At 69.4% G+C, this 56054-nt stretch carries 51 protein-coding genes, 1 tRNA gene and 1 pseudogene (2 of these 53 only partly in view); 26 read left to right on the top strand and 27 right to left on the bottom strand.

The features are described from left to right. Both OV208_RS32470 and OV208_RS32465 read right to left on the bottom strand, forming a co-directional pair. On the bottom strand, positions 1-1224 hold the 5' portion of the coding sequence (locus OV208_RS32470; RefSeq protein WP_267577802.1) for a M48 family metalloprotease. The gene continues 87 nt to the left of window position 1, outside the view; only the first 1224 of its 1311 coding nucleotides appear in the window; its start codon is at positions 1222-1224; the stop codon falls past the left edge of the window. Between the two features lie 134 nt (positions 1225-1358). After that, on the bottom strand, positions 1359-1784 hold the full coding sequence (locus tag OV208_RS32465; protein WP_267577801.1) for a DoxX family protein: 426 nt from the start codon (positions 1782-1784) through the stop codon (positions 1359-1361). A 122-nt stretch (positions 1785-1906) separates the two neighbouring features. Here OV208_RS32465 and OV208_RS32460 point away from each other — a divergent pair, with 122 nt between their 5' ends. Together OV208_RS32460 and OV208_RS32455 are read left to right on the top strand one after the other, a co-directional pair. After that, positions 1907-2272, top strand: coding sequence for a winged helix-turn-helix transcriptional regulator (locus OV208_RS32460; protein ID WP_267577800.1), 366 nt, complete (start codon positions 1907-1909; stop codon positions 2270-2272). Between the two features lie 35 nt (positions 2273-2307). Next, complete coding sequence (locus OV208_RS32455) at positions 2308-2847, top strand: AAA family ATPase (RefSeq protein WP_267577799.1); 540 nt, start codon at positions 2308-2310, stop codon at positions 2845-2847. Positions 2848-2874: 27 nt separating this feature from the next. Here the strand turns inward: OV208_RS32455 and OV208_RS32450 are convergent, their stop codons facing one another. Next, complete coding sequence (locus tag OV208_RS32450; protein WP_267577798.1) at positions 2875-3279, bottom strand: DoxX family protein; 405 nt, start codon at positions 3277-3279, stop codon at positions 2875-2877. Positions 3280-3528: 249 nt separating this feature from the next. Between OV208_RS32450 and OV208_RS32445 the strand changes: the two genes are divergently transcribed. Beyond that, complete coding sequence (locus OV208_RS32445; RefSeq protein ID WP_267577797.1) at positions 3529-5613, top strand: PHB depolymerase family esterase; 2085 nt, start codon at positions 3529-3531, stop codon at positions 5611-5613. A 106-nt stretch (positions 5614-5719) separates the two neighbouring features. On the opposite strand, the gene OV208_RS32440 is transcribed toward OV208_RS32445, so the two are convergent. Then, positions 5720-6316 carry a glutathione S-transferase family protein gene (locus tag OV208_RS32440; RefSeq protein WP_267577796.1) on the bottom strand — a complete coding sequence of 199 codons (597 nt, stop codon included), beginning with the start codon at positions 6314-6316 and terminating at the stop codon, positions 5720-5722. 106 nt (positions 6317-6422) lie between these two features. Here OV208_RS32440 and OV208_RS32435 point away from each other — a divergent pair, with 106 nt between their 5' ends. After that, on the top strand, positions 6423-7322 hold the full coding sequence (locus OV208_RS32435) for a LysR family transcriptional regulator (protein ID WP_267577795.1): 900 nt from the start codon (positions 6423-6425) through the stop codon (positions 7320-7322). Positions 7323-7370: 48 nt separating this feature from the next. On the opposite strand, the gene OV208_RS32430 is transcribed toward OV208_RS32435, so the two are convergent. Next, positions 7371-8330, bottom strand: a complete 960-nt coding sequence (locus tag OV208_RS32430; protein WP_267577794.1) for a hypothetical protein — start codon at positions 8328-8330, stop codon at positions 7371-7373. A 231-nt stretch (positions 8331-8561) separates the two neighbouring features. On the opposite strand from OV208_RS32430, the pseudogene OV208_RS32425 reads away from it, so the two are divergent. Then, positions 8562-9011 (top strand): annotated as a pseudogene (locus OV208_RS32425) (LysR substrate-binding domain-containing protein); the annotation flags it as partial. Here OV208_RS32425 and OV208_RS32420 read toward each other — a convergent pair. Then, positions 8971-9873 carry a hypothetical protein gene (locus tag OV208_RS32420; protein ID WP_267577793.1) on the bottom strand — a complete coding sequence of 301 codons (903 nt, stop codon included), beginning with the start codon at positions 9871-9873 and terminating at the stop codon, positions 8971-8973. The pseudogene OV208_RS32425 and the gene OV208_RS32420 overlap by 41 nt on opposite strands. Positions 9874-10397: 524 nt before the next feature. Between OV208_RS32420 and OV208_RS32415 the strand changes: the two genes are divergently transcribed. The 3 genes from OV208_RS32415 to hxsC all read left to right on the top strand — a co-directional run bounded on the left by OV208_RS32415 (position 10398) and on the right by hxsC (position 12000). Next, positions 10398-10838: a hypothetical protein gene (locus OV208_RS32415; protein ID WP_267577792.1), complete on the top strand. Its 441-nt coding sequence runs from the start codon at positions 10398-10400 to the stop codon at positions 10836-10838. An 81-nt stretch (positions 10839-10919) separates the two neighbouring features. Further along, the gene (locus tag OV208_RS32410; RefSeq protein ID WP_267577791.1) at positions 10920-11225 is read left to right on the top strand and encodes a hypothetical protein; all 306 of its coding nucleotides are present in this window, start codon (positions 10920-10922) and stop codon (positions 11223-11225) included. A 64-nt stretch (positions 11226-11289) separates the two neighbouring features. Further along, entirely contained in the window at positions 11290-12000 is a 711-nt protein-coding gene (gene hxsC, locus OV208_RS32405; protein ID WP_267577790.1) for a His-Xaa-Ser system radical SAM maturase HxsC, read from the top strand. Between the two features lie 12 nt (positions 12001-12012). On the opposite strand, the gene OV208_RS32400 is transcribed toward hxsC, so the two are convergent. Further along, positions 12013-12462, bottom strand: a complete 450-nt coding sequence (locus tag OV208_RS32400; protein ID WP_267577789.1) for a helix-turn-helix domain-containing protein — start codon at positions 12460-12462, stop codon at positions 12013-12015. Positions 12463-12653: 191 nt separating this feature from the next. Between OV208_RS32400 and OV208_RS32395 the strand changes: the two genes are divergently transcribed. From OV208_RS32395 to OV208_RS32360, 8 genes are all read left to right on the top strand, one after another. Beyond that, positions 12654-13559 (top strand): protein kinase domain-containing protein, encoded by a 906-nt coding sequence (locus tag OV208_RS32395; RefSeq protein WP_267577788.1) that lies wholly within the window; start codon positions 12654-12656, stop codon positions 13557-13559. A gap of 2 nt (positions 13560-13561) precedes the next feature. Beyond that, positions 13562-13882 (top strand): hypothetical protein, encoded by a 321-nt coding sequence (locus OV208_RS32390; protein ID WP_267577787.1) that lies wholly within the window; start codon positions 13562-13564, stop codon positions 13880-13882. A gap of 453 nt (positions 13883-14335) precedes the next feature. Beyond that, positions 14336-14728 (top strand): alpha/beta fold hydrolase, encoded by a 393-nt coding sequence (locus OV208_RS32385; protein WP_267577786.1) that lies wholly within the window; start codon positions 14336-14338, stop codon positions 14726-14728. 208 nt (positions 14729-14936) lie between these two features. Continuing rightward, a complete protein-coding gene (locus OV208_RS32380; RefSeq protein ID WP_267577785.1) occupies positions 14937-17066 on the top strand; it encodes a two-component system sensor histidine kinase NtrB in 2130 nt (709 codons plus the stop codon). Then, entirely contained in the window at positions 17056-18432 is a 1377-nt protein-coding gene (locus tag OV208_RS32375) for a sigma-54-dependent transcriptional regulator (protein ID WP_267577784.1), read from the top strand. Before OV208_RS32380 ends, OV208_RS32375 begins: the two co-directional genes overlap by 11 nt. An 88-nt stretch (positions 18433-18520) precedes the next feature. Beyond that, positions 18521-19045, top strand: a complete 525-nt coding sequence (locus tag OV208_RS32370) for an OmpA family protein (RefSeq protein WP_267577783.1) — start codon at positions 18521-18523, stop codon at positions 19043-19045. A 30-nt stretch (positions 19046-19075) separates the two neighbouring features. Then, entirely contained in the window at positions 19076-19876 is an 801-nt protein-coding gene (locus OV208_RS32365) for a DUF3014 domain-containing protein (RefSeq protein ID WP_267577782.1), read from the top strand. A 248-nt stretch (positions 19877-20124) separates the two neighbouring features. Then, positions 20125-22515: a PQQ-dependent sugar dehydrogenase gene (locus tag OV208_RS32360; RefSeq protein WP_267577781.1), complete on the top strand. Its 2391-nt coding sequence runs from the start codon at positions 20125-20127 to the stop codon at positions 22513-22515. A 48-nt stretch (positions 22516-22563) separates the two neighbouring features. On the opposite strand, the gene OV208_RS32355 is transcribed toward OV208_RS32360, so the two are convergent. Then, positions 22564-23997 (bottom strand): serine hydrolase, encoded by a 1434-nt coding sequence (locus OV208_RS32355; RefSeq protein WP_267577780.1) that lies wholly within the window; start codon positions 23995-23997, stop codon positions 22564-22566. A gap of 367 nt (positions 23998-24364) precedes the next feature. On the opposite strand from OV208_RS32355, the gene OV208_RS32350 reads away from it, so the two are divergent. Next, entirely contained in the window at positions 24365-25171 is an 807-nt protein-coding gene (locus tag OV208_RS32350; RefSeq protein ID WP_267577779.1) for a DUF6463 family protein, read from the top strand. A 34-nt stretch (positions 25172-25205) separates the two neighbouring features. On the opposite strand, the gene OV208_RS32345 is transcribed toward OV208_RS32350, so the two are convergent. Both OV208_RS32345 and OV208_RS32340 read right to left on the bottom strand, forming a co-directional pair. Then, positions 25206-25841, bottom strand: coding sequence for a hypothetical protein (locus tag OV208_RS32345; RefSeq protein WP_267577778.1), 636 nt, complete (start codon positions 25839-25841; stop codon positions 25206-25208). Between the two features lie 538 nt (positions 25842-26379). Further along, entirely contained in the window at positions 26380-27660 is a 1281-nt protein-coding gene (locus OV208_RS32340) for a S8 family peptidase (protein ID WP_267577777.1), read from the bottom strand. 770 nt (positions 27661-28430) lie between these two features. Between OV208_RS32340 and OV208_RS32335 the strand changes: the two genes are divergently transcribed. Next, entirely contained in the window at positions 28431-28655 is a 225-nt protein-coding gene (locus OV208_RS32335; RefSeq protein ID WP_267577776.1) for a hypothetical protein, read from the top strand. A gap of 110 nt (positions 28656-28765) precedes the next feature. Here the strand turns inward: OV208_RS32335 and OV208_RS32330 are convergent, their stop codons facing one another. From OV208_RS32330 to rpsU, 8 genes are all read right to left on the bottom strand, one after another. Further along, positions 28766-30004 carry a styrene monooxygenase/indole monooxygenase family protein gene (locus OV208_RS32330; RefSeq protein WP_267577775.1) on the bottom strand — a complete coding sequence of 413 codons (1239 nt, stop codon included), beginning with the start codon at positions 30002-30004 and terminating at the stop codon, positions 28766-28768. 210 nt (positions 30005-30214) lie between these two features. Continuing rightward, complete coding sequence (locus OV208_RS32325; RefSeq protein WP_267577774.1) at positions 30215-32014, bottom strand: DUF4157 domain-containing protein; 1800 nt, start codon at positions 32012-32014, stop codon at positions 30215-30217. Between the two features lie 141 nt (positions 32015-32155). Then, a tRNA-Ile gene (locus OV208_RS32320) sits at positions 32156-32228 on the bottom strand. A 91-nt stretch (positions 32229-32319) separates the two neighbouring features. Continuing rightward, complete coding sequence (locus tag OV208_RS32315; RefSeq protein ID WP_267577773.1) at positions 32320-32649, bottom strand: MGMT family protein; 330 nt, start codon at positions 32647-32649, stop codon at positions 32320-32322. Between the two features lie 89 nt (positions 32650-32738). Continuing rightward, complete coding sequence (gene rpoD / locus OV208_RS32310) at positions 32739-34859, bottom strand: RNA polymerase sigma factor RpoD (RefSeq protein ID WP_120545696.1); 2121 nt, start codon at positions 34857-34859, stop codon at positions 32739-32741. Between the two features lie 90 nt (positions 34860-34949). Beyond that, positions 34950-36785 carry a DNA primase gene (dnaG, locus tag OV208_RS32305; RefSeq protein WP_267577772.1) on the bottom strand — a complete coding sequence of 612 codons (1836 nt, stop codon included), beginning with the start codon at positions 36783-36785 and terminating at the stop codon, positions 34950-34952. A 270-nt stretch (positions 36786-37055) separates the two neighbouring features. Beyond that, positions 37056-37514, bottom strand: coding sequence for a GatB/YqeY domain-containing protein (locus OV208_RS32300; protein WP_267577771.1), 459 nt, complete (start codon positions 37512-37514; stop codon positions 37056-37058). 112 nt (positions 37515-37626) lie between these two features. Next, on the bottom strand, positions 37627-37821 hold the full coding sequence (gene rpsU / locus OV208_RS32295) for a 30S ribosomal protein S21 (protein WP_014395136.1): 195 nt from the start codon (positions 37819-37821) through the stop codon (positions 37627-37629). 116 nt (positions 37822-37937) lie between these two features. Here rpsU and OV208_RS32290 point away from each other — a divergent pair, with 116 nt between their 5' ends. Next, on the top strand, positions 37938-39551 hold the full coding sequence (locus tag OV208_RS32290; protein WP_267577770.1) for a HEAT repeat domain-containing protein: 1614 nt from the start codon (positions 37938-37940) through the stop codon (positions 39549-39551). Between the two features lie 120 nt (positions 39552-39671). On the opposite strand, the gene OV208_RS32285 is transcribed toward OV208_RS32290, so the two are convergent. Together OV208_RS32285 and OV208_RS32280 are read right to left on the bottom strand one after the other, a co-directional pair. Further along, positions 39672-40583 (bottom strand): GGDEF domain-containing protein, encoded by a 912-nt coding sequence (locus tag OV208_RS32285; RefSeq protein ID WP_267577769.1) that lies wholly within the window; start codon positions 40581-40583, stop codon positions 39672-39674. 71 nt (positions 40584-40654) lie between these two features. Continuing rightward, on the bottom strand, positions 40655-41716 hold the full coding sequence (locus OV208_RS32280; RefSeq protein WP_267577768.1) for an asparaginase: 1062 nt from the start codon (positions 41714-41716) through the stop codon (positions 40655-40657). A 104-nt stretch (positions 41717-41820) separates the two neighbouring features. Between OV208_RS32280 and OV208_RS32275 the strand changes: the two genes are divergently transcribed. Genes OV208_RS32275 through truD form a run of 3 tightly spaced genes read left to right on the top strand, consistent with a single transcriptional unit; the run spans position 41821 to position 45123 of the window. Next, positions 41821-42774 carry a DsbA family protein gene (locus OV208_RS32275; protein WP_267577767.1) on the top strand — a complete coding sequence of 318 codons (954 nt, stop codon included), beginning with the start codon at positions 41821-41823 and terminating at the stop codon, positions 42772-42774. Between the two features lie 7 nt (positions 42775-42781). Further along, on the top strand, positions 42782-44098 hold the full coding sequence (locus OV208_RS32270) for a DUF4388 domain-containing protein (protein ID WP_267577766.1): 1317 nt from the start codon (positions 42782-42784) through the stop codon (positions 44096-44098). Beyond that, entirely contained in the window at positions 44095-45123 is a 1029-nt protein-coding gene (gene truD / locus OV208_RS32265) for a tRNA pseudouridine(13) synthase TruD (protein WP_267577765.1), read from the top strand. Before OV208_RS32270 ends, truD begins: the two co-directional genes overlap by 4 nt. Positions 45124-45291: 168 nt before the next feature. On the opposite strand, the gene OV208_RS32260 is transcribed toward truD, so the two are convergent. Then, positions 45292-46722 (bottom strand): OmpA family protein, encoded by a 1431-nt coding sequence (locus tag OV208_RS32260; protein ID WP_267577764.1) that lies wholly within the window; start codon positions 46720-46722, stop codon positions 45292-45294. A gap of 17 nt (positions 46723-46739) precedes the next feature. Then, entirely contained in the window at positions 46740-47054 is a 315-nt protein-coding gene (locus OV208_RS32255) for a DUF4398 domain-containing protein (protein ID WP_120535840.1), read from the bottom strand. Positions 47055-47212: 158 nt separating this feature from the next. Between OV208_RS32255 and OV208_RS32250 the strand changes: the two genes are divergently transcribed. Both OV208_RS32250 and OV208_RS32245 read left to right on the top strand, forming a co-directional pair. Beyond that, positions 47213-48199, top strand: coding sequence for a HEAT repeat domain-containing protein (locus tag OV208_RS32250; RefSeq protein WP_267577763.1), 987 nt, complete (start codon positions 47213-47215; stop codon positions 48197-48199). Next, the gene (locus tag OV208_RS32245) at positions 48196-49191 is read left to right on the top strand and encodes an N-acetylmuramoyl-L-alanine amidase-like domain-containing protein (protein WP_267577762.1); all 996 of its coding nucleotides are present in this window, start codon (positions 48196-48198) and stop codon (positions 49189-49191) included. Before OV208_RS32250 ends, OV208_RS32245 begins: the two co-directional genes overlap by 4 nt. Before the next feature lie 13 nt (positions 49192-49204). Here OV208_RS32245 and OV208_RS32240 read toward each other — a convergent pair whose 3' ends face one another. After that, on the bottom strand, positions 49205-49663 hold the full coding sequence (locus OV208_RS32240) for a hypothetical protein (protein WP_267577761.1): 459 nt from the start codon (positions 49661-49663) through the stop codon (positions 49205-49207). Positions 49664-49738: 75 nt separating this feature from the next. Continuing rightward, a complete protein-coding gene (locus tag OV208_RS32235) occupies positions 49739-50101 on the bottom strand; it encodes a response regulator (RefSeq protein ID WP_267577760.1) in 363 nt (120 codons plus the stop codon). Between the two features lie 163 nt (positions 50102-50264). Here OV208_RS32235 and hpf point away from each other — a divergent pair, with 163 nt between their 5' ends. Together hpf and OV208_RS32225 are read left to right on the top strand one after the other, a co-directional pair. Further along, entirely contained in the window at positions 50265-50630 is a 366-nt protein-coding gene (gene hpf / locus OV208_RS32230) for a ribosome hibernation-promoting factor, HPF/YfiA family (protein ID WP_120535835.1), read from the top strand. 165 nt (positions 50631-50795) lie between these two features. Continuing rightward, entirely contained in the window at positions 50796-52868 is a 2073-nt protein-coding gene (locus OV208_RS32225) for an MXAN_5187 family protein (protein WP_267577759.1), read from the top strand. 108 nt (positions 52869-52976) lie between these two features. Here the strand turns inward: OV208_RS32225 and OV208_RS32220 are convergent, their stop codons facing one another. The 3 genes in view from OV208_RS32220 to OV208_RS32210 are tightly spaced (at most 28 nt apart) and all read right to left on the bottom strand, a layout consistent with a single transcriptional unit that may run on beyond the window. Beyond that, the gene (locus OV208_RS32220; RefSeq protein ID WP_267577758.1) at positions 52977-54626 is read right to left on the bottom strand and encodes an ATP-binding protein; all 1650 of its coding nucleotides are present in this window, start codon (positions 54624-54626) and stop codon (positions 52977-52979) included. A gap of 28 nt (positions 54627-54654) precedes the next feature. Next, on the bottom strand, positions 54655-56019 hold the full coding sequence (locus tag OV208_RS32215) for an ABC transporter substrate-binding protein (protein WP_267577757.1): 1365 nt from the start codon (positions 56017-56019) through the stop codon (positions 54655-54657). Then, positions 56019-56054, bottom strand: the 3' portion of a protein-coding gene (locus OV208_RS32210; protein WP_267577756.1) for a VCBS repeat-containing protein. 1320 nt of this gene lie beyond the right edge of the window; 36 of the gene's 1356 nt are visible here — the last part of the coding sequence; its start codon lies off the right edge, out of view; it ends in the stop codon at positions 56019-56021. The genes OV208_RS32215 and OV208_RS32210 overlap by 1 nt, the downstream gene beginning before the upstream one ends.

The raw sequence follows: 56054 nt of genomic DNA, 5'->3' as shown, positions 1-56054 counted from the left end.
CTGCCACGAGCGCTCCATGTCGAACTCAAGTCCGCTGGGCTCGGGGGCCGAGTCCGGGCGCTCCGGCGAGGGGGCCAGGTCCGGGCGATCCGGTTGCGCAGGCGCAGCGTGCCTGTGCGGCTCAGCCTCCGGCGTCGCGTTGACGCCGAGCGCGAGCAGCCAGTGACGCGTGAGGCGCTCGTCGAGCGCGGCGGCGCCGAGCGCCTCGTAGGCCGGGCGCGCATCCGTGACGGGGCTGGAGGGCAGGCCCGTGAGCGCCGCGATGCGCAGCGCGGTCGGCGGATGGGTGAGGCCGCCCAGCTCCAGCGGGTCTCCCTCGATCTTCACCGCGAGCTGCCTGCGCATCGCCGGTGGAAGCGCGGCAGCGAGCGCCGCCGAGGTCTCGCACAGGCGTGGCGTCGGTACCGCGTGCGCCTGCCGCAGCACCTCGTCCAGGGCGAACTCGTACGCGGGCGCTCCATCCCGCACCGCGCGCAGCGCCGCGACCATGTGGTTCGCGCCCACCACCTGGGCGGAGATACGGTCTGCCTGGAATTCGCGCTCCCGCGACCACGGGAAGTACACGGCCGAGAGCACCTCGTGGGCCACCCAGCTTCCCCAGCGCGCGGGGTTCCAGGCGCCGAAGCGCAGTTGGGCGTCGAGGACCATCCGCATGCAGTGGTGCACCCAGCGTCCGATGCGCGGGTGGCCTGCGCGCGCGTGCCCGAGCTCGTGCGCGAGCGCCGCAGCGAGCTGATCCATCGACAGTTGCAGCAGCAGACCGAGTCCCACGTAGAGCACCCGCTCCGAGCGCTTGCCCGCGTGCACCACGGCGATGCCCAGCGCGGTGTCCGGGCTCAGCTCGAAAGCGTCCACGGGCGCGGTGCCCGTCGCCGTCGCCACCTGCTGCTGCAGTCGGTGCAGTGCGAGGAACTGTGCGGGCTTCAGCCGCACGGAGAGGGTGGGCAGGGGGCAGTCCACGAGCTGCCGCTCCTCCACCTCGCGCAGGGGAGAGAGCACGCAGCGGGCGAACACGCCCAGGTACTGCCACGCGGCGCCCATTCCCTTGAACCCTGCGAGCATCGCGCGGGCCGCCAGCACGGGCCGCATCGAGGCCACCGCCGCCGCCCCCAAGCCGAACAGCACGAGCGGCAGGAGCAGCGAGAGCGCCACCGAGGCGAGCGCGGTGAGCCCGAAGGTGAGGACGCCCAGGAGGGCGAGCAGGGGAAAGAGGATGCGACGCACGGACCCCGCATTCGTACCATCCGCTCGTCGCGGCCGACAAACCCACCCCCTTCGGGCCCCGAAGCGGAGCTGCCCCCGACCCGGCAGCGGCTCCTCGCCCTGCGCCCGCTGCTCCTACCGCGCGCCCCTGCCCGTCAAACCCGAGGCTGGATGGGAGCCCGGTAGCGTCGCCCCCAGAAGACGAAGAGCGACAGCGCGACGAGCAGGAAGTTGAAGGGGGTATTCGCTGCCTCTCCGCGCGAGAAGTGGAAGACGATCGCACTGACCTGAAGCGCGGCGCAGCCCAGCGCGGCGAGGACGGTCAAGCCCGGTTTGATCCGCGTGAAGGAGGGCAGGACGATGCCCAGCCCGCCGCAGAGATCGATCACCGCCGTCGCTTGTAGGAACGCCTCCGGAACCTGTCCCGCCCACGGAATCATCGCGGCGAGCTGTGGGGCCGGCGTCATGAGCTTCCAGAAGCCCGTCCCGACGAAGACGAGCCCCAGGAGCGCCTGGACGACCCACAGGCTGACGGGAAGGGCTTTGGACGGTGTCGCGCTGCTGGCGATCGCAGGAGTCATGGCGTTCCTCTCGGTTCCTTGGTTACTTTCATGTGCCTGGTTACGGAAAGTGACCTTGGTTGTTTCGCATGCCGTGCGGGCACCGGGAAGGAGGCACATTGAAGTCACTAGGGAACGGAAAGATGACCCGGCGCTACGACGAGGATTGCGTCGCGACGCGTGAGATCCTGAGCCTGGTGGGGGACAAGTGGAGCGTGATGGTCATCGTCAACCTCGCCGGAGGTGCGATGCGCTTCAGCGACCTCAAGCGGGCCATCGAAGGCATCTCGCAGCGCATGCTGACCCTCACGCTGCGCGGACTGGAGCAGGACGGGCTCGTGAAGCGGACCGTCTTCCCAACGACTCCGCCGCGCGTGGACTACGAACTCACGCGGCTCGGACAAACGCTGATCGAGCCGGTGAGCGCGCTCGCGATCTGGGCGCAAACCCACCGGCCGGAGATTGAGCGCGCCCGCGAAGCCTTCCAACGCGCTGCCGGATCGAAGTAGATGCGCCGCGCGTCCAACTGCTAGAGCACGCATGCATGCGAATCGCCGTCACCGGGACTCATCGCGCGGGGAAGTCCACGCTCATCGACGAGTTGTCCGACCTCCTCCCTGACCATGTGACGGTGGATGAGCCGTATCACCAGATGGAAGAAGAGGGTTACGTGTTCGCGGAGTCCCCGTCGGTCGAGGACTTCGAAGCGCAGCTTACGCGGTCCCTCGCGAACCTGGAGGAAGGACCCGGCGACGTGGTGTTCGACCGATGTCCGGTGGACTTCATCGGATACCTGTTGGCCCATGAGGACCGCGACGCGTTCGACCTTGAAGCGTGGCTCCCGCGCGTCCGCGCCGCCCTGCGGAAGATCGATCTGATCGTCCTGGTCGGGCTTGAGCGACCGGACCGGATCTCGCTCTCTGCCTCGGACGACGAGGAGCTACGCTTGGCTGTCGACGAGAAGCTGAAGGAGCTCCTCCTCGAGGATCCTCACGCCTTTGAAGTGGAGGTGCTCGAGGTTGAAGGTTCTCCGCGAGCGCGTGCGAAGCAGGTTCTCGCGCACCTTGCGGACGCATCCCGGTAAGGGGAGGAGCGCGCAGCGCCCGGGGGCTCACGCGCGTTTCGTGCCCTGGCGCGCGGCGTCGACACTCCAGATGCCCGAGCCGTGCGCGGCGATGAAGAGGAACACGAAGCAATAGAGCGCCGCGAGCTCGCCCTGGTTCGCGATGGGGATGAGGTTGCCCTTCGCGGGAATCACGTGTCCGAGAAAGAAGGCGAACGCCATCGTGCCGCTCGCGATGAACGCCGCGGGGCCGGTCAAAAATCCGATCGCGACGAGCGCGCCGCCCACGAACTCGATGATGCCCGCGCCGTAGACGACGAACGCCGGCGCCCCGGCGGGCACGCCTCCGAACATGCCGAAGAGCTTCTGCAGCCCATGCTGCATGAACATCAGTCCCGCCATGATTCGGAGCAGCGCGTAGATGCGTTCGGCGTGGGGTCGCAGGAATCCCATGTGGTTCTCCGGTCGTGAGGCGCGGCAGTGTACGGCGGCCTCCTCCTGACCGTGGTCGCTGGCGGAGGATGCTCGACGCGCGGACCGTCCTGGCGTCCGCACGTGAACAGACCTCTTCCGGTTGGGAAGCCCAGGGATGGCGCAATGCGCAAAGGCTCTCATCCGCAGAAGTTGATGCATGATTCAGGAATCATCTGGGCGTCTTCACTCAAGGTGATACCTTGCGCCCTTCTTCAAGGGAGGCTTTCCATGCAGGGCCAGCGCTTTGGACGTCTTTGCTGTGGGCTCCTCGCGGTGACGGTCCTGGGGTGCGGCCCCCTGGGGAGTCCGGCGGATGAGTCTTCCGGGGAAGCCTCGGGAATCGTCGAGGTCCAGAGCGCGCTGACGCAGGTCACCAGCTTCGGTACCAACCCCGGCGGCCTGAGGATGTGGACGCACGTGCCGGCCAGCATGCCCGCCAACGCGCCCCTGATCGTCGCGCTGCATGGCTGTACCCAGTCGGCGGCAGCCTACGCGTCCACCGGATGGAACGCGCTGGGCGACACGCTCAAGTTCTACGTCGTCTATCCGGAGCAGGTGAGCGGCAACAACTCGACCAACTGCTTCAACTGGTTCGAGCCTGGGGACACCGCACGCGGCCAGGGCGAGGCGCTCTCCATCAAGCAGATGGTGGACCAGATGAAGGCCACCTACTCCATTGATCCGAGCCGCGTGTTCGTCACCGGCCTGTCGGCCGGCGGCGCGATGACGCACGTGATGGCCGCCACCTACCCGGATGTCTTCTCCGGCGCGGCGGTGATGGCGGGCATTCCATACAAGTGCGCCACTTCGATGACGCAAGGCTTCAGTTGCATGAGCCCGGGCGTGGACAAGACGCCCACCGCCTGGAGGGACTTGGTGCGGGGCGCCTTCCCTTCCTATACGGGCGCTTACCCGCGCATCTCCATCTGGCACGGCACCTCCGACTTCACCGTGAAGAACTCCAACCTCACCGAGGGGGTGGAGCAATGGACGGCGGTGCACGGCATCGACCTGCAGGAGGACCTCAGCGAGACGGTCGCCGGCTACCCCCACAAGGTCTACAGGGACGCTGCGGGCAAGGCGCTGGTGGAGACCTACTCCCTCACCGGCATGGGGCATGGGACGCCCATTGATCCGGCGTTCAAGTTCCCCGGGACCACCGTGGCCTGCGGCACGGCGGGCGCCTACGTGCTGGACACGGACATCTGCTCCACGTGGTACGTGGCGAAGTTCTTCGGCCTGGACAACACCGACTCGGTCATCCCCACCGTGAGTCTCTCTGCGCCGGGCCAGGGCTCCACCGTGAGCGGAACGGTGCAGGTGACCGCCACCGCTTCGGACAACGTGGGCGTCGCGCGGGTCGAGTTCTTCATCGACAACGCGCTGGTCGGCACCGACCCGACCGCGCCCTACGCGTTCACCTGGAACAGCGCCACGGCGACCAATGGCCCCCACGTGCTGATGGCCAGGGCCTACGACGCGGCGGGCAACACCGCCGCCTCCAGCACCGTCACGGTCACCGTCACCGGGGGCGCCTCCGACACGACCGCCCCCACCGTGAGCTTCACCTCTCCCACGGGCGGCGCCACCCTCTCGGGAACGGTCACCCTGAGCGCCAACGCGGCGGATGACCGGGGCGTGACGAAGGTGGACTTCCTCGTCGATGGCGCGGTGGTGGGGCAGGGGACGGCGCGGCAGGCCGGGCTCTTCGATTTCAACTGGGACACCACGTCCTACGCCACCGGGACGCACACGCTCCAGGCGCGTGCCTACGACGCGGCGGGCAACTCGGCTGCCTCCGCTTCGGTGCAGGTGACGGTGGCCCCGGCGGCGGTGGGCTTCACCGAAAGCTTCTCGACCAACGGGCCGGACAACGCGGGCTGGAGCCTCACCGGGTGGGCGCTGGACGCCAGCGACCAGACGGGCAGCACCGCCAGCAAGTCCATCCTCGGAGCGGCCACCGCGGCCTTCAACACCGTCACCCGGACGGCCAGCATCAGCGTGGCGCTGCCGGCCAACCCCCGGCTGACCTACTGGCGCAAGTTGGACCTGTCCGGCGCCAACATCTCCGCCTCGGCTGCCTTCCGCGTCATCGTCAATGTTGGCGGCGTGGACACCGTGGTGGACTCGGCGGTGAAGAGCGGCCTGGGCACCCTCACCGAGGCCAACTGGACGCAGCGTGCGGACCTCGACCTGTCGGCGTTCGCGAACAAGAACGTCACCCTCAAGTTCGTCGTCACCGTCACGGACACCAGCACCAACAACCTCAGCCGGGCCAAGGCGTGGGTGGACAGCATCCGTGTGGGGCCGTAGCTCGGCTGCTCCACGGTGAGGGCCTGGGCGGAATCACTCCCGGTGGGTAGGGCGCGGCGCGGTGGAAGCCGCGCATCCTGGCTGGAGGGCTGAGCACCTCCAGCGCTCACCCCGCGACGGCCCGTCTCGTGGCGGGGCGCTTCGTGTGGCGCATGACGTAGTCGGTGAGCCGAGGGTATTTCTCAAGCAGCTTCAGCGTGTTCGCCAGGTGGAGGACCGACGCCAGGCTCAGGTCGGCGGTGGTGAAGGCGTTGCCCACGGCGAACTCCCTGCCTCCGAGCCGGTTGTCGATGACCGTGAGCACTTCGTCGAGCCGGGCATGCTGCTTTTCCAGGTGCGTCTTCTGCTCCGCGGGTAGCTGCGCGTTGCGGTGGTGCTCCATCACCACGGGCTCGAGCGTCACCTCTGCGAAGAGCACCCACTGGAGGTAGGGGCCGCGCTCGGGCGAACCCGGATGAGGCGCCAGGTGCTTCTCCGGAAAGCGGTCGGCCAGATGCAGGAGGATCGCCGACGACTCGAAGAGCGTCACGTCCCCATCCACCAGGACGGGGACTTCGCCGAAGGGGTTCAGCGCCAGGTAGTCCGGCGTTCTGTTTTCCTGCTTCGCCAGGTCGAGCTTCACCAGCTCGTAGGGCACTTCAAGCTCCTCGAGCAGCCAGCGATGACGGGTCGCCCGGGTCCTGGGGGCGAAGTAGAGCTTCATGTGAGCACTCCTGGAAGTGGGTCCAGCCGCGACAACCCTGCGGTCCTTGGCGCCGCCAGACAATGGGGCGCCGCACGAACTCATTGTCAGGGTAGCCTTGACGGTCATGATCTCACCCGCCGACATGGTCCTCTTCGCGACGGTCGTCCGAGAAGGCAGCTTCACCCGAGCGGCGCGACAGCTCGGCATCACCAAGCAGACCATCAGCGAGCGGATCAGCAAGCTGGAGGATCAGCTCGGGGTGCGACTCCTGGAGCGGACGACGCGGCGGCTGCGGGTGACGGGGGCGGGAGCGACCTACTCCGACCGTTGCGCCGCCATCGCCGCGCAGATCGACGAGGCCAACAGCGAGGTGCAGCAGCAGGAGGCGGAACCGGTCGGCCTGCTGCGGGTGTCCTCGCCGATGCTCTACGGACGCCGCTACCTGGCTCCTGTTGTCGCTGAGTTCCTGGGCCGCTACCCCAAGGCGAGGGTCGAACTGGTGCTGGCGGATCGCCGCATCAACCTCATCGAGGAGGGGCTGGATCTCGCGCTCCACATGGGCACGCTCGACGACTCGTCGCTCGTCGCGCGCAAGCTGGGCGAGGGACCCGTGTACTTCGTCGCGAGCCCCGGGTTCCTGGCGAAGTACGGGACGCCGAGCGCCAGGGAACTCCAAGCCTCACGTTGCATTGGCTTCAGTGCTTTCGAGACGTGGAGGGTCGAGGGCTTGAAGGTGCGAATCGATCCGGTGTTGACCGTGAATGACCTGGAGGTGGCGTGCGAGGCGGCGCTCGCCGGGGTCGGCGTCGCATGCGTTCCGGCGCTCCTCTGCCGTGACGCGGTCCGTGACGGTCGGCTCAAGGTCCTCTTCGGCCCCAAGCCCGCGATGCTGCGGGCCGCTCACGTCGTCTACCCGAGCCGGCTGAACCTTCCGACCAAGGTCCGGCTCTTCGTCGAGACGCTGGCCACCCGGGTCGCGCCGATGCTGCCATTGCATGCAGGGGCGCGACGCAGGCGCTCGTGACGGGGTGAATCTCCCGGGTCCGGTCAGCTCACCGGTGCTGGGCTCGACCTATGGCGTGCCGCAGGCCAGGCAGTCCGGGGAACAACTGTCGTAGGTCTTGTCCGTGCCGCATGACTCGGTGAACTGACAGATGCCATCCCCGCACGTGTAGATGTCCTGGGGGCGCAGGTAGGTGGTGACGGGCACGTAGGAGACGCCATTGACGACGCAGCTCTTCCAGAAGGCGTTCGTCGCATCGCGGGTGCAGACGCTGGCACACGGGCCCATGTGCACGATGGGAGGACACTCCGTGTTCTCGCCCTTCGCCTTGGAGGACAATCCGCAGGCCCGAGCGGTGCTCTCCTTCTTCTTGAGGACGCGGTCGCTGCCAGCGAAGACACCCTCGCCGGTGAACAGGTTGCCGAAGAAACAGGCCTCCGGCTCCGAGTAGGCGGCGGCCTCGCTGGACGTCACGGTGAGGGTGGCTCCCGCCGAATCACGGCCCCGCACCGAGATGGGAACCGAAACGCCGAACTTGTTGACGTGCGCGGCGAGGCAGGCGGAGAGCCGCTGTTGCTCCGCCACGGTGGCGAGGCTGCCATTGGTCCAGGCGGTGGCCAGGCCCAGGTGGCCCGCCCAGGAATGGCGGGCGCCCGTGACAGGATTGGTCCAGGTGCGCGTCTGGCCGGAGGGCAGGGCGCAGGCAACGACATACTTCATCACCCTGTCGGAGTATGCGACGGACTCATTGCCGTTGAACCAGTCCACGAACGAAACGGCGGACAGTCCATTCGTGGAGAGCCCATTCGTGGACAGGCCGTTCGTGGACAGTCCATTCGTGGACAGGCCATTCGTGGACAACCCATTCGTGGACAGTCCGTTGGTCGCGAGGGTCTCCTGGGCAATCCAGCCTCGCTCCAGGGGAGGCGATTCGTCCAGCGCGTCTCCGACGCAGCCTCCCGCGCCCAGAAGCAGCCCCAGGCACACGCCGGCAACGACCCATTCCAGGTGCGACGTCTGTGTTTTCATTGAAGCCCCCCACATATGACATCCAGTGGACCGGGCCCGCGGCAGCCGCAGGCCAGGATTCACCGAAGCCTAGCGAGCGCGGCTCATGAAAACTTCCACCCTCGCGTGAGGGGTTGGACTGACCTGGCCCCGGGCTTCCCGCCCGCCGGGCTCGCCTGCCAATCAATTCCTACCCAGGAAGGAGGGTCGTGGGGTGGTGCCTCCTCGCGGCCACTCAGCGAACGGTCATAGGTGGAGGTCATCGCCGAGAACCGATTCGTGGACATCGTGGCGAAGGGCTACGACGCGGGCGTGCGCCTGCACGAGGCCCTTGAGCGCGACAGGGTGCAGGTGCGCCTGACCGGCGGTTTCCGCTTCGTCGTGGTGGGTGCCCCCTCGTATCTCAAGCGACACGGCACGCCCCAGCGTCCCGAGGACCTGCTGCGCCACGAGTGCTTCACCCTCCGCATGCCTTCGAGCGGCGGGCTCTACGCCTGGGAGTTGGAGCGTGGGCGCAGGAACTGGCGGGTGCCGGTGCGAGGCGGCGTGCTCACCAACAACCGCGAGCTGACGCTGGCCCTTGTGGAGCAGGGCCTGGGGCTGGCGTACGCCTTCGAGCCGGCGGTGAAGGAGCAGCTGCGCACGGGGCCGCTGCGCCTCTTCATCGAGGTGGCCAAGGAGTTCGCCGTGAAGACAGTGTGATGCCAGCCCTCTGGCGCGCCCGGCGTCGCCAGACCTGGAGCGTGGCCAGGAGGCCGAACGCCGTGAGACCTCCGCCGGACTGCGAGCACCCCTCAGGCACGGGTTTCTCGGGTTCGGGTTCGCACACGGGCTCTTCTTTCGGGCACGTCAGCTCGAAGGAGATCTCCAGGGAGGGCAGCGGCGTGCCTGACTGTTCGAGCACCGGACTCAGCGTGGCCACGTGCCTTCCGGGGGGAAGTCCCTGGTCCGTGGGAGGAGGCTGCTCCGGCAGGACCTCGCAGACCGAATAGAGGGTCAGCAGATCATGCGGGGCCTTGGAGCGGTCCTGGAGCCTGACGGTGCCCGCTGAATCCACCGAGCCGTGCGGCGCCGTGGCCCACGTCTGTCCATCCACCACCAGCGTCCAGTGCACCCACGGCAGGAAGGGCACCAGCTCAGGCCTGGGCGTGAAGTCCAGCGTCACCGTGCTGCCCTTCACGCCCACAGAGCAGGACCCGCCGCCCCAGACCTGGAAGGCGCCGTACTGCTCCGGCCTGGCAAGCAAGTACCCCGACGTCGCCGGAAGCGCGACCGCCGGGCCCGCCGTGAAGGCCGTCGCCACGGTGTCCCATTCCTCTGAATCGCCCTGGCACGGGCTGCTGCCCTCCAGGCGATAGCCGGTTCCTGGCACGAGTGGAGCGGCCGGAACGAGGAGCCCGCTTCCGTGGGGTCCCGGCAGGAGGCTCGCCTCCACGTCGGCGCCTTGCTCCGTGCGCAGACGCAGGCTTCCGGCGTCGAAGGTGTTCAGAAGCGGTGGCACCACCACCAACGCCGGTACGTTCGCGGGCACGACCGCGTCCGGGGGCAGCGGGAAGCGGATCATCTGTGGGTCGCACGCGATGCTGCTGCAGGCCTCCGCGGAAGGGGGCAGCGTAACCCCCCATCCGAGCAACAACGTCCCTGCGCCCAGGGCCTTTCACCCGCGCGTCGTCATGGCCTTGAGACACGCGAGCCCGGTGCGTTGGGACATGGCGCTTTCGAAATGAGGAGGCGCGCGGGGACGACCGTCTCCATGCGCCAGACCGCCGCCATGTCGGGTCCTCCAAGCAGGCGCGGTGGAGAGGGGAGCGCGGGGCTTGAGGCAGCGGCCAGGAAGGCGCTGCCGCCACGAGGGGCCTTTCGCGGAGGTTCCCAGTGGTCCTGGTGGACGGCTGACACTTCGAGGTGGATCGCCCGGTCTTGGCTTCTTCCGCTCGGACTCGGGCCGCGTCTCCCATGCGTAGTCACCCCTGGGGGAGACGCCCAGGTGACGACAGAGGCCCGCGGTGGGATGGAGTCCAGGACCCGGGCGTGAGCCCCGAGGCCGACGGCATCCGGGCCGTGGCTTCCTGAAGCCATCCTCCCTCCTTGGAGGGATATGCACCCGAAGCGCATTCCGGCATCATTTCGCCTGCGGGCCTGGGCATTGGCGCGCTCGTCTACAACTACGACGGTGCCGTCTACGCCTCCGACGAAGGTCGGATGCTGGCGGAGATGGGCGACCTGTCCTTCCTGTTTGGCCACGTGGACAGCGATGACCACGCCGCCCTCCTGACGCCCGAAACCCTGTTTGCCCACTTGAGCGACACGATGCTGGAGAGGGCGCCCATGTGCAGCGACTGTGCGTTCCTCCCGTTGTGTGGCGCGGATCCGGTCTTCCACCGCGCGACACAGGGGGATGCCTTGGGGCACAAGGCCTTCAGCGCCTTCAGCGCCTTCTGCAAGAAGCAGATGGCGGTGCTCCGGCACCTCATCACCCTGCTGGAGGACGACCCGTCGGCCCGCGAGACGCTGCTCGGGTGGTTGTGAGCCATGATGCCTTCCTTGTCAGCACCGGGCCTCCGTCCCCTGTCCCGCCCGTCTCCCCATCCGTTCCTCGGTCGGATCCGCGTGGGAGCCCAGGCTGTGCCGGATGGCGAGGCGCCGGAAATCCTGCTCGTGCGTGAGTCGCGGGGACCCTTGCCCCCGGGCTTCCGGGCGTACCTGCTGGAGGCCGAGTCCCCGGACGTGAATGTCCCCGATGCCTACGTGATGCCCCCGGGCCTGTTGGCGCTCGCGGAAGGGGACGTGGTGCGGGTGGAGCCTTCGCAGGGAAGGGTGAGCGCGCTCTATCGGAAGGAGTCGTTGTCCAACAGCCTGCTGGTCACGGAGCGATGCGACAACTACTGCCTGATGTGTTCGCAGCCGCCGCGCTAGCACGATGACACCTGGCTGCTGGAGGAGCTGATGGAACTCATCCCGCTCATCTCCCGGGAGACCCGTGAACTGGGCATCACGGGAGGAGAGCCCGGGCTGCTGGGGGGAGGGGCTGCTGCGGCTCGTGGATCGGTTGAAGACGCACCTGCCGGCGACGGCGGTCCACATGCTCTCCAATGGCTGGCGCTTCTCGGAGGAGGGCTTCGCCCAGGGGCTGGGCCGGTTGCGGCATTGGGGCCTGATGGTGGGCATCCCGCTGTACTCCGGCCTGCCCGAGGAGCACGACCACGTCGTGCAGGCACGGGGCGCGTACGACGACACCCTTCGTGGCATCTTGAACCTGAAGCGGGTGGGCGTCCGGGTGGAGTTCCGGGTCGTCATCCATGCGCTCACCCACGAGCGTCTTCCGGAACTGGCGCGCTTCATCGCCCGGAACCTGCTCTTCGTGGACCACGTCGCGCTGATGGGACTAGAGCTGATGGGCTTCGCGAAGACGAACCTGCCGAAGCTCTGGGTGGATCCGCTCGACTACCGGGAGCCCCTGCGCGCGGCGGTGCGGGTCCTGGACCGGGCAGGCGTCAGCACCTCCCTCTACAACCATCCGTTCTGCGTTCTGCCCACGGACCTCCACCCCTTCGTGCGGAAGAGCATCTCCGACTGGAAGAACATCTACTTCCGCGAGTGCGAAGGCTGTTCCCTGAAAGAAGCCTGTGGCGGGTTCTTCGCCTCGTCGTCGCTCAGGCGCAGCCGGGGCATCGCGCCTGGGCGCCCGTGACGCGGCTGGGGCCTACTGGGGCTTGGGCTTGGGCCCTGGAGTGGGCTCCGGGGGCGGCTTAGCGTCGTCTCCAACGACCGCCGCCACCGCGAACATCACCAGTCCCACGAAGCCCGCCAGCGCGAGCAACTCTCCCCATCCTGAAGAGGCCTTGGGCTGGTTGGTCACCGCCTCCGCCGCCCGCTGCGCGCGCTTCATCGCGTCGAGGACCTGGGCATTCAGTTGCTGCACGTCGAGCCCGAATGCCTGGGCAATCTGGTTGAAGTGGTACGCGTCCGGCTGCTTCCCGCTCTCGATCTTCGACAGCATCGACTGGGAGATGCCCAGCCGATGGGCCAGCTCCGCCTGGGTCATGTTCCCGTGCTGCTTCCGGAGCTGGGCAATCACCTGACCCAGCACCAGTCCGTAGGCCTCGCCCTCCTTGGAGTCCGGACCGCCAGGGCCGTTGTGCGCACGCGTCATGACCCCTCGTTCATAAACCGCGGGCCGGGACGCTTCCAGGTCAAAGGAGTGGGTCTGGGTAAAATGGAATAAAATTCCCATGTCAGCTTGCCATCTATAATCCGTGGGTTAATTCAGGAAGCCCTCGTATGCCAGCCTGGTGGTCTACTCCGCCAGTCCCCCCTGGCATGAGGCATCTGGGAGAGAAAACCATGAAAATTCAAGGACATATCACGGTGCTGCAGGAACTCACGGGCGGTGGCCTGGGGAAGCTCCTGAAGTGTCGGGACGAGGCGGGACAGTTGTTTGTCGTCAAAGCTCCGAAGGACGCCTCGCCGGAGAACCAGCAACTCATCGACGACGAGGTCCGGCGGTTCCAGCGGCACCAGGGACGCTACGTCGTGCGGTATTTCGAGCCCGTGTTGGTGGATGGGCGCCGGGGCTTCGCGATGGAGTTGATGGATGGGGACCTCACGCTCCTGGTCCGGCAGCGGCTGTCCGTGGAGCGGGTGTTGGGCTACCTGTTCACGGTGGTCCAGGGGCTGGAGGAGGTTCACGCCTCCGCGCGGGGCGCGTTCCACGGGGACCTCAAGACCGGGAACATCCTGCACAAGGACGGGGTCGCGAAGCTCGCGGACTTCGGCCTCGCCCGGGGTGGCCTGGGACAGACGGTCATGCTCGGCCAGCACAACGGTGGAACCCCGGGCTACATGCCTCCGGAGGGGCTGGCGTCCCCGTTCGGAGACATCTACTCGCTGGGGGCGGTGGCGTTCGCGCTCCTCGTGGGCCGGGAGCCCCATGCCCACGAGGTGTTGCGGATCCAGATTTCGGGAGCGCCCGACCTGGAGCAGCTCATCAACCAGATGCTTGCGATCCAGCCGGGCATGCGGCCCAGCATCCGTCAGATCCGGGTGCGGATCGAAGCGCTGCGGGGCCAAGCGCTGGCCCCGGTGCAGCATTTCCTTCCGAAGCGCAATGTGCTCCGGACCCCGCTCGCTCCGCTTCCGCCTCCTGCCCCGGCTCCGGCCCCTTCTTCGTCGGGTTCTGGCGTAGGGATCGCGGTGGCCCTGGCTGCGGTCGTGGGCTTCGGCTTCCTCCTGGCGGCGAGCAAGGACTGACCATGGCCGAGTCACGCGCGCATCAGAGGGCGAAGTTCCGCTCCGCAGGCTTCGGTGGCCAGATCGAAGTCCCGCTACCCAGCGGCAGGCGGCTGGACGCTCTATCGTGGAATGGCGTCTGGGCAACGGAGGTGGAGACGTCCGGCTCCTTCGGGCGACTCCAACTCGCGGTGGAACGGCTCCTGGAGAGTGGGGCCCGCCAGCGGGTGCTCAAGGTTCCCTATCGCCACATGCGGCTCGCGGCTGCGGTACTCCGGAGCATGGACGTTTCCGCCTGGGTGCGGAACATGGACGGGTCGGAGGAACTCTTCGTCCGGATCTGAGCGGGTGGTGAGGCGCTCCGGGAGACTGGCTCCTGGAGATCCCCCCATCATGAGCGGAGCAGGGGAGCAGAGCGCCCCGGGCAGGGGAGACGCAGGAGCGGATGCAGGAGCTAATGTCGCGAGTGGACTTTCCGGCTTACGCCGTCGTACCGCGTCCTCGCGCCGGATCTCTTCGGGTTCGGACAGAGCGACCGGCCCGGCGACTGGCGCACGTACTTCCTGCCCTGGCACGTGGAGAACCTGTGATCCTGGTTCGAGCAGGTGCGGCCCGGCCGTTTCCACCTCGTCGTGCATGATTTCGGCGGCCCCATCGCGTTGCCGCTTGCCCTCGCGGCCCCGGAGCAGGTGCTCAGCCTCACGGTGATCCAACGCTAGCTCTGGGACCTGAAGGCCCCGAACATCGACAACGCGCTGATGCGGTGGCTGTATCTCTCCGGGAACTTTTCTGCGCGGATGATGGTGAAGCTGTCCTGGGGCCGCCGGTTGAAGCTGACTCGGGAGCTGCACCGCTCCTTCCTCTCCCAGTTCCCGGACCGGGCTTCGCGAATGGGTACCTGGGGCTTCGCGCGCTCCGCGTCTCAAGAGGGGCTGTGGCTGGACGCTCAGGGCCAGTCCCTGGGCCGGCTCGCGGACCTGCCGACCCTGCTCGTCTGGGGCAAGGCTGATGCACTGGTCAAGCCCGAGCACCTGCTCCGGTGGAAGCAGGCGCTTCCGCAAGCGAAGGTGCTCGAGTTCGATGACGTGGGCCACTTCCCGCAACTGGAAGCGCCGGAGGAGCAGGGTTCCGCGCTGCTCGAACACCTGGCGTCCGCCGCCAGCCCGGGAAGGCGACCTCGACGGAATTGACCTTGCACCGCTGAGCAAGCCTGGTCCTCGGAGTGGCTGCTCACCTGTACTGGCGTGCCGGGCTCCTGCGGGGCCCCGCGAGGAGGGCGCGGCAAAGTGCCATTCCAGGAGGGGCGATTTGCGGCGGTCCCCGGGGGCCAGGGGAACTTCGCCTCTGTGGGGGAACGGTTGGCCCGGGCCTTGCGTTGTGGGGACTCCCTCCCGTCCCATGCACCGCCTCCTCGCCCCCCTCCTCCTGCTCATCCTCGCCCTGGCCCTCGTGACGGGCGGGGCCGTGAGTTTCATCCAGCGCGACCGGCAGGCGCTCGTGGATCAATTCGCGAGGGATCGTCAGGCCCAGCTCGAGGAGGCCGCCAGTGGCGTCGCCCGCTCCCTCGAGGACCTGGGGGACAACCTGCGCTTCGCGAGCGAGCTGCTCGCCCAGCCGGGCTCCACCGGGGACCACCACAACGAGCTGCGTGCCCTGCTGGAGTCGGTGGGCCAGTACCGGGCCATCGCGGTCCACGGCCCGGATGGCGCCGAGCGCCTCTTCCTGGTGGACCGCAAATCGCGCCACCTGCCGAGGGAGTCCGTCCATCCACCGGCCCTGGCGGACACCGCGCGACAGGCGCGCGAGGCCCCCGCGGGCTACGTCATCCCCTCGTACCCCATCGAGGGCGCACCCTCCGGCTCCGGATGGATGCGCGTCTTCGCGACCCGCATCGACTCCGAGGCGCCCGGGGGCGGAGGCACCGTCGCCATCCTCGTGGACACCGAGCCGCTCTTCGCGCCGCTGCGCATGGTGACGGTGGACGGGAACACCCGGCTGCTGTTGCTGGGGGCCCACGGCATGCCCGCTCCCATGAGCGACCCGGGCCTGGTGGCGTGGCACCGACGCATGCAGGAGCCGGCGGGAGCGCTCGTGTCGGGCCTGCTCGCACTGGAGGAACGCATGCGCGCGGGCGCCTCCGGAACGCTGCGGATCCCCGAAGCCGAGGCGCAGCGGCTGGGCCTGGGGCTGGCGGACGCGGTGGCCACCTTCCGCCCGCTGCGCATGCGCGGCGAGGCCTCCTGGTCCGTGGCGACGTTGTCCTCCACCAGCGCGCTGCGCTCCCATGAGCGCACCCTGGTGCTGCGCCTGTCGCTGGCGGCGCTCCTCATCGCGGTGTTCCTGGTGGCGTTCGGAACCTACGTGGTGCTGGCCAACCGCCGGGCCGTGGCGCTCAGCGAGAGCCGCCGCCACGCCGCCCGCTTCGCCCACCTGCATGAGAAGACGCAGAAGATCCTCGACCACATCCCCACGGGCATCCTCGCCCTGAGCCACGAGGGCCGCATCAGCGGAGTGAATCAGGCCCTGCGCTCCCGCCTGCCGCCCAGCGCGGTGGGCAGCACCCTCCCGGAGGCCTTCCCCACCGCCCCCGCCGCCGCGGTGCAACGGCTGGTCGCGCTGGTGGCCTCCGCGCGCGCCCTGGGTGTCGTGCGCAGCCTGCACGGTGAGCCGCTCAGCCTCTTCACGGAGAAGGACCAGTACAACGTCCACTCCGTTCCGTTGGAGCACGGAGACGGTGAGGTCAGCACGCTGCTGGTGCTGGAGGATTTGAGCAACGTGCGCATGCTGGAGGACCAGCTCCTGCGGGCGGAGAAGCTGGCCACGGTGGGCGTGCTCGCGGCGGGTGTGGCCCACGAGATTGGCACCCCGCTGGGCATCATCCGCGGCCATGCGGAGTACATGCTCAAGAAGGTGGGCGGCGTGGAGCACCCGCAGGGCAGGGGCCTCAACGCCATCGTCACGCAGATCGACCGGGTGAGCCGCATCATCCGCCAGTTGTTGGACCTCTCGCGGCTCCAGCCCGCCCGCGCCGCGGCCGTCCCGCTCGTCCCCGTGGTGCGGGGCCTCCAGGAGCTGCTCGACGTGGAGGCCGAGCGACGGCACCTCGACTTCGAACTGGACGTGCCCGAACGGCTGCCCTGCCTCGCGGCGGACGCGGATCAACTCCAGCAGGTGTTGCTCAACCTCACCCTCAACGCCTGTGACGCGTGCAGCGCCGGAGGCCGGGTGAAGCTGAGCGCGGCGGCCTTCGCGGGGTCGGGCGCCCAGGCGCTGGAGATGGTGGAGATCCGCATCCAGGACGACGGCCGGGGTATCGCGCCGGAGCATCTGCACCAGGTGTTCGACCCGTTCTTCACCACCAAGAAGCGGGGCCAGGGCACGGGCCTGGGCTTGAGCGTGGTGGCGCAGATCGTCCGCAACCACGGTGGCCAGATCGGGGTCGACAGCGAGCCCGGCCGGGGCACCGTCGTCACGCTGCGGTGGCCGGTGGCCGCCGCCCCCAATTGGGAGGAACGACATGCCGTCTAGCGCGCACATCCTCGTGGTGGATGACCATGAAGAGATGGGACAGATGTTGAAGGAGCCGCTCACGGACGCCGGCTATCGCGTGGACCTCTCCTCGAGCGGCGCGGACGCCATCGTCCAGTTGCGCTCGCGCCTCTACGACGTCGTCCTGTGCGACCTGCGCATGGAGGACGTGGACGGAATGGACGTGCTCGCGGCGGCGAGGAAGCACGACCCGGAGCTGCCCGTCCTGCTGATGACCGCGTTCGGAGCGGTGGAGAGCGCGGTGGAGGCCATGAAGCGCGGCGCCTACCACTACCTCACCAAGCCCTTCCGGCTGGACGAGGTGTTGCTCCACGTGGGACGGGCGCTGGAGGCCCGGCGCCTGCGCGCCGAACACCGCGACCTCAAGCGCCAGGTGGCCCAGCGCAGCGGCTTGGGGTCCCTGCTGGGCCACAGCATGCCCATGCGCACGCTGTACGAACTCATCGAGCGCGTGGCCAGTTCGGAGGCCCCGGTGTTGATCCGGGGGGAGAGCGGTAGCGGCAAGGAGCTGGTGGCGCGGGCGCTCCACTCCGAGGGGGCGCGCAGCCAGCAGCCCTTCGTGGCGGTCAACTGCACGGCGCTGCCCCACGCCCTGTTGGAGAGCGAATTGTTCGGCCACCTCAAGGGGGCCTTCAGCGGCGCCACCACCACGCGCCGGGGCCTCTTCGTCGAGGCGGACGGCGGCACGCTCTTCCTGGATGAAATCGGGGACATGCCTCCGGAGCTCCAGGCGAAGCTGCTGCGAGTCCTGCAGGACGGCGAGGTGCGGGCCGTGGGGGCGGACGGTTCCCGCCGGGTGGACGTGCGCATCCTCGCCGCCACGCACCAGGACCTGGAGGCACAGGTGAAGGAGGGGCGCTTCCGGGCGGACCTCTTCTACCGGCTCAACGTCGTCTCGCTGCGCATTCCGCCGCTGCGTGAGCGCACGGAGGACATCCCGAAGCTCGCGGAGCACTTCGTGGCGCAGGCGCGCCTGCGCAATCCGCGCTCGCCGGTGGGCGCGTTGGCCCCGGAGGTCGTGGCCGCGCTCACGCGCATGCCCTGGCCCGGCAACGTCCGCGAATTGGAGAACCTGATGGAGCGCCTGGTGGTGCTGGGCGCGCAGCCCACCGTGGACCTGTCCATGCTGCGGCTGAACTGCGTGGACGTCGCGGCACCGGAAGTCCACCCGCTGGCCGCGGCCCACGGGCAGGTGGTGCCGTTGCGGCAGCTCGAAGGTGAATACATCGCCTGGGTGGTCGCACGCTGTGGAGGCAACAAGACGCGCGCCGCGGAGCTGCTGGGGATTGATGTCTCCACCATCCACCGCAGGGAGCGGACCGACAGCGGCATTTCGCAACGTTAGAACGCCGCGCTTTGCCAGCCGTGGCGCCGCACGGTGCGCGGCTCCAGACGAGAAGACAGCGGCACAGCCCTTGCTCATGTGCAAGGGCATGAACCGAACCCTCCTCCTCCTTCTCCTTACGACCGTTGGACTCACGGGGTGCGCGAGGCGCGCCGCCAATCCGAGCACCGCTGACGCCGCGGCCCGGCCGCCACCGACCGTCGCGAGGGATCGCGACGCCGCCGCACCGCCCGCGCTTGATGACACGGAGCAGGCGCTGGCGGCGCTCAGGGCCGCGCCCATCTACTTCACGCTCGACTCGTCCAGTCTCCCGCCCGAAGCAGGCGATGAGCTGACGCGGATTGCACAGGCATTGCGCCAGCGCTCCATCGCGAAGGTGACGGTGTCAGGCCATACGTGTGAGCTGGGAACCACGGAATACAACGTCGCCTTGGGACAGCGTCGCGCCGCCAGCGTGCGCGCGTACCTGATGCGGTTGGGGGTCGAACCCGAGCGCATCTCCGTCGTCTCCTACGGTGAGGAGCGGCCCGCGGACGTGGACGCTCCCGCGAAGAACCGGCGCGCCGAGTTCTCCTTCCGCCTGTCCGAACAAGCCCATGCGGGCGAGCTGTAGTTCCTTCTCCACGGACTGGATCCCCTCCCCATGAGCCCCACCGACAACGCCCCCGTCCCGCCGTCCTCTCCTCGTTCCCTGCGCTGGCCCCTGGGCATCGCCGTCCTGGTTTCGCTCCTGGGCGGGGCTGGCATCTTCTTCTTCCTGCGCACGCCGGAGCCGCCGCCCGCGCCCACGCCCGCGTTCGCGGAGTCCCCGCCGCCGGCCCCGCCCCCGCCGCCCGCGGTGCAGCTCTCCGGCACGGACCCTCGCGTACGCGAGCTCTTGAAGGGGCTCTCCAGTGACGCGGACTTCGCCCGCTGGCTGGCCGCGGAGGACCTGGTCCGCCGCTTCGCCGCCGCGACGAACCTGGTCGCCGAAGGTCAGAGCCCGCGAATGCCGCTGTCGTTCATGGCGCCCGCCGGAGGCTTCCAGGTCACGAAGCGCAAAGGCCGTACCCTGATGGCGCCGGAGAGCACCGCCCGCTACGATATCCCGGCGCGGGTCATCGCGTCCCTGGATGTGAAGGCCGTGCAGCGGGTGTATCAGGAGCTCAAGCCCCTGCTGGACGCGGCCCACGCGGAGCTGGCCCCGCCGGGACGCGGTCTGGACCCGACGCTGTCACAGGCCATCGCCCGGCTCACCCGCGTCCCGGTCCCACGAGCACCGGTGGAGCTCACGCCCAAGGGTGCGCTCTACGTGTACGCGGATCCGAACCTGGAGGCGCTGGGCGCGGCGGAGAAGCACCTGCTGCGCATGGGCCCGGACAACATGCGCAAGGTGCAGGCGAAGCTCACCGAACTCGCGACCGCGCTGGGCCTGCCGTCGACGGAGCAGGCCCGCCAGCCGTAGCGGGTGAACGGGGCCAACGCGTCCATGCCCCCGAAGGCACGGCCGTGCGACCCGCAGAGGAAACGGGGGCGAAGTGGCTGACAGCACTCCGGGGCCTGGGGGGCGGATGGCCGAGGGAAGGGGAGGTGCCAGCTTCCCGCCTCTTGCCATCCTCCCACCCAAGGGACGCTTTCATGCTGTCATTGCGACGCTGTCTGCCTTGCCTCACGGTCCTTCTCCAGCTCTGTCTGGGATGGGGGGCACCGGCAGTGGCCCAGCCCAGGGCCCCCCTCGCCCTGCCCGGAGGCTTCTCCTCCGAGCTCGTGGTCGCCGGCCTGCACTACCCGACGACGTTCGCGTCCCTTCCCGATGGGCGCCTGCTCATCGCGGAGAAGGAAGGGGTGGTCCGGCTCTTCAAGGACGGCTTGCTCCAGCCTGTGCCCTTCATCGACATCCGTGGGCGGGTGAACTCGCACCATGATCGCGGGCTGCTAGGGCTCGCGGTGGATCCGGACTTCGCCACCAATGGCTTCATCTACCTGCTCTACGCCTACGACGACGATGACACGGATGACTCCGGGCCGAAGACGTCGCGGCTGGCGCGCTACACCACCGAAGGGGACATGGCTTCGCCCGCGAGTGAGGTCGTGCTGCTCGGCACCGCGGTGGGTAACTCCTGCAATGACCTTCCCGAGGGGGCCGACTGCATCCCCTCCGACAGTCCTTCGCACTCCGTGGGCACTGTCCGGTTCGCGCCGGACGGCACCCTCTTCGTGACGTCAGGAGATGGCGCCAGCTTCGACGCGGTCGACGACGACGCGCTGCGGGCGCAGCGCCTGGACTCACTCGCGGGCAAGGTCCTGCGCATCACCCGCTCGGGCGAGGGCGTGGCCTCGAACCCGTTCTGGAACGGGGATGCCGGGGCCAACCGCTCCAAGGTGTGGGCGCTGGGGCTGCGCAATCCCTATCGCTTCAGCCTGCGCCCGGGCACCTCCACGCCCTACCTGGGCGACGTCGGCTGGGGCAACTACGAGGAGATCAACGTCGCGCTCCCGGGGGCGAACCTGGGCTGGCCCTGCTACGAGGGGGCCTTCCGCCAGAGCGGCTACGAACCCAAGGCCCTCTGCCAGGCGCTCTATGCACGAGGGCCCGACGCGGTGCGAGCTCCGCTGTACGTCTGGGACCACGGCGTCGGCCAGACGGCCACGGGCGGCGCCTTCTACACGGGCTCCGCGTACCCGGAGACGTGGCGGGGCACCTACTTCTTCGGCGACTACAGCCAGCAATGGATCCGCTCCCTGCGGGTGGATGCGGATGATCAGCTCGTGCCCGACAGCGTGACGCTGTTCGCGACCGGGGTGGGTGGGCTGGTCGAGCTCGGCATCGGGCCGGACTCCAACCTCTTCTTCGTGGACATCTTCGCGGGCGAGCTGCGCCGCATCCGCTACACGGTGGGGAACACGCCGCCCGTCGCGGTGGCCTCGGCGATGCCGATAGAGGGGGCGCCTGCCCTGCTCGTGCGCTTCTCCAGCGCGGGCTCCAGCGACGCGGACGGTGACACGCTCCAGTACCAGTGGGACTTCGGGGACGGCTCCCCCGTGTCGGCGCTGCCCTCTCCGGAGCACACGTATGTCGCGGCCGGCACCTACGTGGCCCGGCTGACCGTCAGCGATGGACGCGGCGGCAGCCATTCCGCCACCGTGAGCATCTCCGTGGGCAACCTGGCGCCCGTCGTGGCCATCCACTCACCCTCGGAGGCGTTCCGTTTCAAGGTCGGCGACGTGGTGGCCTATTCGGGTTCGGCGAGCGACGCCGAGGACGGCCCCATTCCCGATGACCGGCTGGCGTGGACCGTCACCTTGCGCCACTGCACGGCGGGGGCCTGTCATTCCCATCCGTACTCCACGAGCACGGGTGCGGCCGGGTCGTTCACCGTCCCGGACCACGGAGACGAGGTGCACTTCGAACTCACGCTGACCGCGACCGATTCAGCGGGGCTGATGGGCAGCCGGACGATCACGGTGCAGCCGCAGCTCGTGCAGGTGACGCTCCGGACGTCACCGCCGGGGCTGGAGCTGGTGTTCGACGGCACGAGCGCGACGGAGCCCCGGGTCCGCCAGGTCATCGTCGGCTCCACGCACACCGTCATCGCGCCGTCGCCGCAAGGCGTCTTCGAGTTCCGCGAGTGGTCGGACGGCGGGGCCGCGGAGCACGTCATCCAGGTCGGTCCGAGCGACGCCAGCTACACGGCCTACTTCGAATCCGTCACCCCCGCAGAGTGCCCGCTCGGACAGTATCGGGCGGAGTACTTCGGCAACCGGTACCTGGCGGACTCCCCCGCGCGGGTGCGCTGCGAGGGGGCGCCGCTCGCGCGTGTCTGGGGCACGGGCAGCCCCGTGCCGGAAGTCGGGCCCGACGACTTTTCCGTGCGCTGGACGGGACGGTTCTACTTCGTGTCAGGCATGCACTACTTCATCGCCCAGGCGGATGACGGCATCCGCGTGTTCGTGGACGGCGTCCGCATCATCAACGGGTGGAGGGACCAGTCGACCACGAGCTTCTTCGTGGGACGCTGGATGCGCGCTGGCGAGCACACGGTGGTCATCGAGTACTACGAGCACGGGGGAGATGCCGTGGCCGGGCTCCGCTGGATTCGCTGAGCCCGGCGCCGCGGTTTCACCTGCGCGGCGCCAGGCCCACTGACGGCCTCAGCGCGGCGCGGAGGTCGTGATGATGTCGTTGATCATCGCCGCCATCTCCATCGATGCGCCGACATCGAACTTGTCGATGGACATGAAGAGTCCAATCCCGCGAGCGGGCGAGAACGCGGCGAAGCTGAACACGCCATTCGTGCCCCCGGCCTTTTGAAGGATGAACGGCCGGTCGCCACCGGGCATCATCACGACCCAGCCGAGCCCCATCGCATCCATGTGGCCGGACTCGTCCAGACCGAAGACGGGCTTCAGCCCGTCACGCTGGACGTAGGCGGCGTGGTCCAGAAGCCGCGTCTCCGCATCGAGCCGCTCCGGGTCCCCGAGGGACTGCAGGTGCCACGCGAGCCAACCGAGGATGTCCTCGGGAGTCGAGTACAGGCCGCTGGCACCCCGAGGCGTGGGGTCGTGCCGCTGTGGCCAGGGCTTGCCGTCGGAATCGTAGCCGCCGAACAGGTTCTGGGTGCGGTCGTCGGGACTTCCCGCCTTCCAGGGAGGCGTGTCGAACGAGGTGTGGTCCAGGTGGAGAGGGGACAGCAGCTCTCGCTTCAACAGGTCGTAGTAGGAGGTGTCGCCCGGCTGCTGGCACCTGGCGTACAGCGTTCGGGAGAGGGCGTTGAAGCCGACGTTCGAGTAGAGCGCGCCTGTTCCGGGCGGGAACAGGACGGACGGCAGATCGTCCTTCGGTGCCTTGAAGTCGATGTTGGGCTCCACCTCGCGGGGCAGGCCGCTCGTGTGCGTGACCAGGTCGATGAAGCGGATCGCGGGATTTTCTCCGAGCGGCTCCGTGAAGTGGGCCGCTTTCTTCGCGACCATCCTGGCGAGCAGGTGTCCCGTGAACGCCTTGGTGATGGAGCCGATCGGCACGAGCGTGTGCTCGTCAGGCACGAGGAAGCCCTGTTCATTCCCCCACCCCTGCACCGTGCTCGCGAACGTCCCATCCGCGGCTCGGACAACGGCTCCAAGCACCATCTTGGGGAGTTTGTATTTGAGGAAGAAGATATCACCCGCGAACGTGGCGCCCTCCACGATGGGCAGGAGCCGCGCATGGGCCGCCGAGAACGGGAACATCTTGTTGAACTGATATTGGCAGATGAGCTGGCCGCCCGCGTCATGGAAGGACTCCATGGCGAACCCATACTGTTTGTCGAGAGGCTCGGGCACGATGCCATTCCCGCTATAGAGCCCGAGGACGCCCGTGATTTTCTCACCTTCCTTCAGGAGGTAGCACGTGAAGTCCCGGCTGGCGCGGCTGAGTCCGAGGTAGACCATGGCCTGGAGCGGGGCCGTCTGCCCATTCCACGGAAGCTGCGCGACGTCCGAGTACTGCTCTGGACCGGGCACGAGCCGGCTCCCCACCTGGACGCTGATATCCTCCGGGGCAACCCCATCATGCCCGGTCACATAGAGCGTCTGTCTTACGTCAGTCATGATGCGAATGATGGGATTGTCAATGACGGAATTGCCCACGATGTCCTCCCTTGCTTGCAGCGAGCGTGCCGCACCATCTGACACAGAGAGTTTAATCGAAGCAAGCACTTGCGTCGCTGTTCATGGGTTCGCATGCCGCGGATGGAGTCGCTTGCGGATCCTCAATTCTCCTGTCTGGCCATCAATGGTTTGCAAGGTGTTGCCGCCAGGGTCCTCGCGGTGCGGGGCGTCCGGCTTCACGAGAAGCGGTGGAACCGATGCAGGGTCGCCTGTCGACCGCCACGACGGTCTCTCCGCCCTCTCTGCAGGCGTCAACGCGGCCTGCTCAACAGGCTGCAGCGCAGGGGCCAGCGCAGCAGGCGTGGTGTTGAGCCCCAAGTCGCAACGCGTGTTCGACAGCGTGGGCAGGGACGACCGCGCCCGCGCGGTGGCCTTCTGGTTCCTGGCAATGGGCGGAGCGCTGCTCCTCGCCAGGGGCCTGTGCCGCTGGCTGGAGCGCGAACTGGACCGGCCGCCCCCGACCGGCTTCGGGTGGGGGCTGCTCGCGCTGGGCCTCTTCTGCGTGGTGCCCATGCCCATCACCGGAGCGTGGGTGCTCTTCCCGCTGGGACTGGGCGTGCTCTTCCAGTCCCGGACGCCCTCGCCGCTGCCAGAGGTGCTGCGCCCCTTCGCGGAGGGCGCGGACCACATGGACGTGAAGACAGTGGAGTCGGAAGCCACGCTGCGCGAATTCCTCGCGGCGCTGCTGTCGTACCAGCCCGCGTGGCTCACGGCCCTGTATGGGGTGCGAGGTGTCTTCGTCCGGCTGCTGGGGATGCGTCAGCACGGCGTGCCCCGGCCCCAGCACCTGCGCCCCGAGGACGTCCCCATGGCCCCTGGCAGCGCGGCCTCGTTCTTTACGGTGCGCCACGCGGAGGATGAGCACGTCTGGGTGGTGGCCGCGACGGACAAGCACCTGGAGGCCACCCTCGCTGTCGTCGCGGAGCCGGCGCCGGGCGATGGGGTCCGGCGCCGCTTCCACGTCGTCACGCTGGTGCACTACCGGAACTGGGCCGGGCCCGTGTACTTCAACGTCATCCGGCCCTTCCACCACCTCGTTGTCGGAGGCATGGCGCGCACCGCGGCAAAGGCAGTCACCGCAGCTTGTTCGACCAATGCTCCGCCTCGGAGATGAGCCTGCCCGGGCGTCGCCCGGACGCGGGCCGGGACTAGAAATGGAGCTGCATGCGCACGCCGGGCTGGATCCAGGCGTGCACCCTCCGACCGTCGCTGGAGAATTCATGGGAACCGGCCCGTCTGTACTGGCCCAGCGACGCGGAGAGGTAGGGACCCACCGCCACCGTGCGATTGAGCCGCAGGTCCACGCCAACATGCGCGTGCCCCAGGTCGAAGCCCTTATACGGTAGGGAGCCGGACCCTGGCGCTTCGGCCTCGAACTCCACCGTGGCGTCTTCGAAGCCCAATCCCACGCCAACCCAGGGCGACACGAACGCGCCCGGCTGGAAGTGGTAGTCCAGGTCGATGCCGTACCGCCTCACAGTGGAGCCGCACAGGGCCTCGAAGCACGCATCGTGCGCTCTTCCAAAGCCAAGCTGGAAGTAGACGCCCAGCGAGAGCCGCGAGTTGAAGAAGTACGCGAGCTCCACCTGCGGTGCCACCGTCTCGCCGATGAGGTCCGCCATCTTCGCGTTCCCGACCGTATTCCCCAACGGGATGCCATAGGCCGCGCGAAAGCCCAGCGCGAACCCCGCGCCCTTGGGCTCGAGCGGCTGCGCCTCCACCGGCGCGGCCCACAGCAGGAAGAGGGACACCATCAACGAAGAGAAGAAAGGACGAGCAGTCATGTCGTTCACGCGAATCGCCGGCCGGTGGGGGGCTGTGACGGCGCCGCGCATTGCAAGGCCGCAGCCAGACCGCCGCCCCAGCCGCGTCCCAGACGAGGACTTGTCTTGGGCATGGCCGGAATGCCCTGCCATTCACGACATGGATGTCGGGCCTGCGGGTTGCCGCGTTCGGCCACCCTTCGCCGGACACGGACTGCGCCTGCAAGGTGGTCCACTGCGCCTGCGCGTCGACAACGGTCACCCCGTCTTCAACCTAGGCGGGGAGGGCCTTGTACCAAAGCTCCCCAAGTGGGAGCGGAGCCGAAGCCGCAAGAGGTGAGCCGTCATTGAGGCAGCGGCGAAGGCGGAACGGAAGAAGGAGCGGAGACAGCGACGGGATGGGGCCGTGCTGCTGCGCAGGACGCTCACGCTCGACGTCTTCGCCTGTGCTTGGTGTGGAGGGCGGCGCTGGGTGCTGGCGTCCCTGACGGCACCCGAAGGGGGACGCGGCATTCCGCGCTCACGGGCGCCTGCGCGTGAGCACGGGCGCGGGACGTGCCTACTCCCCGCCGTTCCGGACGGTGGGGGCCCGCGAGGGTGCGATGAAGCCCGAGTAGGCCATCCGGTTCGGTGAGCAGTGCCCGGGGTTGGCCACCTTGTCCGGCGTGGCGTTGCCCGTCATTGCGGTGCTGACCTCCTGCGGCGCGGAGGCGGGATGGGCCTCCAGGAAGAGCGCGATGACGCCGGTGACATGCGGGGTGGCCATGGACGTGCCGCTCAGCAGTCGGGTCGCCGTGTCATCGCTGGCCCAGGCCGAGAGGATGCCCTCGCCGGGCGCGAAGACGTCCACACAGTCGCCGTAGTTGGAGAAGGACGCCCGCCGGTCCACGCTGGTGGTGGCACCCACGGTAATGGCTTCGGCGGTGCGCGCGGGAGAGCGCTTGCACGCGTCCTGGTTCTCGTTGCCCGCCGCCAGCACATACGTCACGCCCGACGCGATGGAGCGGCGCACGGCATCGTCGAGCGCCGCGTCCTCCCCGCCGCCCAGGCTCATGTTGGCCACCGCCGGGGACTGGTGGTGCTCGGTCACCCAGTCCACGCCCGCCACCACGCCCGCGGTCGTCCCGGAGCCCTCGCAGTCCAGCACGCGCACGGCGTGCAGCGACGCGCTCTTGGCAATGCCATACATGTTGCCGCCCACCGTGGCGGACACGTGGGTGCCGTGGCCGTTGCAGTCCACGCCGTTGCGACCGTCATCGACGGCATCAAAGGCGATGTTCGCCCGCCCGGCGAACTCCTGGTGCGTGGGGCGCAGGCCCGTGTCGATGACGTACACGTGCACGCCCCGGCCCTGCGTCTGGTACAGGTAGAGCTGATTGAGCGGCAGGTCGCGCTGGTCGATGCGGTCAATCCCCCACGTCGCATCGGACTGGCTCTCGTCGAGCGTCACCACGCCATTCTGTTGCACGTACTCCACCTCGGGCGCGGCGGACATGGCACGCGCTTGCTTCTCGCTCATGCGCGCGGCGAAGCCCCGCAGCGCGTGCGCGTACACGTGGAAGGCCTTGCCGCCGAAGCGCTCGGTGAGGCTCCGCGCGCCCACCACCGGCGCCAGCGCGGCGTCCCCTTCCCGGGGATCCTTGAGCACGACGACGTACTCACCGGGGACCGGCTTCGCGACGGTGAGGAACTTCTCGCGCACCGGTGTCTGCACGGACGCGGTGCCACGGCAGGGTGTGTCATCGGGTGGCGGTATGGGATTGCCCGCGCTCCGGCACGCCGACAGCAGGAACAGCACGCAGGCGGACGCGACCGTCCGCGACAGGAGCTTCAGCGACATGGGTTCCCCCGGGGTGGCACTTCCAGCTTCGGCCGGAAGCCGGGAAAGCAACGCTGACGCGGCCTTCCCGATGAAGTAACGCCTTCTGACTCAAAGTGGTCCCTGCCCCGCGGAGCCGCGAAACGTCCGAAACCCCACCCGTGAAACATGATGCGTTGCTTGGGCTTCAGGCCTCGCGCGTGTGACGGGTTCCCAACAACCCGGGGCCGAGGCGCAAGCCACGGGCCCTACGCCGCGACTCGCTGAACACTCGGGCGGATCGTGCTTGTGGCTCCAGGCCCGAGCCACGTTCCCCGCGTCGCAGATCGTCGAAGCGGAGGGTTGCTGACGGGTGCCACGAGGGCTGTGCGCCTCGCCTCCTCCGTACCTGCTTGGGGGAACGCCCGATGACCGAAGCTGCCACCTGGCTGCCCACGGTCATCGTCAGAGCCCGGGAGGGCCTGCGGAACACGTGAGGCTACGGCTGCTGGAGGTAGACCCGCACCGAGGGCCCGCCGTTGGCACGCCAGTAGCCGCCTTGTCTGGCACAGCGGTCGTGCATCAGAATTGCCGCAAGTGCAGCGCATGCGCCCTCGTGCTCACCGCTTGGCTGGCATTCCTTGCGTGGCCCAATGGGCGTCCTCTACTACTGTAGGCGTATGCGAACCGTGGATGAATGGAAGGCAACGCTGCGTGCCGCGCTGAAAGACGCACTGCGCACTCGAAATGCACCTGCCTCGGCGGTCCTTCGGGAAACGCTCGCCGCCATCGACAATGCCGAAGCGCCCGACATGAGCGTCGCGCCTGCATCGGTCGGTGGCGGCATCGCCGGCAGCGCGGGGGGACTCGGGAGTGGTGAAGTGGCTCGACTGCTCTTGTCCCCGGAGGCGGTGGACGCGCTCATCCAGCGCGAAATCCAGGAGCGTCGCGACGCGGTGGCGCTCTACCTCCAGCTCGGCAGGCCCGAAGAGGCCCGCGTGCTGAGTGCGCAAGTGGATGTGCTCCTGGCGCTTTGAGAAGAAACCCGGCCCTCTCTTATCGGAGCGCAGTGCCAGCGAATGCTGGCTGCCCGCGACCAGGGCGACCACTCCGTCCAGGCCAGACACCTGGCCCGGTCGACGTCGAGCTAGGCGGCGGTCGCCTGCTGGATGCGGGCCTCGGTCTCGGCCGGGTTGGCAATCCAGGGCCAGAAGCGCTGCGGCTCTCCGAAGTTGTCGAAGAAGGTGTCGCCCAGTGCCGGCACCTTCGAGGCGGCCCCGAGGTACTGCATCACGTGCGGCGGAGGCGGCTGGAGCAGCATGTTCGTGAACCCGGTGATGTACTGGCCCTCGGTCCGCCAGAAGTGCTCGAAGGTCTGCTCCATCCAGTCCGGGGTGAAGGGCTGGTCACCGTGCGCGAGGATGGCCTGGGTCACGGCGTGGGCCTGCTTCGACGCGCTGTTGAGGCCCTGGCCCGCGATGGGGTCGTTGAGCATCACGACGTCCCCCAGCCCCATCACGGCCCGGCCCGAGGGGAGCCGTCCCACCGGCTTGCGCACCGTGGGCGTGAACGCGCCGGTGAGCCAGGACGACTCGTCCACGATGGCGGCGTCCTTCAGCCGGTCCTCCACCCACGGTGAGAAGTCGTGCATGACGTCCTTCATCCGCGCCATCGCGTCCCGGGCGGTGGTGAGGCCGCGGAAGCGATCCAACCCCTGGCCGGGGATGGCCTCCAACAGGATGCATTGCAGGGGGCCGCGGATGCTGTCGAAGTACGGCATGGAGAAGTATTCGCCATGGCCCGCGGCCAGGATGAACTTGAGCGCGGGGTAGGGCGTCTCGTGCAGCGGCTTCATGCCGGTGACAATCATTGCCATGAGGTTGCGCTGCGGCTGCGTATGGGGGCTGCGCCCGGCATCCCGCTCGAACAGCGACATGAAGCTGTTGCGGCCCGCGGTCACGAGCACCAGGTCATGCCGGGGGGCGAGCGCCTCCAGGGCCTCCACGTCCACGTCGCGCACCACCACGGTGCCGCCGCGCCGCTCGAACTCCGCGAGCCAGCGCGAGTACTTCGCCCGCAGGTCCAGGGCCTTGCCCGCGTTGAGGATGCGTCCCCGCACGTTGAGCGCGCGCTGCCCGGGGGCCATGCAGATGTCGAGCTCGCCGCCCTGGGCGTACTCCCCCGGGCCCGTCCAGAAGTCGAGCCCCAGCTCCTGCTCGTACTGGTAGGCGCGGCCAAAGAGGTAGGTGGTGGCGGCGAGCCGGGCGTTGAAGAGCTGCTCAGCAGTGCGGTCCGAGTAGACGGTGACAGGGTAGCCCTTCGCGAGCAGGCCGAAGGCAAGCTGCAGGCCCGCCTGGCCCGCTCCAATGATGCCGATGTTCCTCATGGTCCCCCCCTGGGGTTGATGCGTGGGCATGACGCCCTCCCGGAACACTACGCAGTGGGGGCGCGGTCCTGGCAATCCGTACCGCGGGATGTGGGGAGGTCGCGCCTGCTTCGCTCCTGGGACATCGAGGCCCCGGGGGCCCTTGCGAACCGTCCAGTCCATGGGAGCCCTTGCATGCAGCCATTCCCAGCAGACCCGCCAGGGCTCCGGCTAGCGCCCGCAGCGACTGAGCTTGGAGACGGTCAGCGTCAGGGCATTGGCGAAGCCGTGGGCGTAACAGCTCTCGTGCCAGGACTGGGCGATCAGCGGATCATTGATCTGGGTGGGCACGCGGGTCATCTGGAAGAACGACCGGAGCTCGCCGCCCTGGAGTTGGGGACCATCGCGATCCTCGTAGTTGCGGGCGTAGTTCTCGAAGGTGATGCGGTCCGCTCCGCTCTCCGCGACCACCCCGCCCCAGTGGTACTCCCACACCGGTGCACTGTAGACAGGCGGCGGAATGGGCACCACCGGACGGGGAGCCACCTCGTCCCGCATCCGCATCCAGTTGCGGTGCTGGGCATCCTGATAGCGCTCCATGGCGCCCACCGAGTATGTCTGGAACGCATCGCCCACCCGTGGGTCCGCATAGGCATTGATGCCCAGCCGGAAGAGGATCTGCTCGTAACGTGTGGCGAGCGTGTTGCCGTTGAGGTTCACGCCGTTGATCGTCATGGGCGCATGGGCACGGACCCGGTTCACCATCCGGCCATAGTTGCGGCCGATGGGGCCGTAGTAGCCCGCGAGTGCCGCCATCTGGGCATTGGGGGTATTGGCACCCACCAGCGCGTTCTGTAGTCCCACCTGGTAATCGTTGACCGCGTGTTGCCGGGCCGCGGCGGCGTTAGGCCCCTCTCCCTGTCCATGGAAGAGGAACGTGGTGATGAGTACCGCCAGCCGGAAGGCAATGTCGCCATGGGCCGGGTAGGCAGGGGCCCACCCTCCGAGTTGCCAGCGCGGCAGATTGAGGAAGAGCTGATTGCCGGACTGCTTGAGCCTCACGGTGCGCTGCGCGTCCCGCTGCTCCCCCATGACCTTGCCGGAGATCTCATTGCAGTTCTGCGAGACGGGGGGCTCGAACAGCCCGTTCTCGGACATCGCCACCTGGAACAGTCGCTTGGGTCCCGGGCCGTTCAGGAACGGCAGACAGCCCGGCTGAGCGGGGGGGCCGATCTCGAGGTAGCGCGGCCCGGGGACCTTGGCGATCCGATAGCTGGAGCCCGCGGACCTCAACGCGCGGTTGCACCGACCGATGGCGCTGTCCGTGGCGAAGAAGTACTTGGTCTGTTCGTGGTGGGGATCGGTGTCCTCGATGGCGAGCTCGTTGTCATCCGAGACCCGGAGATTGACCTGGTTGTGCGGCCGCACCATGACGTTCGCCGACCCAGCGTCGATGAGGAAGCTGTCCCCGTGCGTCTTCGGGTGGGGGAGGGGCCGCACTCCGTCCCGCTGCGTCTCGAAGACGGCGTTGTGGAGATTGACGTCCTGGGCGCCGAACTGGGCGTTTGGGATGACGTGGTACGCCTGAAGCGCTGGGGTGGGCGAAGCCCACCGGCCCCGGCCCGCCCCCGGAGCCGCGAAGTGCGCCCGCTCACCCGAGAGGGCACGTACCGCCAGGGCCTCGGCCTCGGCCTCCAGGGCCCCATCCACGAGCAGCCCGGCCCCGCCGTTCCCATGAGGTACGCGCCCCGCGCGCTGTTGCAGCACATGCACCAGCTCATGCGCGAGGATCCGGGTCCCGTGAGCCGAGTCCAGCTCCAGTGCCCCCGGAGCGAAGAGGATCTGCTCTCCCCAGCACAGGGCCTCCGCCCCCAACCTCGCGACCAGGGGATGCTCGTGCAGGCGCACACCGCTCAGCTCGGCCCCGAAGGCGCGCTCGAACCGGACACGCAACTGCTTCGGGAGTGCCCAGCCCCGAGCGCAGGCCTGCTCCAGGAGCGAAGGGGAGATCCAACGGTGCCGAGCATCCAAGATCAGTGTTCCCAGGCTATCGGGTCATTTCCCGTGAGGGACGAATCCTACACCCGGGGGCTCCCAGCTCACGCGAGCGCCTGAAGACGGACCGCACCTCCGACCCGGCTTGCAGCAGGCGTCAGGCGGGGGAGAGGAAGGTGGGCCCTCCTGGATTCGAACCAGGGACCAATCGGTTATGAGCCGACAGCTCTAACCGCTGAGCTAAGGGCCCTCGCGTCTCTCCCGCCCGTCGTGAGCGGAAGGCCTCACGCGGCGGCGGGCCGACTATCTCCCCGCGCCCGCGCGCGTGGCAAGGCCCGCCGTCAGTCGTCGCGGGCCTTGTCGAGCACCACGCGGAACACCTGTCCGCGCTCGTTCACGGTGACGCCCTCCAGGCGCAGCCGGCGTGCCTGCTCGTGGGCCACCGGCGGCGCCAGCGTCCCGTCCGAACGGATGACGCGCCACCAGGGCACCTGCGTGGCCTGTCCCGGAAGGTGTTTCAACTCCCGGCCCACGCCGCGCGCCGCGCCGGGCCGTCCCGCGTAGAGCGCCACCTGCGCGTACGAGCGCACCTCACCCCGGGGGATGGCGCGCACCTGGCGCATCACGGTTTCGGAGAAGGGCAGGGGTTCAGCGGGCTTCTTCGGAGGCACGAGAGAGCTCGGGGTGAAAATGAGAAGGCCCCCAGTCCACGACGAGCGGGAGCGGGGGCCTTCAATCCATCAGGTCAGCGGACCTCGCGTCAGCTCTCGACGAACGAGCGCAGGCGCTTGGAGCGGCTGGGGTGGCGCAGCTTGCGCAGCGCCTTGGCTTCAATCTGGCGGATGCGCTCGCGCGTCACCTCGAAGTCCTGGCCCACCTCTTCCAGCGTGTGGTCGCTCTTCTCGCCAATGCCGAAGCGCATGCGCAGGACCTTCTCCTCGCGCGGCGTGAGCGTGGCGAGCACCTTCCGCGTCTGCTCGGCCAGGTTCATGTTGATGACCGCGTCCGCGGGCGACACGAGGCTCTTGTCCTCGATGAAGTCGCCCAGGTGGCTGTCCTCTTCCTCGCCAATGGGCGTCTCCAGGGAGATGGGCTCCTTGGCGATCTTCAGGACCTTGCGCACCTTGTCGAGCGGCAGCTCCATCTTCTCCGCGATCTCTTCGGGCGTCGGCTCGCGGCCAATCTCCTGCACGAGGTAGCGGCTCGTGCGGATGAGCTTGTTGATGGTCTCGATCATGTGCACCGGGATGCGGATGGTGCGGGCCTGATCCGCGATGGCGCGGGTGATGGCCTGACGGATCCACCAGGTGGCGTACGTCGAGAACTTGTAGCCGCGCTTGTACTCGAACTTGTCCACCGCCTTCATCAGGCCGATGTTGCCCTCCTGGATGAGGTCCAGGAACTGCAGGCCGCGGTTCGTGTACTTCTTCGCGATGGAGACCACGAGGCGCAGGTTCGCCTCCACCAGCTCGCTCTTCGCGCGCTCCGCCCGCTTCTCACCCAGCCGGATGGCGTCGTAGTTGCGGCGCAGGGCGTCCACGGGGAGGTTGGCTTCCTCCTCCACGCGCTTGATCTTCCGCACCGCGGTGCGCACGTCGCGGTCCAGGACCTCGAGCTGCTCGGCGGTGAAGTTGAGCTGCTTCTGGAGCTTCTTCGCGATGTTCGGGTTCTCGCGAGACTCCTTCAGCTGCGGGCGCAGGTCCTTCATGGAGACGCTGTAGCGACGCTCCAGGTCGCCCAGCTCCTCCTCGGCCTTCTCCACGCGCTCGATGAGGCCCTTGAGGTTCACGACGATGCGGTCCACCTGCTTCTTGTTCAGCCGCATCTCCTCCAGGACCTCCATCATCTTGGTCCGAAGGTCCTTCACCTCCTGCTTCAGCTCCTTCTTGCGCACCTCCGTGAGCTTCTTCTTGCCGGAGAGTTCCTCCTCCAGCACTTCGCAGTCCTTGGCGAACTTGCGGAAACGCTCGATCTGCTTGGAGATCTGCTCGATCTTGTTCAGCTCGCTCTGCGCGAGCTGCGCGGGAGCCTCGGCCTCGGAGACCTCTTCGACGGCCTCCTCCGCGTTCTCCGACTGGGCCTCTTCGGGCGCGTCCTTGATGACGTCGCGCACGCGCAGCTTGCCCGTCTTCAGGCGGTTGCTGATGTCCAGGATGTCCGCCACGGCGACGCGGCAGGCGAGCAGGGCGCGCAGGACTTCCTTCTCTCCCTCCTCGATGCGCTTGGCGATCTCCACCTCGCCCTCGCGGGTGAGGAGGCTGACGCTGCCCATCTTGCGCAGGTAGAGGCGGACGGGGTCGTTGGACTTGCCACCCGGCTCGTCGTCCTCGTCCTTCTCGTCCTCGTCCTGGTCTTCCTTCTCTTCTTCGACGGCGACGGTGGGCTTGATCTCGTTGGACTGCGCGGCCTTCTGCGCGTCGACGATCTCAATGTCGTTGTCGCCGAACATGCTCATCACGTCGTCGATTTGATCGGACGACACGATGTCGGCGGGCAGGGCGTCATTCACCTCGTCGTAGGTGAGGAAGCCCTTCTCGCGGCCGGCGGCGAGCAGGTCCTTCACTTCCTTGCGCTCGGCGACCGGGTCCTCCTCCACGTCGTCCTCGACGGCGTCGGGGTCGACCTGGACGGCGGCGGCGGCCTCTTCAGCGGCCTCCTCCGGGTCCACGTCGTCGGCGAGGGCGGCCACGCCCTTCTTCTTCTTGATCTTCTCGGGTGCCTCGGCGGTGGCGTCCTTCGCCACCAGCTCCTTCTCCTCGGCATCCGCAGCCTTCGTCACCTTCGCCACAGGGCTGTCCGGTGCCTTCTTCTTGCGGATCACCGGATCCACCTTCTTCTTGGTGGGCTTCACGGATGCCTTGGAGGGCTTCTGCGTCGGCATTCGGGTACTTCTCCTTAAGAAAATCAGGTGCTTTGGCCTGGGCGAGCCGGCCGATCTACCGCAAAGTCGAGCTTTCTTACAAACGCGAACTCAAACCGGTTGCATTGGTGCCTTTGTTCCCGTTCCCGAGGAGGCGGGTCTGAGCTCGTCCAGGACGCGCTTGCGGAGCGCCAGCAGCTCCTTGCGCTCGGACAGCAACTGCCGCGTCTCCTCTGTCAAATCAAAAGCCCCCGGCGTCTGTTCCGTCGCCCGCTTTATATAAACGAGCCGCTCGTCGATCCGCCGCACCATGATGTCGCGGCACACCTGGACGAACTCCCCCTCCAGCTCCGACCCCCCGGGGGAGAGCCGGCGACCAGCCTCCAGGAGCGCTCGTTTCACCACCTCGGTGGCCTCGAAGAGCGCTTCCTCCACCCCCTGTCCAGAGGTGGTCTGGGCCAGCACCATCCGCAGGCCCATGTGTGACAACTCATCACACACGCGGAAGACATCCCGGGTGAGCAGCCGGGGCTCCCGGAGCACGGCGGCCACGTAGAGGCACTCGGATTCCGGGGGAGGGCGCTCCGCCTGGGGCTTGGGGACCGGGCGGGGGACGTCCTGGGACCCCATGGGAAAGCCGCCGGGCCCGGCCACGGGCTTGGGCGTGGGGGGCGCCTTGTATTGCAGCGATGTTTCAATCTGCGCCGGCATCCAGCCGAAGTGCCCGGCCAGCGCGCTGATGAGCGTGGAGCGCGTCAGGCCCGGGGGCACCTGGGCGGTGACGGGCTTGAGCCGCTCCAGGGCGGCCATCTTCTCCTCGAAGCTCGCCTGCTTGCCCGTGGGCAGCAGGGTGGCGAAGAGGTAGGCGGTGAGGGGCTGGGCGCCCTCCAGCAGCTTCTCCACGCCGTCGGTGCCTTCCCGGCGGGCGAACACGTCCGGGTCGTCTCCCTGCGGCAGGAGCGCCACCCGGGTGGGGGCGCCCGCGGCGAGCAGGGGACCGGCCAGGCGCTCCACGGCGGCGAGCCCCGCCGAGTCCCCGTCCAGCAGCAGCACCAGGTCGCGGGCCTCCGCGCGCTTGAGGCCCTGGAGGTGGCCGGCGGTGAGGTTGGTGGAGCACAGGGCCACCGCGTGGCGCACGCCCACCTGGTGCAGGCCGATGCAGTCGAAGTAGCCCTCCACGAGCACCGCCGTCTTGCGCTTGTGGATTTCGTCGCGCGCCTGGTCCATGCCGAAGAGCGTCTCGCTCTTGTTGTAGAGCCGGGACTCGCGCGAGTTGAGGTACTTGGGCCCGTCCTCGGCCGCCACCAGCCGCCCGCCAAAGGCGATGGGCCGCCCTTCCGGCGCGCGGATGGGCACCATCAACCGGCTGCGGAAGAAGTCGATGCAGCCATCGCCGCTGTTGCGCTTCGTGATGAGGCCCGCCTTGAGGCCCCAATCCATCATCCCGTTCTTCTGGAGGCGGTCGGCGAGCAGGCTCCACTCCGCGGGCGCCCAGCCCAGGCCGAAGCCCTGGGCCACCTCGTCGGTGACGCCCCGGCTCGCGAGGTAGGCCCGCGCGGAGCGGCCCCCGTCCTCCCACAGGAGGGAGCGGAAGTGTTCGGCGGCGAAGTCCGTGGCCTCCTTGACCTGCTGGCGCTCCTTGAGGCCCGGGTCCTGCGCGGCCTCCAGGTCGATGCCCACCTCCTGCGCCAGGTCCCTCACCGCGTCCTGGAACGTCTTGCCCAGGTAGCGCTGGATGAAGGACACGGCGTCGCCGCTCGCACGGCAGCCGTGGCAGAAATAGAAGCGCTTCTCTGGCACCACGTAGAACGAGGGCGTCTTCTCCTGGTGGAACGGGCAGCGGCCCTTGAATTCGCGGCCGGCCTTCTTCAGCTCCACGTGGCGGGACACCAGCGTCACGATGTCCACGCGGTCGAGGACCTCCTGGATCTTGTGTTCTGGAATCACGACGCCCCTCCCTGCATCCGCATGAGCGCGGCCATCCGCCTGCCATCCTGACCGCAGGGCCTGACACGTCCGGGCCAGTGGCTTCCCTGCTTGCCCGCCCTCCTGGGTGGGGGGCGCGGGCGGGGGGAGGACACCGGAAACGGACGACTTGAGGATCAGCAGTTAGCGGCGAGCGGGCGAGGGATCAAAAAATCCGCTCCAGAGCCCGGTGGATTGGGAGGGCGCCTGGAGGAAATCCTCCGGCGCCCGCTCCCGGGGTGCGGCCGTGGTTCAGGACAGCTTGGACAACTGGGCCTTCACTTCATCGGAGACGGCCCGGCCTTCCGCGCGCCCCTGGATCTTGGGGTTCACGTTCTTCATGACCGCGCCCATGTCCTTGGGACCCTGGGCTCCGGACTCGGAGATGGCGGCCGTGACGAGGGCAGAGAGCTCCTCGGCGGAGAGCTGCTGGGGCAGGTACTTCTGCAGGACGGCGATCTCCTGCTCTTCCTTCTCCGCAAGCTCGGGGCGGCCTCCGGCCTTGAACTGGTCGACGGATTCGCGGCGCTGCTTGATGAGGGTGTTGATGACCTTCTGCACGGCGTCGTCGTCCAGGGCGGAGCCACCCGGCTCGACTTCCTTGTACGTCACGGCGCTCTTGAGCATCCGCAGCACGCTCAGGGTCAGCTCGTTCTTCGCCCGCATCGCGTCCTTCAGGTCCGCGGCGATGCGCTCTTTCAGGGTGGCCATGTCGGGGTTCCTCACAGGCGGCGAAGGGGTTCGCCAAGCCAAGGGGATGGGACGGCAAGAGCCAGGGCACCTGACATCTCAGGGGCGCCCCGGCTCCTTTACTGCGGGCCTGCTAGTACGACTTGCGGGCCTTCTTCACAGCGCGCTTCTTGGCGGCGAGAGCCTTCTTCTTCCGCTTCACGGAAGGCTTCTCGTAATGCTCGCGCTTGCGGATCTCGGAAAGGATTCCGGCCTTCTCGGTGGCCTTCTTGAAGCGCTTGAGGGCGCTCTCGATGGATTCACCTTCCTTCACTCGAATACCGGGCATGCAGTCACCTCCTTCCGCCTAGCTGGATGCGATCTGAAAATTTTCAAAAGGGCCGGGGGTATGGCGCAGCAGGGCGCAAAAGGCAAGGAGACCCGCACGGAAAGGATGGGGGCGGGGTGCGCTACAGTGTCCACCGCGTGCGTTGCCTCCTTCTCCTGGTGCTCCTGCTGGCAGCCAGTCCCTCCCGGGCCGGGACGGTGGCTTCCGAGTGCTGGTCCTCCTGTCGTCGCCATGTCACCGACCCGTCCCTGCGGGCCCGGACCTGCCCGGTGTGCGTCACCGGCGGGCGGGTGGACAGCTGGGTTGCTGGCCTGGGGGCCGGCGGTCCGGAGGCCCAGGTCGCCCTGGCCTCCGCGCTCAAGGACCCCAGTTGGCGGGTGCGCTGGGCGGCGGTCCGCGCCGGGGCCCGAAGTCGGGGGCTGACGGACCGGCGGGCCCTGGCGGACTGGATCACGGAGACCCCTCCGGAGGCGGACCTGGGGCCGTGCCTCACCGCCGTACGCGCCGCGGCCGACGCCGGGAAGTCCACGGCGGACTTCCTCCATGACGCCGGGGCGCGGGGGCCGTCCGCCGCCGCGCGGGTGTGGGAGCGCAAGGAGGGCATCCGGCAGGTGCTCTTCCTGGAGATGTTCGCGCAGGAGCCCTCGGTGAGGATGCCCGCCCTTCTGCACCTGGCCACGTTCCAGGGCCGGTCGGCGACGCGGGTGGTGCTGGACGCGGTGGCGTCGCGGCCCGTGGCGGGGGATGAGGTCATGGCCTCGCTCCTGTTCGCCGTCGCCGAGCGGCAGCGTGCCTCCGTGGGCCGGCTGCTGCTCGCGGAGGCGAAGCCCCCGGACGAGGCCGCCGTCAACCGGCTCTTCGCCGTGTACTCGCGTGAAATCGACGCGCTGCGACCGGATCTGGGGTCGGGCGATGCGCAGCGTCGGCGCACGGCGGCGGCGGGCCTGCGCCGCTACGGTCCCCTGGCGAGCCGCGAGTTGGAGGCGGCCCTGGGCGATGGGGATGCCCGCGTGCGCGAGCATGCGGCGCGGGGCCTGGCGGAAGCCGGCGGCAAACCCCTTCGCGAAGTCTCGCTCCAGGGCGTGAAGGCGGCCGAGACGGCGGAGGCCGCCCGGCCGTGGCTGGAGGCGATGGCCCATGAGAAGGGGTGCGCGGCCTTCCTCCGGGACGTGGCGGACGGGCGCAACGCGCGGACGCCGGAGATCCAGGGCGAGGCGGTGGCGGTGATGGGGGACTGCACGGAAGGCGGGAGCCCCATGCGCCGTCTGGCCCCCTATGCATCCTCGAAGGTGCCCTCGGTGCGGGCGGGGGCGGTGCGCGCGCTGGGCGCGCTGCCTCGCAACCCGGAAGCGTTGGAGCTGGCGGCGACGGCGCTGGAGGACGGGGAACCGGAGGTGGTGGCCGCGGCGCTGGACGTGCTGGCCGCGTACCGGCAGCCGTCGCGCGGGGATGACGCCGCGGGCCTGCTGGGGTCGGATCATCCGGCGGTGCGGGCGGCGGCGGCGCGCGCGCTGGAGTTCGTGGGCCGCGCTCCACACGTGCGGGTGCTGGCCGAACGCCTGCTCACGGATCCGGTGGCGGAGGTGCGCGTCGCGGCGGCGCGGACGCTGACAGTGCTGGGCGGGCCGCAGGCGGTGGCGGCGTTGAGCGAAGCGGCGGCACGGGACGCGGACTCACACGTGAAGCACGTGTCGCAGGAGGGTCTGCGCCGGCTGGGCTTCGGTCCCTGAGCTCGCGCGGGTCTTTACGGCGTAAAGACCGAGCCGAGACGCAGGGCCGCGACGGAACTCATGGGGCCACGTCCCCGGACGGCGTGAGGCCCGTTGATCCGGGCCTCATCGTGGATCCACTCACGCGCCGCTGACGGCCTTGGCGTCCACGCGGTTCCTGCCCGCGTGCTTGGCGCGGTAGAGGTACTTGTCCGCGGCGGAGATGAGGTCCTCCGGCTGGGAGAAGTCCGAATCCAGCAGCGTCGCCACGCCCAGGCTGATGGTCACCTTGATGGGCGTGCCGCTGAAGATGAAGTCGGCGCGGTCCACCGCCACGCGGCAGCGCTCCGCGCACGCCAGGGCCGCGTCCTCGGCGGACTCGCGCAGCATCAGCGCGAACTCCTCGCCGCCGTAGCGCGCGAGCAGGTCCTCGGTGCGCACCGTGTCCGTCACCCGCTGCGCGATGCGCGTGAGCACGAAGTCCCCGGCCGGGTGGCCGTACACGTCGTTGATGCGCTTGAAGTGGTCCACGTCGAAGAGCACCAGCGACAGCGGCACGCGGTGGCGCAGGCAGTACGCGAACTCCTTGCGCACCGTCTCCATGAAGTACTTCTTGTTGTAGACGCGGGTGAGGCCGTCGCGCGTGGCGGACTCGTAGATGCTGCGCTGGTACTGCTCCTCCAGCGCGTCCTGGATGCTGAACTTCAGCACCGTGTTGGAGCCGATTTGAATCTTGTCGCCGTCGTACAGCGGCGCCGCGCTCACCTTCAGCCCGTTCAGGTACGTGCCGTTGGTGCTGCCCAGGTCCACCAACTGGAAGCGACCATCCCCGATGGCAACCACCTTGGCGTGCTTGCGGGAGATGCCGTCGTCCTCCACCTGGAACTGGGCCTCGGAGCTTCGGCCCAGAATCACTTCCGAGCGGTCCAGCTTGAACATCCGCCCGATGCCGGCGGCGGACTTCGCGCTGATGACGATCAGGTACGCGCTCTGCTGCTGGGCACTGCCCAGCAGGTCCGAAATGGAATGGACGGAAGTTTTCTCCTCGGACATCGCGCCTCCCATCTTACGGGCCGCCTTTTCATGGCGGCAAGCACACCCACACGCCTTTCACACACCCGGTGTCAGCCGACCCGCCCCACCCGGGCCGGCCGGCGCCGTTTCTTGACGGGCCTGGGAACTGTCGGACGCCCGACGGACAGCTCTCCAGCCACCGGAGTCCGCAGGAAGCGCGCCAGGGCCTGGCCCCCCCGAGGGTGCTCGGCCAGCCCCTGCATCAGCTTCACCAGCGCCGCCGACGGGGTCATGTCCGCACCGCCCACCGCGCCCTGTTCCAGGGCCATGGCCCCGGACTCATAGAGCGTGAGGTCCACTCCGTTGCGGTAGGCTTGGCTCACCACCAGCACCGGGATGCCCCGCTCCCGGGCCTCCACGAAGAGCGGCTGGAAGGAGCGCCCCAGCTCCTTCGCCATCGGCACGTTGCCCGCCCCATACGCCTCCAGCACCAGCCCCTTCACGTGGGGCAACAGCTGCAGGGGCAGGGCGGGATCCAACCCCGGGTATACCTTCAGGAGGAAGACGCGCGGATCCAGCTCCGCGTGCAGCCGGAAGGGGCCCTTTGCTTTCAAGCCCTCCTCGAAGGTGGCGTCCACGCCCAAGGTGCCGAGCACGGGGAAGTTGGGGCTCTCGAAGGCGTCGTACTCGGCCACCTTCACCTTGCGCGTGCGGTTGCCGCGGTACAGGTGCGAGTCGAAGCAGATGGTGACCTCGCGCGGCCCCTGGATGGCGGAGAGCACCGCGTCGATGAGGTTGAGCCGCGCATCCGAGCGGATCTCCCCCAGCGGCCGCTGCGAACCCGTCAGCACCACGGGGCAGGGCGGGTTGCGCAACATGAAGGACAGCGCACTGGCCGTATAGGCGAGCGTATCCGTGCCATGGGTCACCACCGCCCCGTCGAAGTCAGGTAGCCGACGGTGGAGGTGGGCGGCCATCCGGCTCCAGAGCTCGGGCTGCATCTCGGAGCTGTCGAGGTTGGAGAACAGCTCCAGCTCGATGTCCGCGAGCTGGAACAGCTCCGGGACGCGCTTGCGGAGGGTCTGGAAGAAGGCCGCCGGACGCAGGGCGGAGGGGCGGCCGCCGGCCATTCCGAGCGTGCCTCCGGTGTGCAGCAGCAGGACTCTGGGCATGGTTGGGAGGCCTCCCTGCCAAAGGCCGCCTTGCTTTACAAGCCCTGCGCGCGTGGCTAAGACCCGCGGCCGTGCTCCTCTCTTGTTGGAAGCGTGTTGCTCCCGTGCTGGCCGCGGTGACCCTGCTGGGGGTCGGCTGTACCAAGAGCGCTGAGATTCCGGCCGCCCCCGCCCCCAGGGCGGCGCCTCCCGCCGCCCCGGCCCCCACGTCGGCTCCGAGCCCCGCCGCCGAGGCGCCCTCCGCGGATCCGGCCCAGATGCTCACCGGCATCCCGGGCATGGACTTCTCCGCGTTGCCCCCGGCCGCCAAGCGCGAGCTGGCCACGGTGTTCAGCGACGAGTTCTGCTACTGCGGCTGCCCCCATGCGCTGGGCGCGTGCCTCAAGCAGCACACGGGCTGCAAGCACGCCAAGCGGATGGCCCGGCTGTCCGCCCGCATGGTGAACGAAGGTGGCCCCGCCAGCGAGGTCATCGTCGCGCTCTCCAAGTACTACGGCTCCTTCCGCGAGCCCCGCGCGCCGCTCAAGGTGGACCCGCGCATGTGCCAGGGCGACGCCAACGCGCCCGTGACGGTGACGGAGTTCTCCGACTTCGAGTGCCCCTTCTGCGGCAAGGCCCGGCCCATCCTGGAGGGCTTCGCGAAGAAGCACCCCACCGAGGTGCGCTTCTGCTACCTGCCGTTCCCGCTGTCCATCCACGCCAACGCCATCCCCGCCGCGCAGGCGGTGCTGTGGGCGCGCGACCAGGGGAAGTTCTGGCAGATGCACGACGCGCTCTTCGGCCAGCAGGAGAACCTCAAAAAGGAGGCGCTCCCCGCGCTGGCGAAGTCGGTGGGCCTGGACGGGGACAAGCTGGCCGCCGTGCTGAAGACGGAGCAGTACAAGGACGAGATCGACGGATTCCTCGCGCAGGGGCGCATGGCGGCCATCACCGCCACCCCTTCCGTCTTCTTCAATGGGCGGGCGTACGACCTGGGCTTCCAGGAAGGGCTGCTCGAGCACAGCATGGAGGACGAAGTGGAGTGGCGCGCGAACAACAACGCGTGGGCCGCGGACTGACACCGGGATGAGCCAACGCTTCCGCATCGATGGCGCCGCGCAGCTGGTCCCCGAGGACCGCACCGGCATCCCCGCGCTCGCGGGACGCTCGGGCACGTACGCGCTGATGCCCACGGCGCCCGACCTGCTCGTCTTCTCGCGCCAGCCTCCGGAAGGGGGCTCCATCCCCACGCCCCGCGTGGTGCTGGCGGGCGACGCGGGGGGCTTCCCGCTGTCGGACCTCATCGCGTTCCTGAGCCAGTCACGCTGGAGCGGCGTCGTCCGGGTGCATACGCCGGGTGGCGAGCGCTCGCTGATGATCCGCGAGGGCGAGGTGCGTGGCGCCGCGTCCGAGGAGCCCTCGGACCGGCTGGGCGAGGTGCTGGTGCGGCTGGGGTACGTGGACCGGGCCCAGGTGGAGGCGGTGCTGCGCGAGCAGTCGCCGTCGAAGATTGGCCGGGCGCTGGTGGAGAAGGGTCTGCTGCAGGCGCACGACCTGTTCAAGTGCGTCACCCACCAGGTGAGTGAGATCTTCCACGCCATCGTGCTGTGCCGAGAGGGGGCGTTCTTCCTCATCGACCAGCCGCTGGACGAGAAGACGGGACACTCCATCCAGCTGTCCACGCAGAGCCTGCTGATGGACAGCATCCGGAAGATCGACGAGCAGGCGCACTTCCGCAAGCGCATCCCCCACGGCCGCATGTACGTGGCGCGCAAGCGTCCGTCCGACGGCAAGCTGGAGGAGGACGAGGACCGGGTGCTGGCGATGCTGGACGGACGGCGCACGGTGCTGGAGCTGGGGCACGCGGCGCGGCTGTCCGAGTTCGACGTCACCAAGGTCGTCTTCCGGCTGCTCGAAGGCGGGTTCGCCGGGCTGTCGGACAAGCCCGTGGGCGCACCCGTCGCCGCGCCTCCGGAGAAGGCGGCCGCGCAGCGTGCACGCCCCGTGGCGCGCGCCGTGGCGCCGGTGGATGCCCGCCCGGTGGCGCGCGTCTTCAACTTCATCTTCCGGGAGATCCGCGACGAGGTGTCCCGGCAGGGCATGGACCCCGCGTTCATCGCCGCGGCCAACGCGGCGCTCTCCGGACAGGCCCTGTCGTCGTCGCCGGTGCTGGAGGGGCTCGCGTTCGCGGCGGACGGCAGCCTCCCCGAGGGCCGGCTGATGGAGTCCTTCGAGAAGCACCGCGCCCAACTGGGCAGTGAGCCCCTGGCCTCGTTCCGTCAGGCGCTGAGTGACGTGATGTTCTTCCTGCTGTTCCAGGCAGGGGAGTTGCTGGAATCGCGCGCGGATGAGGACCTGGCCCGGCGCGTGAAGGAACTCCTGGCCACACTCGAGGCACCGTGACGGACGCTGGTTCTGGTTTTCCCCGGCTGACGGCCGACGTGCCCGGATGTGGGGGCGCCTTCAAGCTCACGCCCGACGACTTCGAGGTGGAGGAGCTGCCCGCGTACCTGCCGTCTGGTGAGGGCACGCACCTGTACCTCTGGGTGGAGAAGCGCGGCCGGGACACGCGTGAAGTGGTGCGCGCGCTGGCCGCCGCGATGGGCGTGCGCGAGGACGACATCGGCGTGGCGGGGATGAAGGACCGGCAGGCCGTGACGCGGCAGTGGCTGTCCGTGCCCGCGATCGCCGAGCCGCGCCTTGGGGAGTTCTCGCTCGACGGCGTGAGCGTCCTGGAGTCGAAGCGGCACGGCAACAAGCTGCGCACCGGGCACCTGAAGGGAAACCGTTTCCGGCTGCGGATGCGTGGCATCCGGGACGTGGGCGCGGCGCGTGAGACCTTCGCCCGGTTGTCCGCGCAGGGCGTGCCCAACTACTTCGGGGAGCAGCGCTTCGGCCGGGCCGGGGACAACGCGGACCTGGGCCGGCTCCTGCTCCTGGGCCAGCGCCTGCCGAAGCGGCCGGATCGCTTCCAGCGCAAGCTGTACCTGTCCGCCTTCCAGTCCCGCCTCTTCAACCAGGCGCTGGTGCAGCGGCTGGAGGCGGGGACGTTCGCCACGGCGCTCCTGGGCGACGTGCTGCGCAAGGAGGAGACGGGTGGCCTCTTCGTGTGCGAGGCGCCGGAGGTGGACAACCCCCGCGTCGCCGCGTTCGAGGTGAGCCCGGCGGGACCGATGTTCGGCCCGAAGATGACCGCCACGCGGGGCGAGGTGGCGGAGCTCGAGGCGAAGCTGCTCGTCGAAGCGGGCGTCACGCCGAGCGACTTCGTGCGCGGTGGGGATGAGACGGAAGGCACGCGCCGCCCGTACCGCGTGCGGCTGGGCGCGCCGGACCTCACGGTGGATGGCGAGGACGCGGTGCTCACGTTCGAGCTGCCACGCGGCGCCTACGCCACCGAAGTGCTGCACGAACTGCTCAAGGACGGCTGACGTTCGCACCGTCGCCGGGCCGCCAGCCTGGAGGCGCTGCTGCTCCAGGACGGTGGGCGTTCGCCCCGTCATGCCTGAAACGACCACGCCTCCCAGGGCGTGAAGCCCAGGGAGGCGCGGGGTGCTCCGGTTCCCGCTCCGTCATGGCGGAGCGGGGTGGGGCGGGCGTTACTGCCGGACGACGTTGAACTCCGTGCGGCGGTTGAGCGCGCGCCCGGCCTTGGTGGTGTTCGGCGCCACCGGCTGGGCCTCACCGAAGCCCACGGCCTCCAGACGGCCCGGGTCGATGCCTCGCTTCAGCAACTGGGCCAGCACCGCGTCTGCGCGCTTCTGCGACAGCTTCAGGTTGGACGTGTCGTTGCCCATCGAGTCGGTGTGTCCCTCGATGCGCACCTTGCGGATCCACGACGCGTCCTTCAGCGCCTGCGCCACGTCGTCCAGGATGGTCGTGCTCTGCTTGCCGATGATCTTCGCGGAGCCGGACCCGAAGAGGATCTGCTTCTTGATCTCGATCCGGTCCTTCTTGACGATGACCATCTTGTACTGCTTGGCGCAGCCACGCTCCTCCTTCACGCCCGGGTCGTCGGGGCACGCGTCCAGCCGGTCCACGATGCCGTCGCCGTCCTTGTCCGGATCCGGGCAGCCGCCATTCTCCTGGGGCCCCGACTCCAGCGGGCACCGGTCCTGCGCGTCCGGGACGCCGTCGCTGTCGTTGTCCAGGTCCGGGCAGCCGTCCTCGTCCTGGAAGCCGTCCTTGTCCTCCGGCTCGTCCGGGCACTTGTCCTTGTCGTCGTTGATGCCGTCCCCGTCCTTGTCGACGATGGGGCAGCCCAGGTTCTGCAGCGGGCCGGGCTCGTTGGGGCACTTGTCCGTGCCGTCCACGATGCCGTCCAGGTCGTTGTCCAGCTCCGGGCAGCCGTCCTCGTCCTGGAAGCCGTCCTTGTCCTCGGGCTGGTCCGGGCACTTGTCCACGTTGTCCAGGACGCCGTCGCCGTCCTTGTCCTTCGGGGCCTCCGCCGGGCAGCCGTTGTTCTCCGCCACGCCGGGGATGAGCGGGCACTTGTCCTGGGCGTCCAGCACGCCGTCGCCGTCGTTGTCCGGGTCCGGGCAGCCGTCCTGGTCCTGGAAGCCGTCCACGTCCTCGGCCTGGTCGGGGCAGGGGTCGTCCTTGTCGAGCACGCCGTCGCCGTCGCCGTCCGTCTCCTCGATGCTCACCACCACCTGCTGCTGGGGCTGTTGCGGCTGTTGCGGCTGGTCGGGCTGCTGCGGCTGCGGCGTCTCCGGGCGGTCGCGCACCAGCACCTGGCGCGGGGCGCAGTTCTTCGACAGCTCCAGGGCGCGCTTCACGGCGCCGTCGGCGGTGCGCACGTGCTGGGCGGCCCGGGTGCTGTTGCCCTGGCTCAGTTCGCCTCGGGCGAAGTCGAGGTTGGCCTCGGCGGCGGCCAGTTCGGCGGGCGCGCAACGCAGGGCACCGCCCCGGCGGGCGCGCTCCATGTCGGCGGTGAGGACCTCCGTGTCAGCGCGGATCTTGTTGCCGCTGACACAGGCGGTGGTGGCCAACAGCAGGGTGAGCAGCGCGGACTGGGACAGACGCTTCATCGGGGAGCGCTCGGGCGTCACGGGTTCTGGGGCCGACCCTGGGAGTCAGCGTTGGCGGCGGACATGGCCTTCTCGCGCGCCTCGTTGGCGAAGCGGGAGGCCTTCACCGCGAAGTCCACGCCGGCCTGGTAGTCCGAATAGCCGACCTCCTCGCGGGCCTTCTGGAGGTAGAGGTTGGCGGCCGTCCACTCGTACGGGGCTTCCTTCTCGGCGCCGGCCGTGCGCGCGGCCTGGATCTGCACCTCCGCGTCGAGGATGTTGGACGTCGATTTCACGGGGCCACATGCGGTCAGCACGCCCGCAACCGCCATCAGGAGCGACTGCTTCGTCATCACATGGGCCTCGGTCATCCAGAGGGAAAGGGGACTTGAGTCGGTCGTATCAATCGCCCTCGGGGGGGTCAAGAATCGGGCGGTTGGCGTGAAGCAGGGAGCCGGGCGGAGGGGGGGACTTTGACGGCAGGCGCCGCGCTTGCCATCGTCCCACCCCCGTGCGTTCCCCGTCCGCGTCGCTGCTCCTCCTCGTGGTCCTGTTCCCCCTGGTCGGCCTCGCCGCCGGTTCCGCGGCCGCTTCCAAGCGCGCCCAGAGCCGGGCGGAGGCGGACGCCGTGCTCGCCCAGGTGTCCCAGGGAGGTCCCGTGCCGGCCGCCGCGTCGCGCCTGCGCTACCTGCGCGAGGAGCCCTACGCGGCCGAGCGGATCGGCCCCATCCTGCGCGAAACCTTCGAGGAGCGCATCCGCCGCAACCTCGTCTCGCTCCTGGCCTCGCTCGGCGCGCGCCAGGGCGAATCCACGCTCGCGAAGCTCGCCGGGGATGGTGACAGCACCGTGCGCATGTACGCGGCGCAGGGGCTGGCGAAGCTGGGCAGCCGCAACACCGCCGCCGTCCTCCCGCTCTTGAACGACAAGAGCGCTGGCGTGCGCCGCGAGGCCGCGCGGGCCCTGGGCGCGTCGCGCAACCCCAAGATGGGCAAGCGCCTGATGGCGGCCGCCAAGGCGGAGCAGGACCTGGAGGTGCGCGCGGCGCTGCTGGAGGCCGCGGGCACGTCCGGTGACGCGAAGCAGAAGCCAGGGCTCAAGGCGTACCTGGACAGCGATTCGGAGAGCACGCGCTTCGCCGCGGCCCGGGGGCTGTGCCGGCTGGGGGCTCCGGAGGGCTTCGGCTTCGCGCAGAAGCTGCTGGGCAGCCCGGACAAGTTCGTGCGCCGCCAGGGCCTCGCGCTCTTCGAGGGCGTGCCGGCCAAGAAGGCCAGCCCCGTGCTGTCGCCGCTCCTGAAGGACGCGGACCGCGCCCTCGCCGCCTCCTCCGCGCGCATGCTGCACCAGGGCGGGGATGCGGGCGCCCTGGACTGGCTGGTGCTGGCGTCCTGGAACGCGAAGGGCGAGGAGAAGCTCACCTACGAGAAGGAGCTGGAGACGCTCCAGCTCGCGGACGACCGGCGCAAGGCCATCCTGCGCAAGGCCGGGGTGGCGCCGTGAGCTTCGCGGGCGTGTGCGCGCTCGCGCTGCTGGCCCAGGTCTCACCTCCCGCCGCGTCCCCGACTCCGGCTGCGCCCGTGCCTCCGGCGCGCGCGGTGCCCGCGTCGCTCAGTGCTCCGGCGCATCCCCTGGCCCCCTCGCTGCCGGCGCCCGTGCGGGAGAACGGCTGGAAGCCGCTGACGCCGGAGCAGCGCGCGGCCCTCATCGCGGATCAGGCCCAGACGCCGCTCGCCGAACGGTTGCTGGGCATGAGCGAGCGCTTCCTCAACACCCCCTATGTGCTGTCGCCGCTGGGCGAGGGCCAGGGCGTGGATCCCGACCCCACCTTCCGCCTGGACGCGGTGGACTGCCTCACCTTCGTGGAGGAGACGCTGGCCCTGGGCATGGCGCAGGGCGAGCCGGAGGTGCCGGCGCTGCTGGAGCGGATCCGCTACGCGAGCACGCCCTCCTATGAGGACCGCAACCACCTGATGGAAGCGCAGTGGCTGCCCAACAACATCAAGAAGGGCCTGTTGGTGGACGTGACGCGGCGCTACGCGAAGGACGACGCCGTCGCCGTCACCAAGACGCTCACCGCGCACACGTGGCAGTCCAAGTCGTCCCAGGCCCTGCAACTGCCGCGCGAGCGCCAGCCCGTGGGCACCTTCGGCCTCACCATGATTCCGTTGGACAAGGTGCTCACGCACGCGCGCGACGTGGCGTCCGGCACCATCCTCGTCGTGCTGCGCGAGGACCTGCCGCTCAAGGCCACGCGCATCACCCACCTGGGCTTCGTGGTGCAGAAGAAGAAGCGCACGTACCTGCGCCATGCGTCCCGGGGCGGCTACAACCGCGTGGTGGACGAGGACCTGGAGACGTTCCTCGCCCGCAACGCGCGCTACGACAAGTGGAAGGTGACGGGCGTGAGCCTCTTCGAGGCCCGGCGTCCGCCTCCCACGCTCGTCGCGCAGCCCGCTCAGGCCGCGGGCAGCGCGGCCGTTGGCGCTCCGTGACCCACTTCCTCGCCTAGAGGGCGGGGGGCGCGGCGTGCTCCTGGGCGCGTGCCAGCTCGCCCTCGCGCTCCTCTTCCTCGGCGGCGCGTCCGGCTTCGTCCGCCGTGGCCAGCCCCTGGATCTTCACCTGCTCCAGGAGGGCGGCGGCCCGCGTCTGGTCCTTGTCCGGGACGAGGAATTCCCACCAGGGCAGCAGGTTGCCGGTGGTCAGCTCGTCCACCACGCCCGAGCGTCCGGGACGCACGATGGTCGGGATGCGCTGTTCGTTCAGCACGTCCTCGAAGATCTGCGCCGTCACGGGGTCCTCCGCGAGGCCCGCCTTCACGAACCGGTGCTGATCCAGCTCATGGGGAAGGGGTAGGCCCCGGTCCCGCATCTCGTCCGACGAGACGAGCGGTGGGTGGGTGGGGCAATCCGTGCAGTTCACGACACTGTCCTGATACTCCGAGCCACACCGTGAGCAGTACCTCATGAGGCCCTCCTGGGCGATGGCTGGAATGTTAGGAACGCTTCGCGCGAATGGCAGGCGGCCCCCTGTGCGAATTCCTCAGTGCTTCGTCTCTTCGCCCAGCTTGCACACCATCTTGCTGAGCCCCTCCACGTCGATGGGCTTGCGCATCACGACGTCGCAGTACCCGGCGCCGTCCACCTGCGCGTAGCCGGACACGAGCACGACGCGGGCGTTGGGTTCGCGCTCCTTCACCTGTTGGGCCAGCTCCGTGCCGTTCATGCCCGGCAGGGACTCGTCCGTCACCACGACGTCCGGGTGGATTTCCTCGAAGGCCCGGAGGCCCGACACGCCGTCCGCGGCGGTGGTGACGTCGAAGTCGTCCTCCAGGAGCTCCGCCAGGAGTTCACGGCTGTCACCGTCATCCTCGACCAACAAGACCTTGATTCGCTCGCCATCCATGCGCCTAGAGCAACCCGGTGGGCCGGGATATTCATTCGTCCGGGCCGTCCCGTGCGCGTCGACGGTCGGCTGGCTGCTTCGGGGGAGGGCAGGCGGGAAGGCTTGCGAAAACCCCTCACGGAAGTGCCGGGGACTGCCCATGTTTGTTCCCGGAGGTGAATCCATGAAGGTGTTGTTGCGTGGAGTGCATCTGAAGCTGTCGGACAACCTCAAGGCGTACACGGATGAGCACCTGGTCGCTCACATCGAGCGGTTCGCCGAGGACGAAGCGTCGGAGATCGACATCGCGCTCGTGGACATCAACGGACCCAACAAGGGAGGCGTGGACAAGGAGTGCCGGGTGACGGTGCGCATGCCCGGGATGGAGGCGGTGCACGTGACGGAGACGGCGGAGACGCTGTTCCAGGCCATCGACGCAACGCGTGACCGGTTGGAGAAGACCATCAAACGCGCGGTGGAGCGGCGTCGCAGTGTGGCGACGAATGGCCTGCCGTACGACCTCAACGCGGACGCGGCGAGCAACCTCTAGCCGTCCGGTTTCGTCGCACGTTCGGTGTTGAGTAGAGGAAGGGCCCGGGAATTCCGGATGCCAGCCAGGCATCCGGCCCCCGGGTTCCTTCGGGCCAGTTCCTTGCTGGGGTCGGAAGGTGGACGCTATAAGCGGATCCCCTCACCCTTGGGCTAAAGGACGGCGATGGTCCGCCTCAAGTTCCTGCTGTTCGCACTCCTGGTCCTCGGACTGGGCCTGGCTCACCTCCCGACGCTGTCGGCGCCTCAGCGTGCGCGCGCGGTGGAAGGCGCTGGGCTCCAGGCCGCCTCGGGCGCCAGTGAAGTGTCGCGTCGCGTGGATGCGCGTCGCTCCGAGATCCAATCCCTGGCGCTGAAGCTGGCCGCCAGCCCCGACATGGCCGCCGCCGTGCACGCCCTGCGACCCGCCCCCGTGGCGAAGTCGCCGCGCGACCGCAACGCCGCGAAGGATGCGGAGGAGCCAGGGCCGCTTTCGCCGCTGACGGCCGAGCGCTTCGGGGCCTTGCGCGCCGCCGCGGAAGCGGCGCTGCCCAAGGAGTTGCAGGGCGCCGTGGTGGCGGTGGTGTCCGGTGACGCGAGCTTCCATGTGCGCGCCGGGGCCGAGCCGTCCTCCGACGCCGCCGCCCTGGATGTCCCGGCGCTCGCGAAGGCGGGCACGTCCGTGGTGGACGCCTTCGGGGCGCCGCATGTCTTCGCGTCCGTGCCGCTCGTGTGGACCGGCACGGGGGCCCAGGCTCCCGCGTTGACGCTGGTGGTGGGTGCGCCGCTGGTGGCGGACACCGCGCTGCAGGGCGCGCTGGACGCGTCGGGCGTGGCCGCGCTGGGGCTCGTGCAGGGTGACAAGGTGGTGGGCGGTGTCGGGGCGGAGAAGGCGCGGCTGGATGGCGCGCTGCCCCGGCTCCCCGCGGGGGCGAAGGACACGGTGCTGGAGACTGGATCGCTCCAGGCGCTGGGCCCGGTGCAACTGCCGGCGTTCACGAACGGCGATGCGATGGGCGGACAGGCCCCGTTGTTCGTGGGGGCCCGCCGGGCGCTGGAAGGCACGCCGTACGAAGTGGTGGCCATCGCGGGCACGGCGGCGGCGCTGGCCCCGCTGGCCGCGTATCAGCACACCGCGCTGCTGGGGCTCGCGGGGCTCCTCCTGTTGAGCCTCGTGTGGACGGCGCTGATGGGCGGGGGACGCCGCGCGTCTTCCGACGAGGCCGCCGCGACGGGCAATGGGGACACGCTGGGTTGGTCGGCTGCGATGGCCGCGCAGACCACGCCGTCCGCGGCGCCGGCCGCCGTGGTGCCTGCTCCCGCTGCTCCCGCGCCGCTGGCGGATCCTTTCGGGGCGCCGATGTCCGCGGAGCCGGTGTCGAATCCGTTCGCTTCGGCCATGTCGTCGGAGCCGGTGTCGAATCCGTTCGCTTCGGCGGCCCCTCCGCCCGTGAGTCCGGCGGCGGATCTGTTTGGAAGCGCGGACGCGTTCCCGTTCCCGTCGTCGCCCGCGGATCCGTTCGCGATGCCGCCCCCGGCCGCCGCGCCCCTTCCGCTGTCGAATCCGTACGGCGCGCCGCCTCCGGTGGCGACGTCCGCGCCGCTGGCGGATCCGTTCGCGGGGGTGGAGTCGTTCCCCTTCCCGTCGCCGCCCTCGGCCTACCCGCCGCCCGCGGCGGAGCCGTTCACGCCGCCTCCGGCGTACGCGCATGGGGCGCCGATGCCCTTCGAGCATTCGGCTCCGTCGAACGAGCCCATCGCGCAGGCGGCCCCTCGCCACGGTGCGTTCGCCTTCGAGGACCAGCCCACGGCGGCGTATTCGCTCCAGCAGGCGGCCAACCCGTTCGCGCTGGCGGCGGCGCAGTCGCCGGATCCGGATTCCAATCCGGAGACGACGCGCGTGGCGGCGATTCCCCGCGAGCTGCTCCAGGCGAGCACCCGGCCCACGTCCGAAGCCATCCCGATGCCGCCCCCGCGCAACAGCGGGCTCCAGGCGATTCCGCTGCCGGGCGCGAGCAACACGGCCGCCGCGGCGGCGCTGTCGGAGGAGCAGCACTTCCAGGACGTCTTCCGTGAGTTCGTCACCACGCGCGAGCGCTGCGGCGAGCTGGCGGACGGCCTGACGTACGACAAGTTCGTGCAGAAGCTGCGCAAGAACAAGGAGCAGCTCGTCACGAAGTACGCGTGCAAGACGGTGCGCTTCCAGGTCTACGTGAAGGAGGGCAAGGCCGCCCTCAAGGCCACGCCCGTCAAGGACTGACGTCCGGCGGTCGTCTCGAGTCGTTCCCGAAGGCCCGGAACCTCCTCGCGAGGTGCCGGGCCTTCTCGTTGCGGGCGCGAGGGTTCGTTCCGGTGGCCCGTTTGAACTTCAGCTCGCGCGGGGGAGCACGACGCTGAAGCGGGCGCCCTGGCCCGGCTCTCCGCCCACTTCCAGCCGGCCGCCGTGCTCCTGGAGGATGCGCGCGGCGATGGCCAGTCCCAGGCCGGTGCCGCCATCCTTGGTGGTGAAGTAGGGCTCGAAGATGCGGGCGCGGTGTTCCGCGGGGATGCCGGGACCGTCGTCCTCCACCTCGATGACGGCGTCCGCGTCGGTGCCCTTCACGCGCACGCGCAGCGAACCTCCCTTGCCCGTCATCGCCTCCTCGGCGTTCTTCACCAGGTTGACGAGCACCTGCGTGAGCTGGTCTCGGTCCGCGCGGGCCACCACGCCCGTCTGGAGCGCGGGCAGCAACTGGATGCCTTCCGGGGGGGCGGCGTAGAGCGCGAGCACGCCCTGGGCCAGCTCTCCCAGGTCCACCGGGGCGAGCTGGGGCTTGGGCAGGCGCGCGAAGCGGCTGAACTCGTCCACGATGCGCCGCAGTCGCTCCACCTCCTCCAGGATGACGCCCGCGCTCTCCTTGAAGAGGTGGGGGAAGCTGGGGTGGCGGGCGTCGTGCGCGGCCAGCAGCGTCTCCAGCGACATGCGGATGGGGGTGAGCGGGTTCTTGATTTCGTGCGCCAGCCGCCGCGCCACTTCCTGCCAGGCGGCGATGCGCTCGGTGGCCATCAGCCGTTCGGTGGTGGCCTTCAGCTCGGACGTCATGTGGTTGAACGTCCGGACCAGTTCGCCCACCTCGCCGGAGGCCCGCGCCGCCACCTGGACGTCCAGCGCGCCCTCGGCCACGCGGCGGGCGCCGGAGGTGAGGGCCTCCACCGGCCGCGTCATCCACCGGGACACCATCAAACCCAGCAGCGCCGCGAAGGCGAGCCCCAGGCCCGCGAGCAGGAGGAACGCGCGCATGACGCCTTCTTCCGCCTCCCGCGCGGCGGCGCGGCTGAAGGTCAGGCGCACCGAGGCCGCGTTGCCCAGGGGGAGCACGCGCGCCACGGTGGGCGGGTTCGCGCTGCCCGCGTGCGCCACCGTCGCTTCGCCGGACAGGAGCGTCACGTCCGCCTGGGTGAGGCGCGCCAGGTGCTGCGCGAGGCCATCGTCCAGCACCACGCCGCCCACGGCCCAGAGGCGCACGTCGCCGTAGTCCACGGGCCTCGCGGTGACGAGCGCGAGCACCTGTCGCAGGCCCGCGTTGCCTCGCACGTCCACGCGCACCGGCACGGGCCGGGGGGACTTCTCCTTCGTCACCGCGAAGAGCACGGCGTCCGGGTCGCCGCGCCGGGCGGGCAGGTGGCCGGAGGACAGCACCGTGCCGTTGCGGTCGAACAGCGTGAGCACCGTGAGGCCCCGGCTCTTCATGAGCCCTTCGGCGGTGCCGGCCTGGATGGCGCGCATGGGGCGGTCGCGGGCTTCGCGCACCAGGTCCTCCATCGCGGGGCTCTCCACCAGCTCCTCCACGGCGCGGCGCGCGTTGGAGGCGGAGCGCTCCAGGGACTCCTGCGCGGAGGCGGTGGCGGCCGTCATGCGCGCGTCCAGTTCGCGCGACAACGTGTCACGCAGGCGCGTCAGCGTCAGGGGCACCACCACCGCCAACGGCACCAGCGCCAGCAGGGCGAAGGCGAGCGCGAGCCGGGTCCTCAGGCGCATGCGGTGGCTTCCTTCGCCGTGGCGCGGCTCACTGGCGGCCCCCGCCACCGGAGGCTTCCACGGGCGACAACCACGCGCCCTCCAGCACGGGCAGGCCCTGCGCATCCAGCACCAGGTTCGACACCTCGGGGGCCGCGCGCAGTCCCAGCCCCTGGGCGTACAGCGGGATGAGTGGCACCGAGGGCGCCAACGCCAGCGCTCGCTCGCGACCGCGTGCATCCCGGGCGCCTGCATCCGCGAGCGCGCCGATGGGCGGCAGCTCCACGCCGAGCAGATCGCGCCGTCCGCCTGCCTCCAGCACCACCGCCAGCGCGGGGCCCGGGATGGGCGGAAGCAACAGGGCGCTCAGCATCAATTCGAAGTCGCCCCGGGCCTGACGCCCCCGGAGGGCCGAGCGTGACTGGGGCTCCAGCGCGACGGTGTAGCCCTGCTCGTGCAGTTTCACCTGGATGCGCTCGGCCACCGCGCGTTGATCCGCCAGCGCCGCGTCATAGGCGAGCGTCACCTTGCGCGTCGTGCCCATGGGGGGCGCAGCGGGCCTCGTCCGGGGCGCCTGGGGCAACAGCGCGGGGGGCAACAGGTTCGGCATGGGCACCGCGGGCCCCTTCACGAACAGACGCGTGAGGTCGTCGCGGTCGATGGCGCTCTCGAAGGCCTGCCGGAAGTCCGTGGGCACCTTCCGGGGCGAATACGCCAGGTACGTCGCGTACAGGGCCGCGCCCGTGAGGGTGTCGTTGTCCGGGGGCGTGCCCAGCTCCACCTGCACCTGCCGCGCGGACCACAGCCGCGTCAGGCCCCGTTCGTCCGTGGCGGTGAGCGCCAGGCGGTCCAGGTACGGCCGACCTTCCGGCCACGCGGGCTGCGCCTCCAGCACGCCCCGGCCCGAGGCGCTGAAGGGCCCTGACGCCGGTGACGGCGGCGGTGCGAGCGCGGGATGGCAGAGCGAGCGCTCCAGGTCCGGCCACGGGAAGGCCAGCGCCAGCTCCAGCGTGGCGCCCGAGGACGTCACCTGCCGACCCTCGCCCCGCAGCGGGTACAAGAGCGCGCGGTACGGAGACGGCGCGTCGGGCGACGACAGCCGCGTCCATGCCCGGGCGACGGCGGTGGCACTGGCGGAGGAAGGCAGCGCGACCCGGAGGGCCTGGGGCACCGGGCGCGTCAGCTCTCGCGCCAGCGTCGGTTGGAGGCGTCCGTCGGAGTCCACGCGGCACACGGGGCGCGTCAGCAGACCCAGGAGCGCGGCCTCCATCGGCGTGTCGGCGAGGGCGGGCTCTCCAATCTCGGGAGGTCCCGCGTGGGCCGCGCGCAGCTCCCCTCCGTAGCGGGGACGGCTGGCCGCGAGCGTCGGGGCGGAGGCGAGGAGGACGAGGCCCGCGAGGGCGGAGCGGATCATCACGGTGCACCCTGGCGCAGGAGGAACAGCTCGCT

This window comes from Corallococcus sp. bb12-1, from assembly GCF_026626765.1.
Lineage (GTDB): Bacteria > Myxococcota > Myxococcia > Myxococcales > Myxococcaceae > Corallococcus > Corallococcus terminator.
Note: the sequence above shows the minus strand (reverse complement) of the source record. Positions and strands in the feature narration are given on the sequence as shown.

Coding starts and splice junctions, on each gene's coding strand:
- rpoD (WP_120545696.1), bottom strand. CDS start 34,859: ATGCCGACGCAGAAGCCCTCCAAGGCATCCGTGAAGCCCACCAAGAAG.
- OV208_RS32380 (WP_267577785.1), top strand. CDS start 14,937: ATGCACCGCCTCCTCGCCCCCCTCCTCCTGCTCATCCTCGCCCTGGCC.
- OV208_RS32440 (WP_267577796.1), bottom strand. CDS start 6,316: ATGAAGCTCTACTTCGCCCCCAGGACCCGGGCGACCCGTCATCGCTGG.
- OV208_RS32385 (WP_267577786.1), top strand. CDS start 14,336: ATGATGGTGAAGCTGTCCTGGGGCCGCCGGTTGAAGCTGACTCGGGAG.
- OV208_RS32225 (WP_267577759.1), top strand. CDS start 50,796: ATGGTCCGCCTCAAGTTCCTGCTGTTCGCACTCCTGGTCCTCGGACTG.
- OV208_RS32445 (WP_267577797.1), top strand. CDS start 3,529: ATGCAGGGCCAGCGCTTTGGACGTCTTTGCTGTGGGCTCCTCGCGGTG.
- OV208_RS32215 (WP_267577757.1), bottom strand. CDS start 56,019: ATGATCCGCTCCGCCCTCGCGGGCCTCGTCCTCCTCGCCTCCGCCCCG.
- OV208_RS32270 (WP_267577766.1), top strand. CDS start 42,782: ATGAGCCAACGCTTCCGCATCGATGGCGCCGCGCAGCTGGTCCCCGAG.
- rpsU (WP_014395136.1), bottom strand. CDS start 37,821: ATGCCCGGTATTCGAGTGAAGGAAGGTGAATCCATCGAGAGCGCCCTC.
- OV208_RS32330 (WP_267577775.1), bottom strand. CDS start 30,004: ATGAGGAACATCGGCATCATTGGAGCGGGCCAGGCGGGCCTGCAGCTT.
- OV208_RS32395 (WP_267577788.1), top strand. CDS start 12,654: ATGAAAATTCAAGGACATATCACGGTGCTGCAGGAACTCACGGGCGGT.
- OV208_RS32220 (WP_267577758.1), bottom strand. CDS start 54,626: ATGCGCCTGAGGACCCGGCTCGCGCTCGCCTTCGCCCTGCTGGCGCTG.
- OV208_RS32345 (WP_267577778.1), bottom strand. CDS start 25,841: ATGACTGCTCGTCCTTTCTTCTCTTCGTTGATGGTGTCCCTCTTCCTG.
- OV208_RS32390 (WP_267577787.1), top strand. CDS start 13,562: ATGGCCGAGTCACGCGCGCATCAGAGGGCGAAGTTCCGCTCCGCAGGC.
- OV208_RS32435 (WP_267577795.1), top strand. CDS start 6,423: ATGATCTCACCCGCCGACATGGTCCTCTTCGCGACGGTCGTCCGAGAA.
- OV208_RS32285 (WP_267577769.1), bottom strand. CDS start 40,583: ATGTCCGAGGAGAAAACTTCCGTCCATTCCATTTCGGACCTGCTGGGC.
- OV208_RS32260 (WP_267577764.1), bottom strand. CDS start 46,722: ATGAAGCGTCTGTCCCAGTCCGCGCTGCTCACCCTGCTGTTGGCCACC.
- OV208_RS32375 (WP_267577784.1), top strand. CDS start 17,056: ATGCCGTCTAGCGCGCACATCCTCGTGGTGGATGACCATGAAGAGATG.
- OV208_RS32400 (WP_267577789.1), bottom strand. CDS start 12,462: ATGACGCGTGCGCACAACGGCCCTGGCGGTCCGGACTCCAAGGAGGGC.
- OV208_RS32235 (WP_267577760.1), bottom strand. CDS start 50,101: ATGGATGGCGAGCGAATCAAGGTCTTGTTGGTCGAGGATGACGGTGAC.
- OV208_RS32335 (WP_267577776.1), top strand. CDS start 28,431: ATGAGCGTCGCGCCTGCATCGGTCGGTGGCGGCATCGCCGGCAGCGCG.
- hpf (WP_120535835.1), top strand. CDS start 50,265: ATGAAGGTGTTGTTGCGTGGAGTGCATCTGAAGCTGTCGGACAACCTC.
- OV208_RS32300 (WP_267577771.1), bottom strand. CDS start 37,514: ATGGCCACCCTGAAAGAGCGCATCGCCGCGGACCTGAAGGACGCGATG.
- OV208_RS32455 (WP_267577799.1), top strand. CDS start 2,308: ATGCGAATCGCCGTCACCGGGACTCATCGCGCGGGGAAGTCCACGCTC.
- OV208_RS32355 (WP_267577780.1), bottom strand. CDS start 23,997: ATGACTGACGTAAGACAGACGCTCTATGTGACCGGGCATGATGGGGTT.
- OV208_RS32430 (WP_267577794.1), bottom strand. CDS start 8,330: ATGAAAACACAGACGTCGCACCTGGAATGGGTCGTTGCCGGCGTGTGC.
- OV208_RS32365 (WP_267577782.1), top strand. CDS start 19,076: ATGAGCCCCACCGACAACGCCCCCGTCCCGCCGTCCTCTCCTCGTTCC.
- OV208_RS32465 (WP_267577801.1), bottom strand. CDS start 1,784: ATGACTCCTGCGATCGCCAGCAGCGCGACACCGTCCAAAGCCCTTCCC.
- OV208_RS32420 (WP_267577793.1), bottom strand. CDS start 9,873: ATGATCCGCTTCCCGCTGCCCCCGGACGCGGTCGTGCCCGCGAACGTA.
- OV208_RS32240 (WP_267577761.1), bottom strand. CDS start 49,663: ATGAGGTACTGCTCACGGTGTGGCTCGGAGTATCAGGACAGTGTCGTG.
- OV208_RS32370 (WP_267577783.1), top strand. CDS start 18,521: ATGAACCGAACCCTCCTCCTCCTTCTCCTTACGACCGTTGGACTCACG.
- OV208_RS32280 (WP_267577768.1), bottom strand. CDS start 41,716: ATGCCCAGAGTCCTGCTGCTGCACACCGGAGGCACGCTCGGAATGGCC.
- OV208_RS32450 (WP_267577798.1), bottom strand. CDS start 3,279: ATGGGATTCCTGCGACCCCACGCCGAACGCATCTACGCGCTGCTCCGA.
- OV208_RS32460 (WP_267577800.1), top strand. CDS start 1,907: ATGACCCGGCGCTACGACGAGGATTGCGTCGCGACGCGTGAGATCCTG.
- OV208_RS32340 (WP_267577777.1), bottom strand. CDS start 27,660: ATGTCGCTGAAGCTCCTGTCGCGGACGGTCGCGTCCGCCTGCGTGCTG.
- OV208_RS32255 (WP_120535840.1), bottom strand. CDS start 47,054: ATGACGAAGCAGTCGCTCCTGATGGCGGTTGCGGGCGTGCTGACCGCA.